The sequence below is a fragment of the Streptomyces sp. NPDC090798 genome, from assembly GCF_044768965.1.
Lineage (GTDB): Bacteria > Actinomycetota > Actinomycetes > Streptomycetales > Streptomycetaceae > Streptomyces.
In genome coordinates this window covers 1-54712 of record NZ_JBIVXA010000037.1, presented here as the reverse complement: position 1 = coordinate 54712, position 54712 = coordinate 1, and the positions used below count along the sequence as shown (strand labels likewise).

Sequence of the window (54712 nt, the reverse complement as noted above, 5' to 3'; positions counted from 1 at the left end):
CCGAATCATTACCGAGAGTCGCTCAACCGTTCGATGACGAGCTGCGTACGCGGCCCTGTTCCCATCTTTTCCACAGGTTGACGGAGGGCTGCCGGAGGTTATCCACAGGCCCGCACGGGCTTCCTCCCGGCCGCCTACTCTCGTACGCATGACAACCCGCGCCGCGTCCCGCCCCGTGGGTACGGTGACGCGCGGGACCACCAACCCCAACCGACTGCGCCGCATGGACCGCTGGATCGCGGCCACCCACGGTGCCGAGCTGCGCAAAAGCGCCGACCCGGTGGCGGTCGACCTCGGATACGGGGCGGCTCCCTGGACCGCGGTCGAGCTGCTGACCCGCCTGCGCAAGGCCGCCCCCCGCACCCGCGTGGTGGGCGTGGAGATCGAACCGGCGAGGGTCGCGGCGGCCCGGCCGTACGAGCGCGAGGGACTCGTCTTCCGGCACGGCGGCTTCGAGGTCCCGGTACAGGGCAGCCCCGCGCTCATCCGCGCGGCGAACGTACTGCGCCAGTACGACGAGGAGCAGGTCGCCGAGGTCTGGCAGCGCCTGTGCGCACGCCTCGCACCGGTGGGCCCCGGCTCCCGGGGCGGGCTGCTCGTCGAGGGCACCTGCGACGAGATCGGGCGCCGGCACGTCTGGGTCGCCCTGGGCCCAGAGGGCCCGCGCACGGTCACCTTCGCCACCCGCCTGGGCTCCCTGGACCGCCCGTCCGACCTCGCCGAGCGCCTGCCCAAGGCTCTGATCCACCGCAACATCCCGGGCGAGCCCGTGCACGCGTTCCTGCGCGACTTCGACCGCGCCTGGGCCGCCGCCGCGCCCTACGCCTCGTACGGCGCGCGGCAGCGCTGGATACGCACGGTCCGCGACCTGACGGCGGACTGGCCGGTGACGGACGGAATACCCCGCTGGCGCCAGGGCGAAGTCACGGTGCGCTGGGAGGCGTTGGCACCCCGCGGGCCCTTGGCGTAAACGCGGGGCGCGGGGGCGGGGGACAGCTGTGCGGCGTCTGGATGACGCACGGGCGGCGAGCGCCGCACAGACATCGGACAGCGGGCGAGGCACCGGCGTCGAAGGCTGCGGTGCGACAAACCGGGACGCATGGGTGTGCGAGGTCGGAGTGTCGCTCGGGCGGTTGACGCCGGGGGTCGCGCGGACGTGACGGGTCGGTGGAGGGGTGGTCACCGCACGCCCGTGAGCTGCGCGGAACGAACTCCGTGAGTGGCTCGTCACACAGGTGGGGAGATCGTTTCGCGGAGGCAGGGCGAGGGGAAGGGAGTTCTTGCCCACCTCTGTCGCATTGCGCGCCGACATGGCACGATCCCCCAGGCGTCCGTAAGTTACTGACGGTAAATCAGTTTGGGGGCGGAGCAATGGGATCCGGCAAGCGGAGCCTGACCACGGCGGCCATGGTTCTGGCCTGCGCATGCGCGGTGCTGTCAGCACCGGGTGTGGCGTACGCGAGCCCGACACCGGCGCCCACGCGCACACCGACTCCGACACCGACTCCGACAACCTCGCCGGCCGGCAAGGACCTTGAGGCGATCCGCAAGAAGCTGGACGCTCTCTATCACGACGCGGCGGTCGCCACGGACGCGTACAACGCCGCCGAGGAACAGGCCAAGCAGCAGTCGGCCGAGATCGTCGACCTGGCCCGCGTGATCGTCAAGGGCCAGGACAAGCTGGACGAGTTGAAGGACCGCGCGGGTGCCGCGGCCCGGGCGCAGTACCGGGGCGGCGGGCTGCCGCCCGAGATGCGGCTGTGGCTGAGCGACAACCCCCAGCAGTACCTGGACGGCGCGGGGCGGGTGCTCCAGGGCGAGCACGCGACCAAGGGGCTGCTCGCCGAGATGGCCCGTACGCAGCAGGACTTGAAGCAGTACGCGAAGGACGCCTCCGCGCAGTGGCAGAAGCTGGAGGCCAACCGCCAGGCCAAGGCGGCGGCGCAGAGGGAGATCAAGAAGCGGATCGCCGCCGCCGAGAAGCTGGAGTCCCAGCTGGAGAAGAAGGAGAAGGAGCGGCTGGCGAAGCTCGAGGAGGAGGCCGCGTACAAGGCGCAGACGGCCTGGCTGAGTTCCGGCGTCCTCGCCGAGATCAGCGGCAAGGCGTCCGAGCAGGGCAAGAAGGCGGTGAAGTTCGCCACCGACCAGATCGGCAAGCCGTACGAGTGGGGCGCCGAGGGCCCGGGCTCGTACGACTGCTCGGGGCTGACCTCACAGGCCTGGGCCTCCGCCGGCCACGGCATTCCGCGCACCTCGCAGGAGCAGTGGAAGCAGCTTCCCCACGTCGACGTCAAGGACATGCGCCCCGGCGACCTGATCATCTACTTCGACGACGCCAGCCATGTCGCGATGTACATCGGCGACGGCGCGATCGTGCACGCACCGCGGCCGGGCCGGACGGTGACGATCGCGGGGGCCGGGTCCATGCCGATATTGGGGGTCGTACGGCCGGACGCGTGACGGGACGCGGCGCACGGCGCGCGACCACGACCGCGACCGGTCCACCATCAGGCCGGGGCGAGCCCATAGAGCCGAAGCCGACGCATAGAGCCGAGACCGCTCATCGAGCCGGGGCCGGTGCGTGGAGCCGGGGCGGATCGGGTCGAACGATCGGCCTGGGCGGCCAAAACGTCATCAACCCCGAAAAAGCGCCCTGCCCGTCGTGATGCACCGCACGTGACCCACCGCACGGTTGTACATCCCCTCAACCCCGCGGACGTGACGTTCGTCATTCCGGGCACAACCGCATCCTGTCCAAGTGCGGTACAGGATGCGGCATATGACGGTGGCCGCCTGCCGGACGCCGCGACGCACACCATTCCGTTGCGGCGTCCGCTACCGCTATGGTCCCCGTCGGTGGGTCGAGGACCTTCGCCCCACCACGCCCTCGGGGGGAGGGAAGGAACCCACACGATGCCCGTACCCATACCGCGGCAGAGAGCGATCCCGGCCGCGGAGAGCGGTCAGGCTCAAGGCGCGTTCTCACCCGGCGGCCCATCCGGAGAAGCGACCGGCGGCCCAGCCTGGGCAGTACCGGCGCCCCATGCCGCCACGACCCCGGTCGACAGCACCACCAACCTGACCCTGCTCGTCATCGAGGACGACCCGGCGGGTTCGCTCAGCGTGCCCGAAATGCTCGACGCGGCCGGCAAGCCGATCCGCATCCGCACCGCCCGCAACCTCACCGAGGCCGAGCGGCTGCTCACCGACGACGTCCACTGCATCCTGCTCGACCTCGCGCTGCCCGCCCCCGGCCGGGCGACCACCGAGAGCGACGACGAGCTGACCACGCTCAAGCACGTGCTGCGGCTCGCGCCCCGGCACGCAGTCCTCGCGCTCACCGCCTCCGGTGACGCCGAGCGCGGCGCTGAGGCGGTGCGCGTCGGCGCCCAGGACTATCTGTTCCGCGACGAGCTGGACGGGCGGCTGCTGAGCCGCGCGATCCGGTACGCGGTGGAGCGGAAACGTTCCGACAAGGCCGAGCGGCGTCTCACCGAGTCCAGGCTGCGTGCCCAGGAGAACGCCCGCCTGGAGCGCGGCCTGCTGCCGACCCCTCTCCTGGAGGGCTCCTCGCTGCGTTTCGCCGCGCGCTACCGGCCAGGGCGCTCCCGCGCCCTGCTCGGCGGCGACTTCTACGACACGGTCCGTACGCCCGACGGCACGGTGCACGCCATGATCGGCGACGTCTGCGGGCACGGGCCCGACGAGGCCGCGCTCGGCGTGGAGCTGCGCATCGCCTGGCGGGCGCTGACGTTCGCGGGCCTGTGCGGCGACGAACTCCTGTCCACCCTCCAGCAGGTCCTGGAGCACGAGCGCGAGAACGACGAGATCTTCGCGACGCTGTGCACCGTGGACATCGCGCCGGACGGGCGCCGCGCCGGGCTCTGCCTGGCGGGTCACCCGTCCCCGCTGATCTCCCGCCCCGGCCGGCCCGCCGAGCTGCTGCCGTACGAGAACGGCGGCCCGGCGCTCGGCCTGCTGCCCGGTGCCCGCTGGCCGCGCCGGCAGGTGGAGCTGGGCGGCGAGTGGAGTCTGATGCTCTACACCGACGGCCTGATCGAGGGTCACATCGGCGAGGGCAAGGAGCGGCTGGGCCAGGACGGCATGGTGGACCTGGTCCGCCGCCGGCTCGCCCAGGGCCTGGCGGGCGAGGAGCTGCTGCGGGCGACGGTGAACGAGGTCAGGGACCTCAACGGCGGAGAGCTGACGGACGACGTGGCGGTACTCCTGCTGGACCGGACGCCGTAACCGCCGTACGACCGCGTGACGGTCGGGCCTGACCGACGGCCCGGCCTGCGTAACCGTCAGACCCACAGAAATGACCGCCGGCGGTCATTTATGCGGCCTCCGGTGTTCAGCGGCCTTCGGTGTTCAGCGGCCTCCGTTGTAGGGGCCGTACGGGCCGTCGCTGCTGCTTCCGCCGCGGCCCCGGCCACCGCCGGAGACCTGACGGAGCGCGGGGCGTACGTCCACGAAGAAGACGATCGTGGCGACCAGTCCCGCGATCTGCAGGAAGATGATCGGGACCAGCAGGTTCACGGCCACCGTGATGCCCAGGATGATCAGCCAGAACATCTTGTTCTGCTTGTCGGCCGCGCGGTACGCGTCTTCGCGGGCCACCGCGGCCATCACCAGCGCCACCACGGCGAGCACCAGCATGGCAAGGAAGATCAGCGACAAGAAGCCGCCGAATGCCGTCAACAGCACTATGCCCACCGCCCGATTCGATTCATCTCTACGGCCACCGTACCCGCAGAACGGGCCGGGAACTCTGAGAGTGCCCGGCCCGTCGACCTGACCCTTCGCCCTGGCCTTTCGTCCTGGCCTTTCGGTCCGGGCCTTTCGTCCTGAGACGAAGAGTCTCGTCGTTTCCTACTTCACGGGCGGCGTCGGCTTCTTGGCGGTGACCTTGCGGGCCGGGGCCTTCTTCGCCACGGGCTTCTTGCCCGGAGCGGGCACGGCGGCGGACGCGGCCGGCTTCTCCTCGGACCTGACCTCGACCGGCTCGGCCTTCGGCTCGACGGCGATGGCCAGTTCCTCGATCTCCTCGGCGGCCTCGCCACGCCAGGTCTTCACGGTCTGCTCGCCGTGCTCGGCGACCTTCTCGTACGTCTCCTTGGCCTTCACGGCGTACTCGGCGGCGACGCCGACACCGCGCAGGGCGAGGTCCTGAGCGGACTCACCGAACTTCTTCAGGTCGGTGTCGAGGGTGCTGATGAACTCCGTCACCTTGGCCTGGATGGTCTCCTGCGCTTCCTTCGCGCGGGTGGCGGCCTTCTCCTGGACGGTGTTCGGGTCGATGTTCTTCACGGTCTCGATCCGCGCGGGAGCCTCGGTGCGGATCTGCTCCACGAGGCCGGGGACCTTCTTGGCCTGCTGGACGGCCAGGTCGGCGGTGCCGGCCAGGAAGTACAGCGGGGTGGGGTCCGTGGCGGCCTTGCGGATGTCGTCGGTGATGGCCATGGTCTATGGTCCTCCGGTCGCTTTCAGCTGAGGGTTTTGGTGTTCCGCGGCGAGACCGGCAGACCCGGGTGAGGGCCGGCCGTGTTGCCCGTCGTTCTCGTCAACTGGCGGTCTGCTGCGGATCGGCATCGCTGCCGTCGGCCGTGCGGGGGCCCCGGACGACGGTGTCCGGCGCTTGTTGGGTGCCCGATATGTTCTCTGCCATGCCCTGCGCCTCGTCCTGCGCCATGTCCTGGGTCACGTTCTCGGCCATGCCCTGGGCCAGGTCCGGCGTGATCTCGAATCCGTTCTCCTTGCGGAAGGACTCGTAGATCTGGAGCAGCACCTGCTTCTGCCGTTCGTTCAGCGTGGGATCGGCGAGGATGACGGCACGTGTCTCCACCTCGTCCCGGTCCCGCTCGGCGTCGAGGATGCCGGCTCGCACGTACAGCGTCTCGGCGGAGATCCGCAGCGCCTTCGCGACCTGCTGCAACACCTCCGCGCTCGGCTTGCGCAGCCCGCGCTCGATCTGGCTCAGATACGGGTTGGACACCCCGGCGGCGTCGGCGAGCTGCCGCAGCGACAGCTGCGCGTTGCGCCGCTGCTCGCGCAGGTACTCACCGAGATTGCCGACGTTGAGTGATGCCATGCCTCCACCTTGCCGCACCTCCGCTAACAATTGCAAGCACCCGCTTGCAAAAGTGCGCTGCGCCACGAAGGGCGTGCCCTGAGTGGAGCGTGTCGACGATCAAGATCGTGCGCTGGGGGTGGTGGTCAGCCGGCGCCAGGCCACCCGGGAGGGTTGGCTGCACCGGGTCGCCGTGACGGTGTGTCGTGATGAGCGTGGGCGGATCCTCGTCCACCGGCGGTCGGAGCAACTGTCGCGCTTCCCCGGGCTCTACGAGGTCATGGTCGGTGGCGCCGTGGACGTCGGTGAGTGGCCTCACTGGCTCGGCGTGCACGAAGCCGTGGTGCCGGACACGGTGGCCGCCGATCCTGATGAGGTCGCTTGGAACGGCTGGCTGACCGAGCCGGAGCTGCGGTCGACCCTGCCGGAGTGGCGCTTCACCCCCGACAGCCACGAAGCCTTCAGCCGGTATCTGGTTCGCGTGCGGTGATCCCTCGGGTGTGGGCCCGCGACTGAACTTCCAGCGCGTCCCCGAAGGGAAGGCCGCCAAGGACCGGCCGCATCCTGACGTGCGGGTCGGCACCGGGCTCGTGGGTGAAGAGCGCCTCGCCGCACTTGAGGCCGAATGCGCACGACTGGTCCCACTCGGTGCAATACATGTGCAAACGCTGTACGACGGCGACGATTCGTGCATCCCGATGCAGGACATCGAGGGCAACGAGTTCTGTCTCGACTGAGGGGCCGCGAACGCGTCCTCGCTCTCCGACTCGAAAATCCCCGCTCTCGACGACTGACGGCAAGGAAAGCCGTCGAGGCAATCCCGTATTTCACTCGATACGGGATTGCCTCGACGCGCGTACGGCATTACCGTTGCGCCCATGACTGCCGGGTCGGCTCTGTGCCGTGAGCGAGTTGGTTGCCCGGCCTCCGAGTGAGGCCGAGGCGGGGTAGAGCCCCGCCCACCCCGACCACGCCCCTCTTCACGTCATCTCTTCACAGCACCTCCGCGCGTCCACTTCTGCCGGAATTCCGCGCGCTCTCCCGCACCCCCTTACCGCGCCGCGCCCCAAAACGCCCCGCGGCAATTCACCCTGCCCGAAAACAAAAGAAAGCGACGCATGCCCAACCCCTTCAATCAGCAGGTCATCGACGAATTCCGCGCCCACCACGGGAAAGTCGGCGGATATTTCGAGGGAGCCCGGCTCCTTCTGCTCACCACCACCGGCGCCCGCACCGGAACCCCGCACACCACCCCCGTCGGCTACTACCCCGACGGCGGCGACCGCGTCGTCGTCATCGCCTCCGCCGGGGGCGCGCACCGGCACCCGGACTGGTACCGCAACCTCGTCGCCCACCCGCGGGTGCGGGTCGAGAGCGGCGTCTTCACCTACGACGCCGAGGCCGTCGTCCTCGAGGGCGCAGAGCGCGACCGGCTCTTCGCCCGCGCGGTGGAGGCCGATCAGGGATGGGCGGAGTACCAGGCGAAGACGGACCGGGTGATCCCCGTCGTCGCGCTCCGCGAGATCCCGCAGGACGGTCCGCCGCACATCGATGCGGCCTCGCCGGGCGAGGCGCTGAGGGTCGTCCACGACGCCTTCCGTCGCGAACTGGCGCTCGTACGCGAAGAGTTCGCCGCCTCGGGCAGTTCCCTCGGCGCCCAGCTCCGGGTCAACTGCCTCACCCTGTGCCGGGGCCTGCACCGGCACCACGCCGGCGAGGACCTTGGTCTCTTCCGTGTCCTCGCCGGCCGCCACCCCGGCCTCACCCCGGTCCTGGACCGGCTGCGCGGCGAACACGAACGGATCGCCGTGCTGGTCGAGGAGTTGCGCCGGGTGGTCGGCGAGCGGCCCGCGGACCCGGCCCGCGTACTCCCCGAGGTGGTGCGCCTGACGGAGGAGCTGGAAGCCCATCTCGCCTACGAGGAGGAACAGTTGATCCCGGTCCTGGAGGCGGCGGCCACCCCCTGACCCGCTCCTGAGGTCGGCCGGCCTCCGCCGAGTGGCGCGAGCGGTGACCGGACCCCCGTACGCCTACCCTGGTCCGGTCACCGCCCCGAGGAGCCCCCCACATGATCGCGCTCGTCACCGGCGCCAACCGCGGCATCGGCCGCGAGGTCGCCCGGCAGCTGGCCGTCGCGGGCCACACCGTGTTCCTGACGGCAAGGTCCACCGAGGCCGCCGACGAAGCGGCCCGCGCCGCCGGGCGGAACGCGCACCCGCTGCGCCTGGACGTCACGTCCGAGGCGGACATCACCGCGGTCGCCCGGGACCTCACCGCCCTGGACGTGCTGGTCAACAACGCGGCGATCACGTACGACACCTGGCAGCGCGCGACCGACGCCGACCTGGACGTCGTACGCGAGGCGGCCGAGACGAATCTCTACGGGCCCTGGCGGCTGACGCAGGCGCTGCTCCCCCTCCTGCGGGCGAGCGCGCACCCGCGGGTCGTCAACGTCTCCAGCGAGGTCGCGTCCCTCACGTCCATGGGCGGCGGCACCCCCGCGTACACGGCGACCAAGACGGCCCTCAACGCCCTCACCCGTATGCTCGCCGCCGAACTGGGCCCCGACCGGGTCCTCGTGAACGCCGTCTGCCCCGGCTGGGTCGCCACCGACATGGGCGGCGCGGGCGGGCGCCCGGTCGCGGAGGGCGCCGCGAGCGTCGTATGGGCGGCGACGCTCCCGGACAACGGCCCGACCGGCGGCTTCTTCCGCGACGGGCAGCCCCTGCCGTGGTAGCCGCCGGGTCACACGGCCGGTCCTAGGCCCTGTCCCCGGTAGCCGCCGGGTCACCAGGCGGCTTCTCTCCCCTCGACACGGAGGAGGCCACCCGACGGGGGATCGAGCTCTTCGGCATCGCTGACGTCCAGTTCAGCCCCGCCGACCTGCGACGCTTCACGTCCGACGCCCATACCGCGGCCGCGGCGGGACGGCTGCGGCCGGTGATCGGGGAGGTGTTCCCACTGGGACGGGCGGCGCAGGCACATGCGGCTATTGAGGGGCGGGGGCTGGTGGGGAAGGTGGTGCTGGAGGTGTGAGAGAGCCTTCCCTCGGGGCCGCCGAAACGCCCAAAGCCGACAACGGGTCAGGCCTGAGGACTCAGGCGTCCGCGAAGAACTCGGCTGTCCGTTGGCCCCCGTGGTCGCCCTGCGGCAGCGCCCGGGCAAGATAGGGGTTCGCGGTCGATTTGTCCGGGAGCCCCAGCGCGGCCGTGGCTCCGGCCAGGGTCATCGCGTAGGCGTCCACCGCACGGCGGACGTTGGGGGCGTCCAGGCTGTCGCCGGTCACGAGGCGGTCGAGGTCCACGTAGGCCGAGCGGACGACTTCCATCCAACGGTAGACACGCCAGTCCTCACGCCAGCCCTTCGTGCAGTCCTCGGGCAGCAGACGGGCCCAGCGGGAGAAGAGGCGCTCACGGATCTCGGGACGCGTGGGGGTGAGGTGTATGTGGCGGACCAGGTCGTACAGCGGGTCACCGACCATCGCCATCTCCCAGTCGATGAGGGTCAGACCGCCGCTCTCACGGCGCACGAGGTTCCAGGGGTTGAGGTCGCCGTGCAGGAGCACGGGGCGGCGCGGGACCAGGGTGTGGCGACCGAGGATCTCGCCGAGACGGCCGCCGTTGGGGAGCCCCAGTTCTCGCATCAGGTCTCGGGTCGCCGGGGGGAGCTCGGTCACCATGCGGACCAGTTCGCCTTGGAGCTCCCGGTAGAAATTCAACCGCGCCGCTTCGGGGTCCAGCGTCTCGCAGGCGACGAAGGTCAGCGCCGCGAGCTGATCCACGAGATCGTCCGCCTCGTGCGGCCGGAGCCCGTCGGTGGGGTGGTCCGGTGGGCGAAAACCGTCCGCCGGGCCTTCGTAGGACTGGATGGTGAACTGCTCCCGCAGGCCGCTGGTGCCCAGGGCCAGCACTCTCGGGGCGCGTACGGAAATGTCTGACCGCTCGATGGCACCCAGGACGACATGCTCGTTGAGGAACCGGCGCTCCCGGGCGTTGGCCGTGCCGATCTTCCGGCGAACCATGACGGGAAAAGGGTATTCCGGCACCTGTACCGCCGTATTGAGATGGGCGGTTCCCTTGAACACACGTTCCGCGGACGCGGCCCCCTCCTCGAAGAGTGCCCTGCTCACGAGAGGCGCGGGAAACCGTGGATGCGGCTGGACTCGGTCGTCGGGTTCCCAGACGATCTGCGAGAACGGCCCGTTCGGGTGATCTCGGCCCGCGTGGGACTCGTTCCAGCGGAAGAGAATGCGCTCGATCTCGGTCTCGTCCGGCACGCCGGCGAGCCGAAGCGGCTCCTCTGCCGAAGTCAGCGCCCGGTGCACCTCCCGCGTCGCCGCTTCGAGTTCCCACTGGTCGAAGGAGCCACGAAGCGACGTGGCGGCTCGCATCACATCCGGGTAGACGGACTGGGCGCGTTCGAAGGCCAGGTAGTGCTTCAGGTCCCGGTCCAGACCGTGTACGGCCTTGGGCCGCCGTCGCCCCATGACCTCACGCCATGCCTCGATCACCTCGGGCCACTGGCGGTCGGGGTACTTCATGCGCACGAGGTGTGTCGCGAGGTCGTGCAGTGGATCCCCGTAGCTCGCCAGCTCCCAGTCGACGCAGATCAGGGGCGGGTCACCGTCGTACGACACGATGACGTTGTCCCGGTGCAGGTCCGTATGGAGCAGGCTGAAGGGGCGGCTGATGAGCGCCGGCACCCGTTCCGCGAACCGCGTCATCGCGTCCTCGGGGATGCCCAGCATCGCGAACAGCCCGCCGAAATCCGCCCAGTTGCGCCGGCGGATCTGTTCCTCCGCCGCTGATGCCAACGCCCGCAGAAAGCCCCTGCTGTCCCGGCTCGAGCGCGGCCAGGACGCCGGCAGTGGAGGGAGATGCTGCCTGCGAACCTGCGTCATGTCCGCAAGAAGATCCGCCAGTGCGAGGATCAGGCTGGATTCCACCGGCTTGCCGTTGGGGCAGATGCGCGACAGCGGCACGCCCTCGACATAGCTGAGGATGGTCACGTCTCCACGCTTGACCAGGCACCGCGGAACGTGCGGCAGCACGCGCCAGATCGTGTTGAGGATCTCCGCCTCGTCCTGCCAGGTTCTGATGACCACGGGCACCACCGAGGCGATACGTTCCCGCACCGTCACCGGCGCACGGTCGTCGCACGCCACGAGGCGGGAGTCGTTCTCCGTGAAGGGGCGGACCATGTAGTTCCGGTTGTGGTGACCGCGGCCGAACGACCCGAATGCCCTGGCGTAGCGCACGAAGTCCTCGTACGCCGTGTCCGCCGCACTTTCCAGAGCCGGCGGGCCTGACAGGCCGGGCAGCGGAACACCCACGGTCACTCCTGAATAACTGTGCATTATCGCCGATGTTCATGCATAGCGATGAGGGTGAGCACACCTTAGTGCCCGTCCAGGAGCCCGGTTGAGCCCTCTACGAAATCGGTGCCTACTTGAGAAAGAGTTGTACCTCCCGGAAACACAGAGTTGTTGGAGGCCCGGTCAACCGACTCCGCGTCGGCCCAGGGCTCCCCGCCGTCACCCCGGGGCTCCCGCCGTCGCTTCAGGGCTCCCGCCGTCGCCTCAGGGCGTCTCCGCGAGAAGATGCCAGCAGGAGTCGAACCAGGCCTGCATGCTCTCCATGAACACAGACCCGGAGGAGTCCGGGTCGCCCTCGTCGTTGACGTGACGGGTCAGGGTCGATCCGAGACCGAGGACATCCGTGGCTTCGACCTCCACGCCGTCGTCCAGCAGGATGGGCCGCTCCACCACCTGATACGGGCCGAACAGCGCCTCGACGCCCGGGCGCAGATACAGCTTGAACGCCGGTGCCAGTGGCACATGCCGGATCTCCACGCGCACGGAGGGCACCAGACCCTCCGTCTGCAGATCGCGCAGAGCGGCACGCAACGAAAGCGTATGCCGCCGGGTGATGTCACGGAGCCGGTCCTGCAACCGGCCCGATTGGTCGGGTTCCGGCTGCGTGGGCTGGTCCTCACCCGACTCCTTCATACGCGGATAGGGAAGGTCCAGCGATTTCGAGGGCAGCAGTATGCGCAACTCGATGTGCTCGGGGGTGATCTCCTTGAGCCTGATGTGCTCGGCCTGGAGTCGGATGTGGGCGTCGAGGGACTCCGAGGTGAGGGTGAACACGTCCAGTCGTACGGTCGGCTGGGCGAAGGCCCGTGCGACGAAGGTGCCCAGAGTCGCGCGCACCCGGGGCACTTCCCGTTTCGGGTTGCCCAGGTGGGTCGGGCTCTTCACGACCCGCGATCCGCTGCCCTGACGGGACTTGATCCAGCCTTCGTTGTTCAGCTCTCGCAGTACACGCTGCACGGTGTCGCGGGAGACCCCGAGTTCCTCGGCGAGCTCACGCTGCGCGGGCAAGTGGGAGTCGATCGCGTACGTGCCGTCGGCGATACGGGTCCGCAGCGTCTCCAGGATGCGCTGGAACTCCGTACCGCCTCCCTCACCGCGTTCTCCGCTCACACCGCGACCGTACCTCGCCCGCCCCAGGGGCAAACCCGCTTCCCGGCACCTGAGGGACCGGATGGGAAGGATGACAGGGCTGAATGTTGACCGGCTGTTAAGGGATCAAGCAGACAGGGAACATCCAATCCGAGGTAACCAGTCCAATTGGACGACTAGTTGGCGGATCCACTGAAGTGGACGGGGTGGGATACGTGATCTTCTTTCAACTGGTGTGCGTGGGGCTCGAGTTCGGGGTGACGCAGCTCGTGCGGATGGAGCTCGGGCTGGTGGGTCTGGTGCTGCTGACCCTCCTCCTGGTGGGGGTCCGAGCGGGACACCCACGCCTGGCCTGGTGGTCAGCGGCCCTCTTCTTCCTGCTGACCCTTCAGATCCAGACCTGACGCCGCGAGGCCTGGGGCCGCGAGACCTGACACCCCCCAGGCCTGCCGACACTTCACGCCGGCCCCCGAAGCACCCTCAGCACCGGCTCCAGTGAGCTCACCACGTCCTCGGCGCCCGCTTCGCGCAGGAGCTTCTCCTTGTAGGCGGTGCTGGCGTAGCCGAGGAAGGGGACGCCGGCCTGGCGGGCGGCCTCGTAGTCCGAGGGGGCGTCGCCGATCATCAGGGCGGCGGCGGGGGCGGCGCCCAGGGCGTTCAGGGCGCGGTTGAGGCAGTGCGGGTCCGGTTTGAGGTGGTGCAGGTCCTGGCCCCGGCCGTAGATGTTGGGGGCGAAGCAGTTGGTGAGATCCCGGCTCGCGAGGTAACTCGAGGCCGTGCGGGCCGAGTTGTTGGTCGCGATGGCCAGCCGTGCGCCGACGGCGCTCCAGGTCCGGATCAGCGGGTCCGCGTACGCGGTGGGCCAGGCGGACGGCACCGCCTTGAGTTCCTGCTGGGTGAGACGTTCCTCCAGCTCACTCACCAGATCGCTGTGCGGATGGCGGCGGTGGACGGCGTAGAGGACGACCATCGGGTCCGGGTGGACCTGTTCCTCCTCGGAGAGCAGTCCCCGCAGCCCCTGTCGCTCGAGCCACTCCACCAGGTCCTTCGCCACGTCCTCCGCGGAGTGTCCCGCGAACAGCCGACAGATCGGCCCGTCGAAGTCGAAGAGTACAAAGCGAGCGCGTTCGATCACTTCCCGCAAGTTCTCGGTCTCTGCTGCCACAGGTTCAGTCTGCGCCGTATCAGAAGTCACTAGGAGAGTGTCAGGTCCGTGGTGATGGTTTCCCAGAGGGCGTCGAACCACTTCTGGGATTGGTCCACGAACGCGGCGTCCCGCTGACCGGTCCGCTTCTCGAAGGAGAAGAGGAGGGATTCCGAGCCCACGGCGTCGTACATGTCCAGCATCCCGTCGGCCACCTCCTCCTCGCGCCGCATGACCATGTAGTAGGCGATTAAGGCCTCGACGCCGTTGAGCAGGTAAAGCTTCACGGGCGGGGTGAAGGGCAGGGCCCGGAACGCCACGCGCACGTCGATGCCGTGCGAGGAGCGCAGGGCGCGCAGGTTGTGCTGGAGGACGTGGACCTGGGCGTTGCGCTGGGCGAGCCAGCGCTCGTGGACCGGGTCGTCGTCACCGCGGCCGTCGACGGGGACCGGGAAGGCGAGGTTGATGTCCCGGGACGGGAGCAGGATGCGGACGTCGATCGACTCCGGGCGGATGCGGCCCTCGTGGATCTGGCGGACGGGTTCGCCGAGTGCCAGCATCAGGGTCTCGGCGGTCAGGCAGGCCGCGTCGACCCGGACGTGCGGCGCGGAGAACGCGTCCGCCAGCCGGGGAGCCAGTCCGACCATCGTCGTCTGCGGCTCGCTGCGGGCCGGGGCCGGCGGCTCCGCGATCCGTGGGGGGCTGCCCTTGCTGACGTTGCTCAGCAGTCCGTCGTCCTGGAGCGCGCGCAGGGCCTGGCGGACGGTGCCCCGCTCGACACCGAACTCCTCTGCCAACTCGGCCTGAGTTGGCAGGCGGTCGCCCGTCTTGAGGTCACCGGCGCGGATCCGATCCCGCAGGACGTCGGCGATCTCCTGGGGCGAGAGCCTTCTGCTGCCGTTCACTGCAACGTTCTCCTGGGTCACGACCAAACGCTACAACTCTCGTCCATCTACGGGGAGTTGTTTGAAAGTTGTTTATGGATAGTAGCCAAGTGGGGACAACTTAATCAGAGTTGGTCACCAACTTAGCCAAGTTGGCGGAAGTTTTGCCTCCCCCACCCGAGTCCGTCACCGACTCACCCGGCCTCACCCTCGCACACCCCAGAGGAACCACCACGCCACAGTAGAAGCAGGAGAATCGCCCATGCCCGCCATCGCCCTTCTCTCCGCCCTCTTCGTCGTCGGCTTCGACCAGTTCGTGCAGTGGCAGTACGGCACGACAGGCGTCATCGGCCTGCTGCTCCTCACCGTGGGGATCAGGGCGAAGAGCCCCACCTGCAGCTCCATCGGCGCGGTCGTCCTCGCCCTGATGGTCGCGGGTCCTGCCCTGTGACGTGCAGGGGAGAGTCGGTCAGCTCGAGAGCAGCAGCTTCGAGCTGATGGTCTCCCACAGCGCGTTGAACCAGAGGTGGGACTGCTCCACGAACGTGGTGTCCCGCAGTCCGTTGCCCTGCGCGAAGGGGAACAGCATGGACTGGGTGCCCTGGACGTCGTACATCTCCAGGTACTCGTGGTCCACTTCCTCCTCGCGCCTGGTCAGCGTGTAGTACGCGAAGAGCGCCTCGACCCCGTTGAGCAGGTACAACTTCACCGGCGGGGTGAAGGGGAGCGCGCGGAAGGTGACGTTGACGTCGATGCCGTGCGTGGCGCGCAGGGCGAGCAGGTTGTGGCGCAGCACCTGGCCCTGGGCGTTGCGGTTGGTCAGCCAGCTGCGTTGGAGCCGGCCGGCCGCCGAGGCGTCCACCGGCGAGGGAAAGGCGAGGTCGATGTCACTGCTGGGAAGCAGCACGCGGACATCCACCCTGGCCGGTTTTATTCGGCCCGCGTGAATTTGCCGGAGGGGTTCGCCCATGGCAAGGGTGAGCGATATCGACGTCAGGCACAGCGCGTCGATCTCCACGTGCGGGGCTTCGAAGGCGGCCGTGATCCGGCCGCCGAGTGCCACCGTGGTGGGCCGCGGCGAGGCTTCCGGGCCGGTCAGAGCCCGTTCCGGAGTGTCGGCGACAGTCGCCGGGCTCCCTTTGGACACATTGACGAGCAGATGTTCCGACTGAAGGATGCGCAGCGCCTGCCGGACCGCCCCGCGTTCGACACCGAACTCGTCGGCCAGCTTGGCCTGTGTGGGCATGCGCTGCCCCGGCCGCAGCTGGCCGGACCTGATCCGGCTGCGCAGTTCGTCGGCCACCTCGCGGTGTGACCTCTGTGGCCGTGGTGACCTGTTCCGTCCATTGACGGAGGCGTGTTCCGGTTCCACGACAAAACACTACAACTTCGCGCCATCTTTGGGCAGTTGCAGGAGAGGTGGTTATGAGTCGACCCAACGCGGAGATAAGTACCAGTGAGTTGGTTGCCAACTTGCACAACATGGTCACACTTCCCGAGGGTTGGCCGCCAGAGTCGTCCTCCCCAGGACCCCAGGAGGGAACGTCATGCCACTCATCGCCCTCGCCGTCGCCGCCCTCGCCATCGGATTCGAGCAACTCATCCAGTGGAAGTACGGGCCGCTGGGCATCATCGCGTTCATCGCGCTGTCCGTCGGCCTCAAGGCCAAGAACACCACCGTCAGCGGCATCGGAGCGGTCCTGCTCGTGATGTTGCTCGCCCAGTCCGGCTGATCGGACGCCACCGTCCGGCAGTCCGGCTGGCCGGGCTCCCCTCCGGAGGGGAGCCGGGAGCTCGGTCAGTCCGTGTCACCGCACCACCGCACGGCTACGGATGCGGTGCACCACCAGTACCCGACGCGACCGGAAGGAGCAGCACCCGCGGTACAGCAGGCACCACCACGCCGGCCGTAGAGGCCACACCATTCAGAAGATGTCCGGGCACCACGGTCGCCTGGACGTACGGAGCAGGGCGTCGGCGACGACGGCGGCGCCCTCTCGTTCTTCCCGCACCCGCCCGAGCGCGGCGAGCCGCACCGCCGACTCGTCACCCAGCCACAGGGCCGCCAACTCACTCACGTTCAGGGTGAGATCGGCGGTCGTCGTGGTCGGTGCGCAGGTCGCACCGTCGGGTCCGGCCTCCAGGCGGTAGCGTCCGGCGGAGAGGCCGTCCCCGTCGGTGACGTCCAGGACGAGGGTCCCGGACCCCGCGTACGTACGCGCCTCCAGAGCCCGTACGACGTCCAGGATCCGCACCCACAGCCAGTCCGCCTGGGTCGTGATGCGAGCGGCTCGCGGATCGGGCAGGAAGTGCGGGAGCAGGTCGTCGGGGGCGCGCCAGCCGGTCTTGACGTGGGCGATCCAGTCGATCGAGCAGAGGTACTGCCACAGGGCGCGTTCGGCCGCCGGGGTCACCGTGATCAGCCAGTTCACTTCCGCCGTGTTCAGCGGTTGCTTGACGTCGCCCCAGTTGTCGTCCGACTCGTACGAGACCAGGCCCTCGACCTCGCCGTTCGCCGAGCGGTACACGGCGTAGAAGGGCTCCTTCCAGGAGTCGCCGCTCAGACTCAGTACGCCGGTGTTGATCTGCCACCAGCGTTCGTCGCGGTTGACCGCGCCCGGCTGGGTGCGACGGAGGCGGTCGTGCAGGTCCGGGCCGAGTTTGCGTACGTCCTCGCCGTCCACCAGGTCGATACGGGCGCCGTCGGGCGGCCCCGACCAGCGGGGGTCCAGGCCCGACCTGGAGACGTCGATGGTCCACTCGGCGGCGGTGGTGGCCTGGCCGAAGCCGTACCGCCCGTAGATCGGGTACTCCGCGGCGATGAGGGTGGCGACCACGTCGCCGCGGTCCTTCGCCGCGGTGAGGTCGGTGGCCATCATGCGGGTGAGGAGGCCTCGGCGGCGGTGGGTGGGGGTGACGGAGACGTTGGTGATGGCGTCGGCGGGGACGGGGGTGCCGCCGACGGTGGTGAGTTGCTGCGGGAACGATCGGAAGGTGGCGACGATGGGGTTGCCCCCGCTCGAGTCGAATGCGCCGAGGGTTCGCTGCGGGAGGATACTCGAACCGCGGTTGGTGATCTCCTGGTCCGATACCGCCGGGGAGCGTAGGAACCCCGTGTTCAGCGCGCGGATCCAGGCCGGGATCTCGGTCTCGGTGATCGTTCGTACGTCGATTTCTTCGCGCCGGCTCATGGGGTCACGCTAGGGCGACGACCACTCCCCTGTCGCACCGTTTTCGCCCCCGCCGCCCCTACCCGTCCCATCCCCGGGGCTCCGCCCCGGACCCCTGGGTGGGTTCGTTGACCGCGGGTGGTGGGGGCTGGTCGCGCAGTTCCCCGCGCCCCCAGAGCGAGGCTTCGCCCCGCATCCCCCGCGCCCCTGGCGGGGGCGAGGAACGTTTGGGGCCGGGCCTAGAACGTCGCTCGGATCTTGCCCACCTCGAGGCCTCCGCCCGTCAGGGGGGCGTGGCCGATTTTGGAGAGGACCGGGGATTGCGTGCCCAGGAGGGACAGGGCTCGGGCGAGGACGGGTCCGAGTGCTCGGGTGGCGCCGTCGTCGATCTTGAAGGCGAGGGCCCTGCCGTCGGGAAGGGCCACCGCCTGGACGGCCTCCGCGCCCATCTTGGAGAGGGCACCCGGTATCTCGCGCATGAGCCAGGTGTCGGGACGCCGCGTCCCGGCGACGTACTCGGGGTGAGCGCGCATGGCGTCGGCGACACGACGTTCGGCGGAGCCGGGGGCGGCGAGGACGAAGGAACGGAAGGCACGGGCAAGGCCCGTGAGGCTGATCGCCATCAGCGGCGCACCGCAGCCGTCCGTACCGACCGCCGCCACCGACTCCCCCGCCGCCTCCTCGACCACCGTGTGGATGAGCTGCTGGAGCGGATGCCCGGGGTCCAGGTAGGAGTCCAGGGGCCAGCCTCGCAGCGCGCACACCGCGAGCATCGCCGCGTGCTTGCCGGAGCAGTTCATGGTGACCCGGTCGCGGACCGCGCCCCCGGCGAGATACGTCTCCGCCTCCGCCGGGTCCAGCGGCAGATCCGGCGGGCACTGCAACTGCCCGGCGTCCAGCCCGTGCTCGGCCAGCATCTTCTGGACGAGATCGCGGTGGAAGGCCTCCCCGGAGTGGCTGGCGGCGGCGAGAGCCAGCCGTTCACCGGCCAGGTCCAGCCCCGCCCGCAGCACACCCGCCGCCTGCATCGGCTTGTTCGACGAGCGCGGGAAGACCGGCGCGGTCACCTCGCCCAGCGCCAGCTCGACCGACCCGTCCGCGGCCAGCAGCACCAGGCTGCCCCGATGCCGCCCCTCGACGAATCCCGAACGGACGACCTCGGCGAGAACAGGCGGTATGAAGGGGTCTGCGGGGATGGCAGGAGCGGCGGCGGACATCGGCGGTGGCCTTCCATGACAGGGACCCGCCCGGTGATCGAACCGCGGCGCCGTACGGGAGGTTCCCCGATGGCGTGGCCCCGGCCGAGCCCCACGACCGCGACCCGGGCCGTTCCCGGGCGCGGCCGCCGCGACCGCGGAACCGGGCGGAGCCACGGGGCCCGGCCCCGGATGTCCCGGACCGCCGGCGCCGCCGCAGCCGTCGCACGCGCCCCCGGGATCGCCGGGGGCCACCGCGTCACATGAGCAGGTCGTCTACTTGTGCTTCCCCATCACGGTACCTGCGGGCGATCTCGGCGCTGCAATCGTCGGCGGTGCGCTGCAGGTGCTGGCGCCGCCGGGAGACCTGCTGCTCGTAGCGCACGAGCCGTCCCATCCCCGCGCCGAGCTCGTCGTCCGTACGTGCTTCCAGGTCCGACAGCTCCACCTCGGCGAGCATGTCCGCGGCCAGCCGCCGGTACTCCTCGCCGTACGGTGTGCCCACTGTCACATGGCGGGCCGACGAACGGTGCCGGGCCGGCGCGTCCGTAAGGATCTCGGGAAGCCGGTCGACGACCGACGCCTCACGGAAACCGGAGCCGGAACCCGCTCCCCTCCCTCCGGCCGGACGCAGACCCGGACTCGTTCCCAGGCCCGAGACCAGCGGCGATCCCGACGTCGCGGAGAGTGCCCGCAGTCCCCCGCGGCGCGCCAGCTCCGCCCGCAGGATGTCGATCCGCCCCTGGAGCAGCCGCCGCACATAGCTGAGGTCGGCCTCGTCGCGCTGCGCGTCGCGCCGCAGGGTCCGCAGTTCGGGCAGCCGCAGCAGGGGCAGTTCGGGCGCGGGCGGGTCCGGGTGCAGCGGGCTGTCGGTGCGTTGCACGGGAGGACGATGAACCCCCGTACGACCGCCTCCCGCCCGCGGACTCGTACGGGTCAACGACACAGCCCCGGGCGGCTGCTGCCCGGTACTCGGTGTGCTCATGTGCCTCTACCGTCCCCTCGACCGGCGCGGTCCACCCCACGGTTGCACCGCAACACACGCATCGTGCCACCCCAAGTGGCCGCTATGTGACCGAGTGCCCCCGATCGGCCCCAGATGGGGGGGTAAGGAGCAAAAAGAAACCCCCGAACGACCCCTCGAAAGAGGTCGGGGGAGCACGCGCGAACGCATTGAGCCCCATGACGCGAAGGCATTGAGCCCCGTGAGGGGGGCTGCGTCCCACACGGCATGATGGTTCCCATGCGTGCGGTGGTGCAGAGGGTGGACGGCGCGAGCGTCGTCGTGAACGGGGAACACGGTCCGGAAACGGTCGGGGCGATCGACGGCGAGGGGCTGTGCGTCCTCGTCGGTGTCACGCACGACGACACCAAGGAGAAGGCGGCCCAACTCGCCCGCAAACTCTGGTCCGTCCGGATGCTGACGGACGAGAAGTCGTGCTCCGACATCGACGCGCCGCTGCTCGTCATCAGCCAGTTCACCCTGTACGGCGACGCCCGCAAGGGCCGCCGCCCCACCTGGAACGCGGCCGCCCCCGGCGATGTCGCCGAACCCCTCGTCGACGAGGTCGTGGCCCAACTCCGCGCGCTGGGCGCCACGGTGGCGACGGGCCGGTTCGGCGCGCAGATGCGCGTCTCGCTGACGAACGACGGCCCGTTCACCGTGCTCCTGGAGATGTGACCCAGGAGATGCGACCCGTCCGAGCCCCTACGGCTCGACCACGACCTCCTGCGCCGCCGCCGTCGTGTCCGCCAGCAGCCGGGCGTCCAGCGGCACGTTCCGCTTCACCAGGCCGAGCGCGATCGGGCCGAGCTCGTGGTGGCGCACGGAGGTGGTGATGAAGCCGATCTTCCGGCCGTCGGGGCCGTCGTCCGCGAGGCGGAGTTCGGCGCCGTGCGGCGGCAGATGGACCTCGCTGCCGTCCAGGTGCAGAAAGACGAGCCGGCGCGGGGGCTTGCCCAGGTTCTGTACGCGGGCGACGGTCTCCTGGCCCCGGTAGCAGCCCTTCTGGAGGTGCACCGCGGTGGCGATCCAGCCCAGCTCGTGCGGGATCGTGCGGTGGTCGGTCTCGAAACCGAGCCGCGGGCGGTGGTGTTCGACGCGCAGCGCCTCGTAGGCCAGCAGCCCGGCCGGCGGGCCGGCCTTTGCGGCGTACGACTCCAGGTCCGTACGCGGCAGGAAGAGATCACGCCCGTACGGTGTCTCGCGTACGACCGCGCCCTCGGGGACCTCGGCGATCGAACCGGCCGGCAGGTGCACGACCGCGAAGTCGTCGGTGCGGTCGGCGGCCTCGACGCGGTAGAAGAACTTCATGGACTCCAGGTACGCGAGCAGCGCGTCCTGGGTGCCGGGTTCGACGTGGGCCCAGGTCGTCGCGCCGTCGTCGACGAGGTAGAGCGCGTGCTCGATGTGGCCGTGCGCGGAGAGGATCAGCGCCTCGGTGGCGCGGCCCGCCGGGAGGTCCGTGACGTGCTGGGTGAGCAGCAGGTGCAGCCAGCTCAGCCGGTCCTCACCGGAGACGGCGACGACACCGCGGTGCGAGAGGTCCACGAAGCCGGTGCCGTCGGCGAGGGCTCGCTGCTCGCGGAACAGGTCGCCGTAATGGGCTGCGACCTGTTCATCCACGCCTTCGGCGGGGACGGCGCCGGGCAGGGACAGGAGAGGGCTCTTCATAGACCTAGCCTACGACTTGGTAGTTGAACTCTTGAGCGAACAGTCCTTGCAGCGGCCGAAGATCGCGAAGTGCTTCATGTCCGTCTCGAAGCCGAACGTGTCACGCAGCTTGGCCCGGAACTCGGCGGCCACCTCGACATCGGCCTCGATGACGTTCGTGCAGTCACGGCAGACCAGGTGAATGTGGTGGTGCCGGTCGGCGAGATGGTACGTCGGAGCGCCGTGCCCGAGGTGCGCGTGACTGACCAGACCGAGCTCCTCCAGGAGCTCCAGGGTCCGGTAGACGGTGGAAATGTTGACCCCCGACGCCGTCTTCCTCACCTCGATGAGGATGTCGTCGGGGGTCGCGTGCTCCAGGGTGTCCACAGCTTCGAGGACAAGCTGGCGCTGCGGCGTCAGCCGGTAGCCGCGCTGCCTCAGGTCGCTCTTCCAGTCGGTGCTCACCACACAGGAAGTCTAGGACCATTCCGGGGTTTGCCGACCTGAGGAGAGCCGCCGAACCGGCCGGGCCGCTTCCGGGCTACTTGAAGAACGCGATCCCGTCGTCCGGCATGTCGTCCGGGAGGGCCTTGGCCCAGCGCTCGACGTCCTCCGGAGTGACGACCTTCTTCAGGTGCGCGGACATGTAGGGGCGCAGCTCGACCTCGGGGGTCTGCTTCTCACCGACCCACATGAGGTCGCTCTTCACATAGCCGTAGAGGCGCTTGCCGCCGGTGTAGGGACCCGAGGCCGCCGTCCGTGCCACGGCGTCGGTGACCAGGTCGATCTGCGGCGTCTTGGCGGCCAGGTCGCCGTACCAGATCTCGACGACGCCGTCGTCGCGGGTCATGACGACCTCGACCTTGCGGTCGGAGTCGACGCGCCAGAAGCCGGACTCGGTCTCCAGCGGCCTGACCTTGTTCCCGTCGGCGTCGAGCACCCAGGTGTGCGAGTGGTACTCCAGGAAGTCGCGCCCGTCGTGGGTGAAGGTGACCTCCTGCCCGAAGTTGCACTTCTCGGAGCCGGGGAAGTCGTGAACGCCCGCACCGGCCCAGTTGCCGAGCAGGAAGGCAAGAGGGAGCAGGTCCTTGTGCAGGTCGGACGGGATCTCGATCATGAGCTCGGCAGTTCCTCGATGGGGGTCAGCGCTGGCCCTGGTACAGCTTCTTCACGGTCAGCCCGGCGAAGGCGAGCACGCCGACGCAGACCAGGACCAGCAGGGTTTCGAAGAAGATCTCCACGGGGTGCTCCTCGGATGAGCGGGGTGGGCGGTACAAGAGCCGAGCCCCAGCTTAGTGGGCCGGGGCTCGGGGCTCTCTGCGAGGTACTCCTGGGCGGGTCTTCGCGAGGTACGCCCAGCGTGTTCAGCCGAGCAGCTGGCTCTGGAGGACCACCGTCTGCTGGAACGGGACCGCCCTCGCGGCGCCCTTGCGGGACTGCACGATCAGGGCGAGGGTGTCCCCGGCCGAGAGGTACGCCTGGCGGACCTGCTCGGCGCCGTACGGCTTGATCTCGTCGTACGCGTGTCGGACCACGTCGTCGACCGCGGCGCGGTCCGGGAACCGGTCGTCGGCCATCGTCCGCTCGGCGCCACGCACCGCGTAGTTCGGCATGTTGTAGCTGGTCAGCCCGGGCGAGTTCACCTCGTCCGCGACGACGGCCGAGTCGAACTGCAACAGGTAGATCCGCGTGTGCGTACCGTCCGGTGTCGTCCAGCCGCGCGCCGCGATGTGCCGCAGACCGTTGTCGGTCAGCTGCTGCCCGACCGTCTCCCGGTCATCCCGCGTGGCGTACTCCGCCAGGAACGTCTTCGTCGCCAGCCAGCCGTCCTTCCCGCGCAGCGCCGTGTCGACGCGTGCGCCCTTCGGGGCGGGCAGCACGAGCCTGCGCAGGTCGGCGTAGTGGGTGCCGGTCTTGTTCGCATCGGCGAGCGGGCGCGGGCTGCCGGAGGGCAACGGCGGCCGGGTGATCGTCGGGTAGTCCCAGCGTCCGTCCGACTCCGTCGCCAGACCGGGGACGTCGGTGCGGTCCATGCGGGTGATGCCGTACGCGGCCGACGTGCCGACCGCCGCGAAGACCACGGCGGCGGCGGTCCAGCGCAGCACGGCCCGCAGCACCCGACGGTCCTTGCGCACCGGGGCCGGGGGCACCTCGGCCCCGGCGCCCGCGGCCGGCAGCTCGGGCGCGACGACCGCGGGCACGGCCTCGGCGTCGACAACGGCCGCGCGCACCTCAGGCGCGGGTGGCAGCGCGGCCTGCGCCTCGGGGCCGACGACCGGGGCCGGCACCTCCGGCTCGGCCGACACCTCGGGCGCGGGCGGCGTCGCGGGCCGTTCCTCGACCGGCGCCGTGGTCCCGTCCTCGACGGGCGTCCCCGTCCCGTCCTCGACGGAGCTCGTCCGCTCGGTCATACCGCCTCCCCCGGCTCGGCGATGCGGTCGAGCTGCTCGCGCAGCAGCATCGCGACACCCTTGGTGTCCAACGGCTTGGCCCCGTAGGCGGTCGCGCTGACCAGCACGTCGCCCTGGTAGGCGGAGCAGAGCATCATGTCGAGCTTCTCGTCCTTGTCCTTGGGCGGCAGGAAGCACTTGGCGTTCTTGTGGCCCTTGATCTCCGGCCCCTTGCGGAAGATCTTGAGGGCGTCGAGGAACTCGTTCTGGAACGTCGACATGCCCTTCACCGCCGCCTTGTCCTCGATCTGGGCGAGCTCGACGCTCACGGTGAAGGCGCTGTCGGCGTACAGCGTGGAGGCGTACCCGTTGGAGGTGCTGAGGTAGCTGCGCATCGCGATGCCCTTGGTGTGCTGCTTGTCGATGCGCTTCTCCAACTCCCGCCGCTGGGAACGCGGCAGATCCCGCAGCGCCTCCTTGCGCAGAGCGGTGGCCTCGGGCCCGCTGAGCGAGGCGTCGGAGCCGAACTCCCCGATGTCCGGGCCCCGGCTCCAGCCCTCGGTGCCGTACGGCACGAGCATCGCGGCGAGTCCCGAGGGGGCCTTCGCCGTCTTGGCGTCGTCGTGGACGGCGTTCGGGAAGGTCCAGGAGGGCGCGCCGGGGTCCCGGTCGGCGTCCTGGACGGTCACGACGGTGTAGCCGGCGCCGCCGATGACCGCCGCGACGAGGAGCACGGAACCGGCGACGGCGGCGATGCGCCCCCGGCGGAGGGGTTTCTTGACGGGGGCGATGGATTCGGGCGCGGCGGGTTCGGGCGCGGACTCCTGAACAGGCTCCTCGCGCTCCTGAACAGGCTCCTCCACGCGCTCCTGAACGGGCTGCTCGCTCATCGGCTGCTCGCTCATCGGTTCGTCGGTCACAGCCGCTCCATCTGCCGCTCGGCCAGGTCCATGATCTTGGCCTTGGGGATCGGCTTGGTGTCGTAGATCCAGATCTCCATGGCGATGTCACCGCGCCAGGCGTGTGCCTGTGCGCTGTACACCGGCAGATAGCCGGGCTTGGTGTCGGGCTTGATCGTCACGTATGCCATGCCGTCACCCGTGCCGGGGACGGGCCAGCTGCGGGTGCCGTCCACCTTCCAGTTGCCGGCCTCCTCGGAGGCGGAAAGGTTCTCCTCCTGGCGGTACTGCACGAGCCTGATCCCGACGCTGTACGTGTTGCCGACCCGCCAGTCGACTCCGGCCGCGCGGCGGAACTCCGCGCCGACGAGCCGGGCGAACGCCTGGTCCGGGTCCTCGAGCTGGTCCGCGTACTCGGCCATGGTCAGCCAGCCGTTGTGACCCGGCGCGTACTCGGCGTCCTGGGCCCCCTTCGGCCGCTTGATGAGCAGCTTGCGCAGGTCGTCGTCGGTCTTCACCCGGCGGTCCTGCGCGGCGGACAGCGGTTCGGGACCGGCGCCCTCGGCCTGGGCGACCACGGGCTGCGAGAGCGACGGCAGCTTGGTCGGCTCCCGGTCGGCCTGGATCAGATAGCCGGCGCAGGTGCCCCCGAGGAGCCCCAGCACGGCGGCCGTGGCGATCAGCAGGGCCGTACGCCCCCGCCGACGTACGCGAGGCGTTTCCTCCTGGATCTCCTCACGGATCTCCCCGGGTATCTCTTCGACTTCCACGACATCCCCCCACGGAACGCGACACGCGGATTGCGTATCCGCGCGCACAGAAGACCCATGGGAATCTCATGGAGTTGTAAGGGTCATGATCACGATTCGGATTCTCCCCGAACTCCCCCGGACTACGATGCGGCCATGGCGAAGAAGCTCGTGATCAAGGTGACGGCGGGGGCCGATGCCCCCGAGCGCTGCTCGCAGGCGTTCACGGTCGCGGCGGTGGCCGTGGCCAGCGGGGTCGAGGTCTCCCTGTGGCTGACCGGCGAGTCCTCGTGGTTCGCGCTGCCGGGCCGGGCCGCCGAGTTCGAGCTGCCGCACGCGGCGCCGCTGCCCGATCTGATCGACTCGGTCCTGGCCGCGGGCCGGCTCACCCTGTGCACCCAGTGCGCGGCGCGCCGGGACATCACGGAGAAGGACGTCATCGACGGCGTACGCATCGCGGGCGCCCAGGTGTTCGTCCAGGAGGCGATGGCGGACGAGACCCAGGCGCTCGTCTACTGAAGGTCTCGTCCACTGAAGGTGCAGCACGCGCGAAGGTGCGGCGCACGCCCCTCTACGGGCGGCGCTTCTTGCCGTCGAGTTCGTCCCACCACTCGTCGGACTTCTGATCCCCGGACGGGTCGTCCCACCAGCGGTCCTCGGGCCCCCGCCGGTTGGCGACCATCGCGGCGAACGGCGGAATCACCATCGCCACCACACACATGCCCACGGCCACGGGAATCGACCAGATCCTTACGACTCCCCAGGCCAGGACGAAAAGACCGATGCACGTCCCCATCATGGCGAAGTAGACGTGTCGCCGTCGTGCGTACATACCTCAAGCGTAGGCCCGTACATGCCGAAGGGCCGCACCCCGAGCGTCCAACCCTGGGGTGCGGCCCTTCGGCCACTCGGAGATGCCGTCAGACGGCGATGGCGACCTCGGCGAGGCCGCCCGTCTGGGCGACGACCGTGCGGTCCGCGGTGCCACCGGGGACCAGGGCGCGTACGGTCCAGGTGCCCTCGGCCGCGTAGAAGCGGAACTGGCCCGTCGCGGAGGTGGGGACCTCCGCCGTGAACTCGCCGGTCGAGTCCAGGAGGCGCACGTAACCGGTGACGGGCTCGCCGTCGCGGGTCACCTGGCCCTGGATGGTGGTCTCACCGGGCTTGATCGTCGAGGCGTCGGGGCCGCCGGCCTTCGCTCCACACATATTTCGATTCCGTCCTTCAGGCCTTGAGGGTTACTTGTTGGCGCCGAGCTCGATCGGGACGCCGACCAGGGAGCCGTACTCGGTCCAGGAGCCGTCGTAGTTCTTGACGTTCTCCACGCCGAGCAGCTCGTGCAGCACGAACCAGGTGAGCGCGGAACGCTCACCGATACGGCAGTACGCGATGGTGTCCTTGGCGAGGTCGACCTGCTCCTCGGCGTAGAGCTCCTTGAGCTCGTCGTCCGACTTGAAGGTGCCGTCGTCGTTGGCGTTCTTCGACCACGGGATGTTGCGGGCGCTCGGGATGTGGCCCGGACGCTGCGACTGCTCCTGCGGCAGGTGCGCCGGCGCGAGCAGCTTGCCGCTGAACTCGTCGGGCGAACGGACGTCGACCAGGTTCTGCGAGCCGATGGCCGCCACGACGTCGTCGCGGAAGGCGCGGATCGCGGTGTTCTGGGCCTTGGCCTTGTAGTCGGTCGCGGCACGGTTCGGGACCTCGACGACCAGGTCACGGGAGTCGAGCTCCCACTTCTTGCGGCCGCCGTCGAGGAGCTTGACGTTCTCGTGGCCATACAGCTTGAAGTACCAGTAGGCGTAGGACGCGAACCAGTTGTTGTTGCCGCCGTAGAGGACCACCAGAGTGTCGTTGGCGATGCCCTTCTCCGACAGGAGCTTCTCGAAGCCCTCCTGGTCGATGAAGTCACGGCGGACCGGGTCCTGGAGGTCCTTGGTCCAGTCGATCCGGATCGCGTTCTTGATGTGGTTCTTCTCGTAGGCGGACGTGTCCTCGTCGACCTCGACGATGGCCACGCTCGGGTCGTCCAGGTGGTCCTGGACCCACTCGGCGTCGACCAGGACGTCGCTGCGGCTCATGCTGTTTCTCCTCCGGGGCAGTTGCGGCGGGGCGGTGCGTTAGACAGAGGGTGCGCGGTCATGCCTGTCGAGGCTGCGCGGCGCGCACGGGGTTCCTGGCGAAGAGGGGCCAGGGGAGGGCGGACGGACGAATGTCCCGCTCAGAAGGTGCGACAGAGCATGGCGGCGACGCGGCACAGGTCTACTGCCCGCCGCTTCGTGAGATCCGCCTGTCGCTTCATGGGTCCGATCGTAGGGACGGACGGGCTGGCATGTCACCGGCGTGTCGGATGTTGAGATGCGATCGTCCGGGATGTGGGACGCCTTCACCCCCGATGCGGCCCCGCAAGGATTCCGGGCGGATGAATCCGTCATCACACCGACCGCACATCTGCGGTACGGACGGGCACGTCTCGCCCTTCGGACAGCTCTCCGGCCGCGGGGCTCCCTGGCCTCCGGCCTCCGCCCTGCGGCCGCTGACCCTTCTACCCGACCAGCTTGACGTTCGAACCCTTCACGGAGATGTCCACGCCGTTCGCGGCCGCCTGGACCGTGTCGAGCTGGATGCCGCCCGGCAGCTGGCCGATCTTCTGCTCGAAGTCGGTGATCGCGCGCACCCGGTTCTCGGCGAGGGCGACGCCCAGCTTGGGGAGCGAGTCCGCGTGCACCTTGACCGTGTTGCCGCCGACGACCGTGACCGAGCTGAGCACGGAGACCGGCTGGGGCACCTTGGTGCCGCCGATGCTGACCTCGACGGCCACCTTGATCTTGCCGTTGCCGCCGTCGGAGAGGCCGACGACCCGGGCGGTGACGCCGAGGCCGACCTGCGTGGGCTGGGACTTGGCGGTCTTGAGCAGCTCGGCGTACCCGATGGACGCGGAGCCGGTGGCGCTGTTGGCGGTGGCGGAGCTGTAGTCGCCGTTGAAGGTGACGCCGCGCATCTCGGCGTTCAGGTCGTCGATACGGATGGTGCCGGTGCCGCCGGCACTGCCCGCGCCGCTCGTCGACGCCTCGTAGTCCTTGATGCCGATCTTCACGTCGTCGAGTTCGCCGCCGACGACCTGGGTGAGGAAGGGAAAGCCCTCGATGGACACGTCCGGCGTGCCGGCCAGGCCCTCGGTGGTCTTGATCCGGTCCGCCGCCTTGTTCTCCGCGAACCCGACCGCCACCCGGTCCGCGATCACGAACAGGCCGCCCAGGATGACGGTGACGATCAGGATTATTCGCAGTGCACGCATGCGCGGTGTTCCCCACCTCGAACGGATCCGGACGGCCGAGTGGCCCTCCCTCGCGAACCTAACCCCGAAGGGCCCCGCGGCGGGGCCCTCCGATGTGGTTGTAGATCATCTGTGACGAACAGCCACTGGACAAGGCCCGACAGGACCTAGCCGAGGGCGCGGCCCAGCAGGTACACCGCCGGGGCCGCGGCGGCCAGCGGCAGGGCCACGCCCGCGGTGAAGTGGACGAAGCGGGACGGGTAGTCGTAGCTGGCGACCCGGTGGCCGATCAGCGCGCAGAGCCCGGCGCCGAGGCCGAGGAAGGCCCCCTTGCTGCCCAGGTCCGTCATCCCGCCGACCGCGATACCGGCGCCCGCGGCGGCCAGCAGCGCCACCACCACGGAGGCCGCGGTCGGCAGCGGCAGGGCGCGGGCGAGGATCGCTACGGCGACCGCGGCGGCGCCCACCGTGACGGCGTCCGGCTCGGCCGCGAGGTGCCCCGTCGCGATGATCGCGAGCGCCGCCGAGGTGACGGTCGCCATCAGGCCGTACATCCGGGTGTCCGGGTCGGCGTGGCTGCGCAGTCGCAGGACGAGGGTGAGCAGGACCCACACGCCGAGGGTGCCGAGGATCGCGGCGGGCGCGTTCTCCCGGCCCGCCGCGAGGAGCGCGACGTCCGCGGTGACCGCGCCGAGGAACGCCAGCGCGATGCCCTGACGGGCCGGCCACATCCCGTTCAGCCGGAACCAGCCCGCCGCGGTGACGGCCTGGAGGAGGACGAGGGGGATGACGAGGGCGTACTGCCCGATCGCCGCCGTCCCGGAGAGCAGCAGCCCGAGCACCGCGGTGAGCACGGCGGGCTGGATGCCGGGTTCGATGATCGGGGAGCGGCCCTCGGCGCGGGCGCGCTGGGCGTCGGTGACGCGGGCGTTGCCGGTGACGGTCGGGGGGCCGTAGCCGGAGGCGGTCTCAGGGGTGACCGCGCTGCCGGTGCCGGGCGCCTGCTGGGCGGGGGGCTGGTACGCGGGCGTCCACTCAGGTGCCGGAGTCGGCGCCGGGGCCGGTGCTTCCTGCGGCAGCGGCTGCCCGACCGTGCCGTACGTCTGCGGCTCGGGGTACGCCTGGTAGCCCCGCGGCGGCAGGTACGTCGTGTCCGCCGCCGGCATCGAGGGCTGCGCCTGGGTCTCCCAGGTCTGCCCCTCCCACTGCTGGGTGTGCTGCTGCCACTCGGGCTGCGGCGGCTGTTGCTGCTGAGGCTGTTGCTGCTGAGGCTGTGGATACGGGTCGTATCCCTCGTACTGACCCTCGTACGGCTGGTCGCTCATCGTCTCGCTCACCCTCCTGCGAACGGCGGGAGCACCTCGACCGTGCCGCCCTCGGCCAGCCGTACCGTCTCATGTTCGCGAGTGCCCACGGGGTCACCGTCGATGAGGAAGGAGCATCGCCGCAGGACGCGGACGAGTTCGCCGGGGTGTCGCGCGCGGGCCGCGTCGAGCGCCTCGGCGAGCGTGCCCGCCTCGTACGGCTCCTCCGCGACGCCCGCCGCGGCCTTGGCGGCGGCCCAGTAACGCACCGTGCCCTTTGCCATCTCGTTCCTCAATCGGTGTTTTCCGTGAACACGGATCAGTCATCAGTGGTTTCTGTGAACACGGTCAGGCTAGCCCGCCGCCGCGACGGCCCACTCCCCGATACGGCCGAGCAGCACGTCGTCCGCCGCGTGCTCGGCGTGGCCCATGCCGCGCTCGATCCACAGTTCGGCGTGGCCGCCGGAGGCGGCGGCGAGCATCTGCGGGTGGTCGACCGGGAAGTAGCCGTCCTGGTCGCCGTGGACGATCAGCAGCGGAGTGGGCGCGATGAGCGGGACCGACTCGACCGGGGAGGCCGGCACCGGGTTCCAGTCACGGTGGTGGATCCGGGTGCGCAGGCCGTAACGGCCGACCGCGCGGCCCACCGGCCGGGTTACCAGCCAGTGCAGGCGCCGCATAGGGGCCGTGCCCCGGTAATACCAACGGGCGGGTGCGCTCACCGAAACCACGGCGTCCGTACGCGCCCCGGTGCGCCCCTCGTGCTCCATCTCCGCGCCCCGGTCCGGACCCCCCTCCGGGCCCCCGTCCGAGCCACGGTGCAGCGCCGCGTGCCGCAGCACCACCGAACCGCCCATCGAGAAGCCGACGGTGGCCACACGCGTGTGCCCGAGTTCACGGGCCCAGGACACCGCGGCGGCCAGATCGTGGACCTCGCGGTCACCGACCGTGGAGCTGCCGCCGGAGGCGCCGTGACCACGGAAGGAGAAGGTGACCACCGCCGCGTGCCGGGCGAGGACGGCCGCCGCGTGGCGCACGTGCGGACGTTCCAGATCGCCCGTGAAGCCGTGCGCGACGACAATGACCACGTGGTCCAAGTCAGTGGCCGAGTCACCAGAAGGCCGCGTTCCAGGGTCGTACGCCGCATCGATCGTCACCCCGTCGACCGTGTGCAGAAACCTCCGCAAAGGGGCCCGCGGGGGCGTCTCAAGGGGTGGACGATCGGAAGATCCCGTCGCTTGACCTGCCGGACCTGAGCTCATGTGGGCTATTCTGCTGGGCAGAGGACTCGGGCAGCGTAGCCCCCGGGTCCTTTTGTGCTTTCTGAAGCGTTGTATACGAAGCGGGAAACCGCAGGTGTACGAAGCCGACGAACGCATAGAACGTGTGGCGACCCCCAGTGGGCCGTCCGGCGACTCCCAGGGGCGCGGGAGCCGCACCGTAGGAAGCAGTGCCGCAAACGTCCTCGCAGGGACCGAGGAGGAACCAGACGTTATGGGCGAGCGAACCTTGCATGACCGTAGGACGACCCAGGCAGGTGGGGCGCGATGAGTTCTCTGCTGCTCCTGACCAATGCTCTTCAGCCGTCGACGGAGGTGCTTCCCGCTCTCGGCCTGCTCCTGCACAACGTGCGAGTGGCTCCGGCGGAAGGCCCCGCTCTCGTCGACACCCCCGGTGCCGACGTCATTCTGATCGACGGCCGGCGTGACCTCCCGCAGGTGCGCAGCCTGTGCCAGCTGCTGCGCTCGACGGGGCCCGGCTGTCCGCTGATCCTCGTCGTGACGGAGGGCGGTCTCGCGGCCGTCACCGCCGACTGGGGCATCGACGACGTGCTCCTGGACACCGCAGGACCGGCGGAGGTCGAGGCACGGCTGCGACTGGCCATGGGCCGCCAGCAGATCGTCAACGACGACTCCCCGATGGAGATCCGCAACGGCGACCTCTCGGTCGACGAGGCGACCTACAGCGCCAAGCTCAAGGGCCGGGTCCTCGACCTGACCTTCAAGGAGTTCGAGCTCCTCAAGTACCTCGCACAGCACCCGGGCCGTGTCTTCACGCGCGCCCAGCTGCTCCAGGAAGTCTGGGGCTACGACTATTTCGGCGGCACGCGGACGGTCGACGTCCACGTGCGACGGCTGCGCGCGAAGCTCGGACCCGAGCACGAGTCGCTGATCGGTACCGTCCGGAACGTCGGTTATCGATTCGTTACACCTGAGAAGGTGGACCGCGCCGCGGACGAGGCGAGGGCCAAGGCGGCCCAGCCAAAGCCGGAGGATGCGGACGAGACGGCGCACCTGGACGCCGTCGAGACGGCCGAGGCGGCGGCGGAGGCGCAGTAGGCGGTAACGGAGGCGCAGCAAGCCTCCGTACGCCCTGCCCAGCGGCGGGTCCATCCGCGTAGACTCCGCGCGTGGCCAAGGTGACGAGGGACGATGTAGCGCGACTGGCGGGTACGTCCACCGCCGTTGTCAGCTATGTCATCAACAACGGACCGAGGCCGGTTGCCCCGGCCACGCGCGAGCGCGTTCTCGCCGCGATCAAGGAACTGGGGTACCGGCCCGACCGGGTCGCCCAGGCCATGGCGTCGCGGCGGACCGAGCTCATAGGCCTGATCGTGCCGGACGCGCGCCAGCCCTTCTTCGGGGAGATGGCGCACGCGGTCGAGCAGGCCGCCGCGGAGCGCGGGAAAATGGTGCTCGTCGGCAACTCCGACTACATCGCCGAGCGCGAGGTCCACTACCTGCGCGCCTTCCTCGGTATGCGCGTCTCCGGGCTGATCCTCGTCAGCCACGCGCTCAATGACAACGCTGCCGCGGAGATCGACGCGTGGGACGCCCGCGTGGTGCTGCTGCACGAGCGCCCCGAGGCCATCGACGACGTCGCCGTCGTCACGGACGACATCGGCGGCGCCCAACTCGCCACCCGTCACCTTCTCGAACACGGCTACGAGTACGTGGCCTGTCTCGGCGGCATCGCGGAGACCCCGACCGTCGGCGACCCGGTCTCCGACCACGTCGAGGGCTGGCGGCGCGCGATGCAGGAGGCCGGCATCCCCACCGAGGGGCGCCTCTTCGAAGCACCGTACAACCGCTACGACGCCTATCAGGTCGGCCTCCAGCTGCTCGGCGGTCCCGACCGCCCGCCCGCCATCTTCTGCTCCACCGACGACCAGGCGATCGGCGTGCTGCGCGCCGCGCGTGAGCTGCGCATCGACGTTCCGGGACAGCTGGCCGTGGCCGGTTTCGACGACGTCAAGGAAGCCGCGCTGACGGATCCGCCGATGACGACGATCGCCTCCGACCGATCGGCGATGGCGCGGGCCGCGGTGGATCTCGTACTGGATGACGGGTTGCGGGTCGCGGGATCGCGGCGCGAACGGTTGAAGGTGTTTCCGTCACGGTTGGTCGTCCGGCGCTCTTGCGGTTGTGAGTAGCCGCGGGCTTGTGGTGGTGAGCAGCTGCGGGCCGGATGTGGCTGGTCGCGCCCACGCGGCGAAGCCGCATATGTCACAGCCCCGCGCCCCTGAAAAGGGGCGCGCCTGCCCCCGCGGGATCACGGGGACAGGCGCATCCTGGTGCTGAGCTAGAACAGCAGGTTGTACTGGTTGAAGCCGCTGCCCAGGCCGATCCGTGAGCCGAAGAGGCTGCTGGAGGCCTTGTTGGTGCCGGGGTAGAGCCAGAGCTTGCCGGCGGAGTCGCGGGTGATGACGTCGGCGATGCCGTCGCCCGTGACGTCACCGTTGGAGACGTACGAGGTGAAGTTGAAGCCCGTACGCGCCTGGATCCGCGCCGCGAAGGGGGTCTTCTCGACCTGCGTGCCCCGGTAGAGGTACAGGACGCCGGAGCTGTTGCGGACCAGCAGGTCGGCCCTGCCGTCGCCGGACAGGTCGCCGTGTCCGAAGATCTTCACGTTCTTCCAGGCCCTGTCGACGACCTTGACCTTGCCGTAGAACTGGCCGTTGCCCTTGCCCGGGTAGAGGTAGACCGAGCCGTCGGCGTCCACCGCGACCAGGTCGGGGCGGGCGTCGCCCGTCATGTCGCCGGGGATGGCGTACGACTTGTAGCCGCCCCACACCGTGCTGATCTGCATCCAGTCGTACTCGCCGGAGCTGTGGTTCAGGTAGCTGCGGTACAGCTTGCCGTCGCCCTTGTCGCGCATGATCAGGTCCTGGTAGAAGTCCCGGTCCAGGTCTGCCTGGAGGACCCAGCTGGCGTTCTGCCAGCCGTTGCCCTGGTAGGCGCGGGCGGCGAGCGAGGTGCCCTTGCTGTCCTGCTGGAAGAGGCCGCCGGACGGCGTGCGCTCCAGCAGGTCGGCCTTGCCGTCGAAGGTCATGTCCGCGTCGTCGATGCGCGGCTGGGCGGCCCAGGTGTACGAGGACACCTTGGTGAACACCGGGTAGGCGCCCTTCGCGGTGCAGCCCGCGACGCCCCACGAGACGATGCCGACGACCTTGCCGCCGACGATGACGGGACCGCCGGAGTCACCGTTGCAGGGGCTCTTGGTGCCCTCGTCGGTGCCGGTCGCCGGGGTGCCCGCGCAGAACATCGCGCCCTCGACGAAGTCGTCCTCGCCGAGGACCGACCGCATCGCGGAGTCGCAGGTGGAGTCGGCGACCAGCGGCAGGGTCACCTTGCGCAGGTTCGCCGACAGGTCGGCCCCGTCGGCGCCGGAGGTCAGGCCCCAGCCGTAGACGGTGGCGGAGTTGCCGGCCTTGTAGGAGGCGCTGTCACCGGCGGCCACCAGCCGCTGCCACTGCTGGTCCAGCGGGCGGTCGAGCGTGAGGACCGCGATGTCGTTCTGGACGGTCGTGGAGTTGTAGTGCGGGTGGTTCCACTGGCGGTAGACGCCCGCGACCGTGCCGCTGGTGTCGTCCAGCAGTCCGGTGGCGCCGGCCAGCACCGCGCCGTTCTTCACCCAGTCCAGGCCCGCGACGCAGTGGGCCGCCGTGAGGACCTTGTTCGGGGCGACGAGGGTGCCGCCGCAGAAGTAGCCGACGCCGGCCGTGCTGTCGTAGTAGGAGAGCTGGACCATCCACGGCGCGGAGGAGATCGTCGTCTCGGTGCCGCCGATGATGAAGGGTGTCTTCTTGGGGGTCGTGTCCGGGGTCGCCCGGTCCTTGACGGCCGCGGCGACCCGGCCGCGCAGCTCCTTGTCGGAGACGGTCGGCTTCGCGGGCTGGGACTGGTTCACCTCCGGCAGCGAGGGTCCGTCCGCCGCGGTGGCGGGCTGCGCCGCGAAGGCGCCGGCGCAGGTCAGCGCCAGCGCGAGAGCGGCCGTGGGCAACGCCGTGGCGGGGCGTCTCCAGCGGTCGCGCAGAGCACGTATCACTCAGGGCTCCTGGTGTGGGTGCGTGTGGTGTCCATGACGTAGGAGGCCCGAGAAGGGCGTACGACGCACCGGCCCGATCGACGGCGGCGGTCACTGGCCATGGCCGGCAACCGCCTGCATCGACTCAGGCACACCGCGGAGCCCCCTCCGGCGCGGAGATCGTAGGCCTCATCCGCCCCAGAACACATGTACTACACAGCAGACAGACAAGTATTCGTCCGTCGCCTTCCGTGACATCACCCCCACGCAACCCGCTGTTTCCCGGGTTTCAGCGGGCCCGGGCGCCTTTATATCGGGCATACGAGGTTCTGTCGGGCTTCTCAGCGGGCCCTCAGGGAGCTCTCATGATCGGGGGACAAGCTTTTTCCATGACCGAGAGCTTCCGCCGCAGCGGCGAGTACCCCCAGGGCGACGACCACCAGGCGACCGACCCCATGCGGGCGGCGTACCCCCAGCAGCAGCCCGTCTCTTCCTCTCCCGTGAACCCCGAGTGGCCGCCGCCGCCGGCGTACGAGCCGGTCGCTCCGGTCGCCGTCGAGCCGGGTACCACCGTGTGGCCGGGCTCCGGTCAGGGTGGCGACGGCGGTACGGGCGGTTACGGCGGCGGCGGTTACGGCGGAGGCGGCGCCTACGCCGGTTACCCCGAGCCGGACGCCGTCTCCTCCACCGCGGTACTCCAGGCGCAGCCGGTCCCGGCCGCCCCGGCCCCCGCTGCGAAGAAGCGCGGGAAGGGCACGATCGCCCTGCTCGCCGCCGTCGCGATAGTCGCGGCCGCCATCGGAGGCGGCACCGCGTACGGCATACAGGAGCTGGCCGGCAAGAACACCGCGTCGAGCAGCACCAGCACCACCGTCGTGCCCGCCGCCAAGAAGGGCACCGTCGCCGGTGTCGCCCAGGCGGTCAGCCCGAGTATCGTCGAGGTCAGCGCGACCTCGAACGCGGGTTCGTCCACCGGCTCGGGCGTGATCATCTCGTCCAGCGGCGAGATCATCACCAACAACCACGTCATCTCGGGCGCCTCCGAGATCAAGGTGCAACTGAGCAGCGGCAAGTCGTACACCGCGAAGGTGGTCGGCACCGACAGCAAGAAGGACCTCGCGCTCATCAAGTTCGAGAACGCGCCCTCCGGCCTGAAGGTCGCCACGCTCGGCAACTCCGACGGCGTCCAGGTCGGTGACGACGTCGTCGCGATCGGCTCCCCCGAGGGGCTGACCGGCACCGTCACCAGCGGCATCGTCTCGGCGCTCAACCGTGACGTCACCGTCTCCACGGACGAGAGCCAGGGCCAGCAACAGCAGCAGGGCGGCGGCAGCGGCCAGTGGCCGTTCTCCTTCGGCGGCCGGCAGTTCAACGGCGACACCGGGTCCTCGACGACCACGTACAAGGCGATCCAGACCGACGCGTCCTTGAACCCCGGCAACTCCGGCGGCGCCCTCATCGACATGAACGGCAACATCGTCGGCATCAACTCCGCGATGTACTCGGCCGCCGACTCCTCGTCCAGTTCGTCGAGCGCGGGCAGCGTCGGCCTTGGTTTCGCCATCCCGATCAACACCGTCAAGTCGGACCTCGCCAGCCTGCGGGCCGGCGGTTCCGACAGCTGAGTCCTTCTCGGCCAAGTCCTTCTCGGAGGTTGAAATGATCACTCGCGTCTCCCACAGCATCGAAGGCACCGACCCCGCCGGCCTCGGCCTGGCCCTCTCCATCGCCCGTGAACTGCACCGGCCGGTGCCCCGGGCTCCGGAAGTGACGGTCCCGCAGCCGCAGATGATGGGCCTGCACCTCTCCGCCGATCACCCGCACCGCCGCAAGGTCCCGCTGAGCCGCCTGAGCCGTCTGAGCCAGCTGAGCACGCTGGGGGTCTGAGCCGGCGAGCGCTCTGCGTTGCCTGAGCGGGCCGATGAGGCCGAGCAGGCAGGGCAAGGAGGCCGAGCAGGCAGGGCGAGGAGGCTGAACGGGCCGGGCGGGCCAGCGGGCCGAGCGGGCCGCAAACCTGAGCCGAGGAACCGATACCGGCTGATACCGGCCGATCCCGATCGATCTCGACCAATCGCAGCGAATCCCGATTGATCTCAGCCGATCTCCTCCGATCTACGCTGATCCCCTCCGATCCCGACCGATCCCCGCCGATCTCCGCTGATCCTTTCTGCCCCGGCCGGAACGTGCGAGGCTGAAAGCGTCCGGCCCCGTCCCACCGCACCCCTAGGAACCCACGCCCATGAGCCCCGCCGAAGGCGACCGTGAGACCCAGCGCATCCTGATCGTCGACGACGAGCCGGCCGTGCGCGAAGCACTTCAGCGCAGCCTCGCCTTCGAGGGGTACGACACCCAGGTCGCGGTCGACGGAGCGGACGCGCTGGAGAAGACGACCGCGTACCAGCCCGACCTGGTCGTCCTGGACATCCAGATGCCCCGGATGGACGGCCTGACGGCCGCCCGCCGGATGCGCGGGGCGGGCACGACGACCCCCATCCTCATGCTGACGGCCCGCGACACCGTGGGCGACCGGGTGACCGGCCTCGACGCGGGCGCGGACGACTACCTGGTCAAGCCGTTCGAGCTGGACGAGCTGTTCGCCCGGGTCCGGGCACTGCTGCGGCGCAGTTCCTACGCGGCCACGACGGTCGGCGCCCCGGACGACGACGCGCTGACCTTCGGCGACCTGCGGATGGACCTCGCGACGCGCGAGGTCACGCGCGGGGGCCGGGCGGTCGAACTGACCCGCACCGAGTTCACCCTGCTGGAGATGTTCCTGGCCCACCCGCGCCAGGTCCTCACCCGTGAGCAGATCCTCAAGGCGGTCTGGGGCTTCGACTTCGAGCCCTCCTCCAACTCCCTCGACGTCTACGTCATGTACCTGCGCCGCAAGACCGAGGCGGGCGGCGAGCCGCGCCTCGTGCACACGGTGCGGGGCGTGGGGTACGTCCTGCGGTCGGGCGGCGCCGAGTGATGAGGGTCCTGCGCCGGTTCAAATCCCTGCCGATCCGCTCCCGGCTGGCCATGCTGGTCGCCGCAGCGGTGGCGTTCGGGGTGGCAGCGGTCTCGGTGACCTGCTGGTTCATAGTGCGGGGGAAGTTGTACGACGAGATCGACAACAACCTCAAAGCACAGAAGGCACCCGTTTCCTACGGATCGTTCCAGCGCGCCATAAAGAACTGCGGCCAGGACCCGAAGAGCGGCAGCGACGGCCCCCGCGGGCGGTCCGAGTACTTCTCCCAGGTGGTCCAGGCAGACGGAACCGTCTGTGCGTTCGACGGCTCCGCAGGCACGGTGAAGGTCACCAACAGCGACAAGGACGAGGCCAAGAACCCGAGCTGGGCCAGACTCCGCACCGGAACCGACAGCGAAGGCAACGACGTACGGGTGATCACCATGCCCCTCGTCGTCGCCGGCCAGGTTCCGGGCAGCAGCCCGGTCCTGGTCCAGGACGCCTCCTTCCTCGTGGCCATCCCCCTGAAGAGCACCCAGGCCACCCTCAACGACCTCGCCCTTGTCCTCCTCCTCGTCTCGGGCATCGGAGTCGTCGGCGCCGGAGCCGCCGGCCTGGCGGTCGCCCGCGCGGGTCTGCGCCCGGTGGACAAGCTCACGGAGGCGGTGGAGCACGTGGCGCGCACGGAGGACCTCTCCGTCCGCATCCCCGTCGAGGACGACAGCGAGGACGAGGTCGCCCGTCTCTCCCGCTCCTTCAACTCGATGACGTCCGCTCTCGCCAACTCCCGTGAGCTGCAACAGCAACTCATCGCCGACGCGGGCCACGAGCTCCGTACGCCGCTCACGTCGCTGCGTACGAACATAGAGCTCCTCACCCGCAGCGAGGAGACGGGCCGCCCGATCCCCCCGGCGGACCGCAGGGCACTGCTGGCGTCGGTGAAGGCGCAGATGACGGAGCTGGCGGCGCTGATCGGTGACCTGCAGACGCTGTCGCGTTCGGACGCGGGCCAGTCGGGCGACCGCATCCAGGTGGTCGACCTCCAGGAAACGGTCGAGGCGGCCCTCCAGCGCGCCCGTCTGCGCGGTCCCGAGCTGACGATCACGGCGGACCTCCAGCCCTGGTTCGTACGGGCGGAGCCGTCCGCGCTGGAGCGGGCGATCGTGAACATCCTCGACAACGCGGTGAAGTTCAGCCCCGAGGGCGAGGCCATCGACGTCATCCTCAAGGCCGGCGAACTGACCGTCCGCGACCACGGCCCCGGCATCCCCTCCGAGGAACTCCCGCACGTCTTCGACCGCTTCTGGCGCTCCCCGTCCGCCCGCGCACTCCCGGGCTCGGGCCTGGGCCTGTCGATCGTGGCCAGGACCGTGCAGCAGTCGGGCGGCGAGGTGTCGCTGCAACCGGCGCAGGGTGGCGGCACGGTGGCGACGCTACGACTGCCGGGCGCGCCCACGCCGCCTCCCGAGGCTCCATAGGTCCCGCCGGGGAGGCTGGGCGCGGACACCGCCCAGCCTCCCCACACCCCTCTCCAAGCCCTCCCACAGCGCCCCGTTACACGTTGGGGGGATGGCGCGGAAGATCCTGCTGGCCGATGACGACGAGGCCGTACGTGAGGGGCTCGACCGGGTGCTCAGGTTCGAGGGCTACGAGACCGTCCTCACCGGGGACGGCCGCGAGGCCCTCGAACTGGTGGCCGGGGTGGACGAGCGGCCGGACCTGGTGCTGATGGACGTCACCATGCCCGGCCTCGACGGGCTGGCCGCGACGCGCCGGATCAGAGCCTCCGGGTCCACCGTCCCCATCCTCATGATCACCGGCCGGAGCGCCGTCGGCGACCGTATCGTCGCCCTCGACAACGGCGCCGACGACTACCTCATGAAGCCCTTCGCCACCGAGGAACTCCTCGCCCGGGTCAGGGCCCTGCTGCGCCGCAGCCCGCAGCCGAAACGGTGCGCGCCCCGTCTCGACGACCGGCTCGCCTTCGCGGACCTCGCCATGGACCGGCCCACCCGCACCGTCACCCGCTCCGACCGCCCCCTCGTCCTGACGAGGACCGAGTACGCCCTGCTGGAGTACCTGCTCCGGCATCCCGCCAAGGTCCTCAGCCGCGCCCAGATCCTCAAGGAGGTCTGGGGCTTCGACTTCGAGCCGACGTCGAACACGCTGGACGTGTACGTGATGTACCTGCGCCGGAAACTGGAGAGCCGCGGCGAACCGCGGCTCATCCACACCGTGCGGGGGCTCGGCTACACGCTCCGCGCCGCCAGGTAGCCGAGTTCGGGCGTCGCGAGCCGGGCGTACGCCCCGCCCCACGCCATCAGCTCGTCGTGCGTGCCCGCCTCCACCAGCCGGCCGCCGTCCACCACCAGGATCCGGTCGGCGTCGGGGGCGAGGCTCAGATCGTGCGTGATCATGATGGTCGTACGGCCCGCCATCAGCCGCCGCAGCGGCTGCACCACCCGGCGTGCGGCGATCGAGTCGAGCCCGGCGGTCGGCTCGTCGAGTACCAGGACGGGTGCGGCGCGCAGCATCGCGCGGGCGATCGCGATCCGCTGGAGCTGGCCGCCGGACAGGGTGGCCGTGCCGGGCGCGATCTCGGTGTCGTACCCGTCGGGCAGCGCGCTGATGAAGTCGTGCGCGACCGCGTCCGTCGCCGCCCGCTCGATGTCCGCCTGGGACGCGCCCGGCCTGCCGCACTCGATGTTCTCGCGGATCGTGCCGTGCAGGATCAGCGTCTCCTGGGGCAGCAGCGCCACGTTCTCGCGCAGGAACTCCAGGGACACGTCGGGCAGCGGGACGCCGTCCAGGCAGACCACGCCGGCCGTGGGGTCGTAGAAGCGGGTGAGGAGTTTGGAGAGCGTCGACTTTCCGGCGCCGCTCGGGCCGGTGACGATGACGAGTTCGCCGGGGCCCGCGGTGAAGGTCACGTCGTGCAGGGACTCGCGCTCGGCGCCGGGGTAGCGGAACGACACGCCGTGGAAGCTGACCCAGCCGTGCACGGGCCAGTCCCGGACGGGCTCGGCGGGTTCGGTGACGGCGGGTTCGGTGTCCAGGATCTCCTGGATGCGTTCCGCGCCCGCGGTGGCGGCGGTGAGGGTGAGGCCGAGCTGACCCAGACTGCGGATCGGCGGGTACAGGTAGCCGAGAAACGCGGCGAAGGCGAGCAACTGGCCCAGCGACATGCGCCCCTTCGAGATCTCCCAGGCACCGAGGCCGATCACCGCGAGCACGCACAGCGTCTCGACGACCTCGACGAACTGCTCGTACATCTCGCTCGCCCGTGCCCCGCGAACCGAGGCCCGCATCCAGGCGCGCGCCTCGCGGTCGAGCCGCTTCTCCTCGGCGCGGCGGCGGTTGTACGCCTGGGTCAGCACCACGTTGCCGAGGGACTCCTCGACGACCGAGGTGATCGCGCCGTCGGCGGCCCGCTCCTCCTGGGAGGCGGTCTTGATGCGGCCGGCGAACCGGCGGGCCGCGACGAGGAAGAGGGGGGCGAGGAGGAAGGTGACGAGGGCGAGATCCCAGCGCAGCCAGAGCGCGGCGGTGGCGTAGAAGACGGCGGAGAAGGCGGCGGAGACCGTCCCGACGACACCCGACACGACCATCTGCTCGATGGCCTCGACATCACCGGTGAGCCGTTCGACCAGGTCGCCCTGGCGGTGCTTCTGGAAGAAGTCGGGCGGCAGGTCCTGGACGTGCCGGAAGACACTCGCGCGCAGGCGCAGGACGAATCTCTCCGCGGTCCACACGGCCAGCGAGTTGCCCAGGTAGCCGACGATCGCGCCGATCACGGCGACACCCAGCCAGGCTCCGGCCGGCTCCCAGAACGCGGAGAGCGAACCGGCCTTCAGGGCGTGGTCCGTGAGCTGTGCGAAGAGCAGGATCGAGGCCGTCTCGGCGAGCGCGGCCACGACCACGCAGCCGATGATCAGAAGCAGCCATTTGCGGTCGCCGCGTGTCAGCGGCCAGAAGCGTGCGAATGCCTCCCGTACTTCCCGCATATCAAATCAACTTCCCTTTCCGGACCGGAACATGGCCGAGGCGGGGCCACCGGAAACCGATAATTCCCGGTGACCCCGCCTCGCGCGGGCCGCTACTGGCCCTGACGGCTGACCGGGCGCTTCTTCGGAGCGACGGCCTTCTTCGCCACCGGGGCCGGCTTGACGGGGTGGCGCTTCGCGACCGGGGCGGGCTTGTGGTGCTTCTTGACGGGGACGATCTTGTGGAAGCTCATGAGGTTCCCTCTCGTTGGATCTGTTAATCGGGGCTGGATCTTGTTTACTTGTTGCCGACAGGGCGGCGCCCGGGCTTCTGCGCCACCGGGGCCGGCTTGGCGGGCCGGCGCTGCGCGGGCTTCTTCGGGGCCGGGGCGGGCTTGTGGTGCTTCTTGACCGGGGTGATCTTGTGGAAGCTCATGACTGTCTCCTTGTTCCCTGCGGGTGAATTCCCTTTGTCGTTTGCGCTGTTCGCTTTCGACATGGAAAACACTACGGGACCCCGGACCCTGAAATCGCCAATTCGACTGAGACCTCAATGAATTGCGGCTGAAAGAAATTTTCAGACGGACCGTGGAACCAATCCACTACTCACACAGAATTTAGGCCGAAAAAAAGCGGGGCCGATACGCATCCGCGTACCGGCCCCGCCCGTTCCGTAAGGGACTACCGCACGACCGTGATCCGGTCCGCCGTCGGCACCGGGTACGGCGCCGTGGCCGAGGAGTTGGCCGTCAGATAGGACTCGAAGGCCGCCAGGTCGTCGCCGCCGACCAGGACGTCTCCGCCCTTGCCGAGCTCGGCGAAGCCGTCGCCGCCGCCCGCGAGGAAGGAGTTCATCGCGACGCGGTAGGTGGCGGCGGGGTCGATCGCCGCGCCGTTGAGCTTGACCGAGTCGGCGACCACCCGTGCCGCGCCCGTCTTCGTCAGGTCCAGCGCGTAGGTCAGACCCTTGGAGATCTGCAGGATCTTCGGCGCGGCCTCGTTGGCCCCGCTGACCTGCTGCTGGAGTGCCGTGATCACCTGCGCGCCGGTGAGGTTCACCAGGTTGACGGTGTTGGCGAACGGCTGGACCGTGTACGCCTCCCCGTAGGTCACCACCCCGTCGCCCTCACTGCCGCTCGCCGCGTAAGTGAGCCCGGCGCGGATGCCGCCCGGGTTCATCACCGCGAGGTCGGCCTCGGGGTCGACGGACTTGGCGTACGCGAGCTGCGCGTCGGCGATCATGTCGCCGAGCGGGGACTCGTTACCGGTGTTGCCGATCTCGCCCGCGATGTAACCGATGGGACGCGAGGCGATCGGGGCGGAGAGCGTCTTCCACTTGCTGATCAGGGACGTCATGTCGGCGGCCTTGGCCACGTCACGGGTGACCACGTGGTTCGCCGACTTCACCGCCGTACGCGCGATGTCGCCGGTCCAGCGGTCGTACGTCAGCGTCGTGTCCGTGTAGAGGCGGCCGAAGGACGAGGCCGACGTCACCATGCGGGGCTTGCCCGACGGGTCCGGGATGGTGCAGGCGTACGCCTGGTGGGTGTGACCGGTGACCAGGGCGTCCACGGCCGGCGTGACGTTCTTGGCGATGTCGACGATCGGCCCGGAGATGCCGTCACCGGCGCCGGGGCTGTCGCAGTCGTAGTTGTACGCCGTCGACGCGGGCGCGCCGCCCTCGTGGATCAGCGCGACGATCGACTTCACGCCCTGGCGCTGGAGCACCTTGGCGTACTTGTTGATCGTCTCGACCTCGTCGCCGAACTTCAGTCCCTTGACGCCGTCGGCCGACACGATGTTCGGCGTGCCTTCCAGCGTCACGCCGATGAAGCCGACCTTGACGCCGTTCTTCTTCCACACCCAGTACGGCTTGAGAATCGGCTTGCCGGTCTTCTCGTCGGTGACGTTCGCCGCGAGGTACGGGAAGTCGGCACCCCGGAACTTCGTCTTCTTGTCGTAGCAGCCGTCCGTGGGGTGGCAGCCGCCGTTCTGCAGGCGGGCCAGCTCCTTGGCGCCCTCGTCGAACTCGTGGTTGCCGACGCTCGTCACATCGAGGTCGAGCTTGTTCAGCGCGTCGATCGTGGGCTCGTCGTGGAAGAGCCCGGAGATCAGCGGGGAGGCGCCGACCATGTCTCCGGCGGCGGCCGTGATGGAGTACTTGTTGCCCTTGCGGGCCTCACGCAGATGCGTGGCGAGGTACTCGACACCGCCCGCGTCGATCGATTTCGTCGTGCCGTCCGCCTGGAGCTCCGTGACCCGGCCGGACGACCCGGCCGGCGGCTCCAGGTTGCCGTGCAGGTCGTTGAAGGACAGCAGCTGTACGTCCTGGTAGCGGCCACTGCCGGGGTGGTGGTGCGGGGTCGACCTGTCCTGCCCTGCGCTCGCGGGCATCGCGGCGGCCAGGGCGCCTACGGTGGCCAGCCCAGCGGCGGCGGCGAGGATGCGATGGGTACGTCTGTGCCGGGGCGTCGGCGGCATGGGTTCCCCCCTGGGAGCTGTCGGAGCCGTCGGAGCTGTCTGAGCCGTGGGTGCTGCGAGAACTGCAAGAGCTGTGAGAGCTGTGGGACGGCTGTGGCTTTACGCGCACTTTAGAATCAACGCGCGTAGCGCAACAGGGGGTTCGGGGTTACAGACTGGTTGCCATCGCCTCACCACCACCTGACGGATGCCCCTCCGCTCCCCGCCACGAGCCACATCGACTCCGCGCAACTCCTTGTCCGCAAAACACCGCGCCGTACCCTCGTATCCATGACCAGCGACGACAGCGCGCCCCACGCCCTCACCCGCTCCATCGAGACCCACACCGCGCTCTCCCCGGCCCAGGCCGAGGACGTGCTCCGGCTGCTCGCGGAGGCCGCCCGGGCCGACGGGCAGCAGGCGGTCTCCGAGCAGGGCCGGCTCCAGCTGAAGGGCGGCGCCCGCGAAGGCGTGCGCCATCTGCTGCTGACCCTCGGCGACGAGTTGGTCGGGTACGCGCAGTTGGAGGACACCGACCCGGTGGAGGCCCCGGCCGCCGAGCTGGTCGTGCACCCGGCGCACCGCGGCCACGGCCACGGCCGGGCCCTGGGCTCGGCCCTGCTCGCCGAGTCCGGCAAGCGGCTGCGCGTGTGGGCGCACGGCGGTCACTCCGCCGCCCGGCATCTCGCCCAGGTCCTCGGCCTCACCCTCTTCCGCGAACTGCGCCAGCTGCGGCGGCCGTTGACCGACCTCGACCTGCCCGAACCGAAGCTCGCGGACGGCGTGAACGTCCGCACCTTCGTGCCCGGCCGGGACGACGCGGCCTGGCTCGCCCTGAACGCCGAGGCCTTCGCCCACCACCCCGAGCAGGGCTCCCTCACCCAGCGCGACCTGGACGACCGCAAGGCGGAGGTGTGGTTCGACCCGTCCGGGTTCTTCCTCGCCTTCCGCGGCGACGAACTCGTCGGCTTCCACTGGACGAAGGTCCACGCCGAGGAGGGCCTCGGTGAGGTGTACGTCCTCGGAGTCCGCCCCGGCGCCCAGGGCGGCGGCCTCGGCAAGGCCCTCACCACGATCGGGCTCCGCCACCTCGCCCGGCAGGGTCTGCCGACCGCCATGCTCTACGTCGACGCCGACAACAAGGCGGCCATGACCGTGTACGAGCGGCTCGGCTTCCGCACGCACGAGACGGACCTGATGTACCGAAGCGAGTCCTGACCGTCGGTCCGGTGCCCCTGCCCGTCCGCGCCCGCCTCTTCGTGTCACCGGTGAGCGAAGACGGCGGGCCGCCACGTCCGTAGGGGTTCCGCGCAGGACCACGCCCCGGCCAGCGCCGCCGTGACCAGGACCACCGCCCATGCCTGATGGGCGCCGTCCCAGCGCGGGTCGGACGGTGCGGGGAAGAGCGTCCACCGGTCGGGGAGCAGCAGGGGCGCCAGGACCGCCATGGTCAGTAGTCCGACGCACACCACGCCTCCCGGCTCGGCCCGGTCGGTGAACCGCACCATGACCGCCGCGGCCGCCGGCGCGAGCAACGCCGTGGCGGCGGCCTCCAAGGTCACGGCGCCCACCGGCGGCCGGGCCTGCTCCGGTATGAGGAACAGCGCGGCGGTCCACCAGAGCACGGCCGACGGAGCGACGAGCGCCACCCGCAGGCCGACCCGCACCGGACGCCGGGTCGGCACCGCCGCGGTGATGTGCCGGGCCGGATCGTCCAGCAGGAAGGCCAGGCCCAGAGCGAAGGCGAGCGCGGCGGCCCGCAGGAGGTTGAGGCCGGCCCCCGTGTCGAGCCGGAGCGAGAACAGCCGCGGCATCCCGGCGAGCAGCAGCCCCAGTACGGCACCGGTCACCAGCGCCCTCCGGGGGAGGGTGCGCCAGAGGGGGCCGAGAAGGGCGCGGGCCACCGTGAACGGGCGCCCCCGGGACGGAATACCGCCCGCGGGCACCCCACTTCCCACGGTTCCCGCACTTCCCGCCCGTCCGGCACTTCCGGCACCCGCCGCGCTTCCGGTGCTCTCCGCACCCCCGGCGCTTCCGGCACCCCCGCCGCTTCCGGCATCCTCCGCGCTTCCGGCCGTGCCTGCGTTGTCGAGCACGGTCACTCCTCGCATGTCTTGACGTTCAGCGCGCCCGGGCCGGTCGGCGCCGGCACTCCCAGCAGCTGAGCCACCTGGGCCGTCGTCGTCTTGGGGGACGTGAGCTCCGCCCAGTGGGCCTTCACCTTGGGGATGACGCTGTAGCGGGGCTTGCTCAGCAACTCCTTGATCACCTCTGTCTGCGCAGCGTTCATGGAGACCGGGTTCGTGGGCGCGAGGGCGACCCCTCCGCCGCTGATGGAGTCGTCGATACGGAGATGGCGCAGCACGGTCAGCGGGTGGGACTCCGAGCCCAGCGCCAGCCACATGATGATCACCGCGCGGGCGTCGCACACTTCGCCGCCGGCCGTCTCGTCCCCCGTCACCAGAACCGAGGCCACCCCCACGGCGAACTCCGGGATCCGATTGCCGCCCCAGCGTGTAGTGACAGTCACCACCCCTGGCGCTTTGGCCGGCTCGATCGCGGCGTCGCCCTCCAGTCCTGAGCGGGCGTCGACCCGCTGGCGCACCGTCAGCCGCTCGGCCGCGGCCGGGCCGCCCGCGAGGGACTGGACGCGCTGGACCACCTCGGCCCAGTCGGCACTCTGGCCGGTCCACTCGGGGTAGGCGCAGTACGTCGACCTTTCGTGCGCGACGCAGGTCTGCACCTTCTGCGGGGTGGCGGACGCCTTCGCGCGGGCCGCGATCAGCGCGTCCGAGTCACTTGGGGCCTGCCCCGCGATGCCCTGGGCCATCGCGGCGAGGGCGAGGACCGTGATCGCCTTGATCCTGGGCGTACGACCGCCGTTGATCAGCAGCGCGAGGCACAGCAGCAGCGCGATGAGCCCCACCAGATACAGCATGTGCCAGGCGGCCGGGCGGCCCATCAGGTCTGAGGGGAAGGGGTGGGCGCCTTCCTCGGTGACCACCGGTGCCAGCCATCGCACCCAGTGCGTGCCCTGTGTGCTCGCGGCCACGAGGGTCGTGAGGACGTACATACCGATGACGAAGGGCGGTACGGCGATCGTGAAGGGGACCGACCGTGCGACCAGGACGCCGAGGACTCCGGCGAGGAGTACCGACAGCGGGCCCACGAGCAGTTCGGCGAGCGACCCGTGGCCGACGGCGCCGGGTTTCAGGGCCGCCCAGGTGAACTCGAACCCCGCGACCAGCCCGGTGAACGCCGCGAACGGCACGGCCGACAGGGCGTGGCCCAGCGAGCGCCGCCACGGCTCCATGACCAGCACGTCGAAGTGCGGGTCGGTGCCGTGCCTGCGGGAGCGGAGCACGGCGCGGTTGATGCTGACGAACAGCACGAGGGCGAGGAGCAGGGGGGCGGTCTGGGTGGACCGGTCGACATCCTGGAGGACCGGATGGTCGTCCATGCCCTCCCGGCCGTTGAACATCGTCCACCCGGTGTAGGCGACGTACAGGAGGAGGAAGACGAGCACCGGGATCTGCATCAGCAGTTCGCGCGCCTCGAAGCGGGCGAGGGCGATGACGGCCCCCGCCCTGTTCGTGTGCGGGTCCTGGGCGGGCGGCTCCACCCCCGTGGGGGCCGCCTCCTTCACGACCGTGCGGGTCACCAGCTCGCTCATGCCGCCACCTCCGCCGGCTCGCCGTCGAGAGTGAGCAAGTAGCCGTCCTCCAGGGTCGGTTCGAGGAGATCGGCGCCCTTGGGCGGGTCGCCGACGTTGCGGAAGGAGCCCGTGCCCAAACGCCAGCCGGCTCTCGCGCCGGGGTCGCGGGCCGTACTGCTCCACACCCGCCCCGCCGCCCGCGCGGTCAGCTCGGCCGGGGTGCCCTCGAAGCGGATGCTGCCGCGGACCATGACGATCACGCGGTGGCAGAGCATCGCGACGTCCTCTGTCTGGTGGGTGGAGAGCAGGACCGTGCGTCCCTCGCCCGCCTCGGCGATCATTTCCCTGAATCGCATGCGCTGTTCGGGGTCCAGGCCGACGGTCGGCTCGTCCAGGACGAGGAAGCCGGGGTCGCCGACCAGCGCGGCGGCCAGCCCGACCCGCTGGCGCATACCGCCCGAAAGCCTCTTGATGCGCTTGCCCCGCACGTCGGACAGGTCGACGGCCTCCAGCACGCGCCGCACCTCCCGGTGCCGGGCGGAGCGGTCGGTCAGTTCCTTCAGGATCGCCACGTAGTCGACGAACTCGAAGGCCGAGAAGTCCGGGTGGAATGCCGGGGTCTGCGGCAGATAACCCAGCGCGCGCCGCACGTCGAGGCGGCCCGAGGACGTGCCGGGGTCGTGCCCGAGCACCGTGAACGCTCCCCGGTCGGCGGGCACGGCGGTGGCGAGCACCCGCAACAGGGTGGTCTTCCCGGCGCCGTTGGGCCCGATCAGCCCGGTGACGCCCTCGCTCAGGCGCAGGGAGACGTCGTCGAGGGCGATGGTCCCGCCGTACCGGAGGGTGAGCCCGGAGGCGGAGACGGTGGGGGTCATGCGGCGCTCCTGTCGGAGAAGTCGGTGTGGTCGGCGAAGGGGGCGTGCGCGGGGGAGAAGTCGAACCGGTCCCGCACGAGATAGAGGAGCCCGGCGGCCAGTACCGCGACCGCGCCGGCGACGCCCTGGCCGAGAGCCGTGAACGGCGCGAGGGTGCCACCGCCGGCCTTCGCGTGGGCCACCATCAGCAGCGTGACCCACGCTCCGCCGACCAGGCAGGGCGGGAGGACCGGCCCCCAGCGGGCGGTCAGTGCGAGCCCCGTCCCGGTGAGGGCGAGGGCGGGCAGCAGCCAGGCCAGCGCGCGCAGCCCGTACGCGGGGAGTGCGAGGGTCGCGAGGCCGTTCAGAACGAGGCCGGTGGTGAGCACGGCCACCGTGCGGATCATCAGCAGCCGGAATCCGTGGAGGGGTGACACCACGGCCATCTCGTACGTCGGGTCGAGCACCGGTCCGTAGGACAGGGCGACCCCGGCGAGCGGGAGCAGGGGGGCGAGGGCGAGGAACAGCGTGGGCGAGGGCGCGACCCCTCCGGCGTCGGTCGCCACCACCGCCATGAGGAGCACGAGGGCGACCGCGGCCAGCCAGGAGCGCCGCAGCACGGGCGTGGCCGCCAGCAGCCGTGCCGTGTGGTCGGCGACGCCGATCCGCACCAGCAGCGACTCGAGCAGCCGTGGTCGCGGCGCGTCCAGCTCGGCGTCGAGCCGCTCCCATCCGGCGTCCAGGACGACCGGATCGCTCACGGTGGCGAGCGCCTCCCGGCAGGGCGCGCACGCCACGAGGTGGGTGTCGACGGACCAGAGTCGGGGCGGCGTCAACTCGCCCCGCGCATAGGCCCGGAGGTCCTCGGCATCCGCGTGCCACCGCCCGTCCGGGGAATCACCGGCGCCGGGCGCGGGCCGATCGGCGTCACTCGCACCCGCACCGGACGTGCCCCGACCGGCGGCCGGGTCCATCCCGCCACCGCCCGTGCCACCCGTACCGGACTCGTCACCCGTACCGGACGCGCCGGACGTGCCGGACGCGCCGGACGCGCCGGGCCTCCCGAAGTCTGCCGCGTCCTCGTCCAACCCGCTCATGTTCTCTCCACCCCCACCCATGTCCCGGCGGTCTCCGCCGATGGCCTCGTCAGCTCCGCCGCTCATGCCAGCTCCTCCCGCAGCTGCTTGCGCGCCCGCAGGGCCCGCGTCTTGACCGTGCCCGGTGGAATGCCGAGCAGGACGGCCGCTTCCCGGGTCGTGAGTCCGTCGATCACCGTGGCCTGGAGGACCGCGCGCAGCTCGGGCGAGAGCCGTATCAACGCGCCCGCGAGGTCGCCGTGTTCGACCCCGGCCAGGACGCGCTCCTCGGCGGAGGCCTCGTGCCGGTGGCGGAAGCGGGCCAGTGTCTGGCGCAGCCGGCCGCGCGCGCCGTCGCCGCGCAGTGTGTCGATCAGCCGCCGCGAGCCGATGCGCCACAGCCAGCCCGCCGCGTCACCTTCCTCCCGGTAACTCGCGGTGCCGCGCCAGATGGCGAGGAAGGTCTCCTGCACAACGTCGTCGACGACCCCGGCGTCGGCGCACCGGCCGCGCAGCCGCGCCGTCAGCCACGGCGCATACCGCCGGTACAGCTCCTCGAAGGCGCGACGGTCCGCGTCCGCCGCGATGGCCCGCAGCAGCTCCCCGTCGCTTCTCGTTTCCCTCACATCCCCTCATCGGACGAGCCCCGCCGATCGGTTCACGCATCCGGCATCGGATTTTCCGGGCTCGCCTCCGCGGCTTCCCGGCTCACCTCCGCGATTTTCGGGCTTGACTCCGGGCACCCCCTTGCACCACCCTTTCACTACTCAATTAGTGAAAGGGTGGTTGTCCGAGTGGTCGAGTACCGCATCGACCGGCGCAGCGGTGTCGCCACCTACGTCCAGATCGTCCAGCAGACCAAACAGGCCCTGCGCCTGGGCCTGCTGGAACCGGGCGACAAGCTCCCCACGGCCCGCGAGGTCGTGGAGGCCACGGCGATCAATCCGAACACCGTCCTGAAGGCCTACCGCGAGCTGGAGCGCGAGGGCCTGGTCGAGGCCAGACGCGGCCTCGGCACCTTCGTGAAGCGCTCTCTGGGCGCCGCCCCCGCCGACTCGCCCCTGCGCGCCGAGCTCGACGACTGGGCGGTAAGGGCCCGCGAGGCCGGGCTCGATCACGACGACGTGGCGGCGCTCTTCACCGCCGTACTGGAAAAGTTCAGCAGGGGAGACAAGGAATGAGCGACACCGCCATGGAGGCGGCCGGCCTCGGCAAGCGGTTCGGGCGGCGCGGGGGCTGGGCACTGCACGAGTGCTCCTTCCGGCTCCCCGCGGGACGCGTCTGCGCCGTCGTCGGACCCAACGGCGCGGGCAAGTCGACGCTGCTGGCCCACGCCGCCGGACTGCTCGCCCCCACCGAGGGCTCCCTGACCGTGCTCGGCAGCCACCCGGCCGCCGCCCGCGAACGCATCGCGTACGTCGCCCAGGACAAGCCGCTGTACCCGCAGCTCACGGTGGCCCAGACGCTGCGCCTGGGCCACGAGCTCAACCCCGCCCGCTGGGACGCCCCGGTCGCCGAGCGGATCACGTACGAGGTCGGCGGGCTGGACCCGAAGGCCAAGGTCCGTACGCTCTCCGGCGGTCAGCGCACCCGCGTGGCGCTCGCCCTCGCGCTCGGCAAGCGGCCCGAACTCCTGCTCCTGGACGAGCCGATGGCCGACCTCGACCCGCTCGCCCGCCACGAGCTGATGGGCACGCTGATGGCCGAGGCGGCCCAGTACGGCACGACGGTCGTGATGTCCTCGCACGTCGTCGCCGAGCTGGAGGGCTCCTGCGACTACCTGTTGCTGATAGGCGGCGGCCAGGTGCGACTGGCCGGCGACCTGGACGACCTGCTGGCCGCGCACACCCTGACCACCGGGCCGGTCCGTGACCTCACTCCGCACACCGTGGTCGAATCCCGCACCACAGGGCGTCAGCTGACCGCCCTGATCCGCCCGCAGGGCCCGTTCTCCGGCGGACTCGACGCCCGCGCCACCACGCCCTCCCTGGAGGAACTGGTCCTCGCGCACCTGCGCAACCCCGAGGCCCCCTCGCTGATCCTCGCCTCCGCCCGCACCGCCGCCCAGGAGTCCGCCGCATGACCACACTGACCGCCCCCGGCACCACGGCGACGCCCACGCGCCGCCCGTCCGCCACCCGCGGCCTGGTGCACACGGTGCTGCTGCTGCACCGCCCGGCGCTCTACATCTGGGCCGGTCTGTTCGTCGCGCTCGCAGCCCTGTTGCTGTGGCTGTACGGCCCGGGGACGGACGCGGCGGCCGCGGCGTGGCGGGAGTACGACCGCTGCACGACGGCCACCTGCGCCTACGACCAGGACGCGATCCTCAGGTACAAGTCGTACTCCCAGTACGCCTCCCTCGCACTGACCTTCCTGCCGTTCCTCGTCGCGGCCTGGGCGGGCGCCTCGCTGATCGGCCGCGAGATGGAGAGCGGCACCGCGCGGCTCGTGTGGACCCAGTCGGTCTCCCCGGCCCGCTGGCTGGCGGTGAAACTGGCCGTGCCGGCCGCGCTCGTCACCGTCGGGACGAGCGTGCTGGTGGTGCTGCACCGGCGGATGTGGGTGCGGGGCCAGGGCCGGATCGACAACACCAAGGGCTGGACCGACTTCTTCGTCTTCCACGCCAACGGCCCGACCACCGTCGCCCTCGCCCTGTCCGGCCTGGCCGTCGGCGCACTCGCCGGCATCAGGCTGCGCGGTTCCCTGAGCGCACTCGTCATGTCGGTGGTGTGGACGGTCGGCGTCCGGTCGGCCATCGCGCTCGCCCTGCCGTACCTGTGGCCGACGGTGCGGACGGTCACCAGCCTGACCCACGACGGCCCCACCAGGCTCGGGATCACCGTCCACAGCGGTCTCCTCACCTCGACCGGTACCCGGCTGCCCGACCCGCAGTGCGGCAGCAGCCACAGCACGAAGTGCAGCGCCCTGTACCTCCGGCTCGACGCCGTCAGCTTCTACACCGACTCGCACCCCGAATCCCACTACTGGCCCCTCCAGCTGATGGCGACCGGCCTGGTGCTCGTCCTCACCGCGCTCGTTCTCCTCGTCGCCTTCCGCCTGCTCAAGCGTCAGACCGGCAGCGCCCCGCGCACGAAGGCAGCCGCCCTGTGAGCACCGCGGGTGCCGTGGGCGGCCTCCCGTGGACCGTCCTGCGCGTGCACCGCACGGCGCTGATCGTCTGGGCGTCGTTCGCCGTCGCCGTCGTCGGACTCCTGCTGTGGGCGATGGGGGTCACGGCCGACGCCGCCCAGGCGGAGGCCTTCCACTGTCTCCACTCCGACACCTGCGGCGTCACGGCCACGCTCGAGTACAGCGCGATCCTCCGATACACCGCCACCGTTCTGTGCTACTCCTTCTACGCCGTCGCCGCCTGGGCGGGCGCCGCGCTGATCGCCCGTGAACTCGAGTCCGGCACCGCGTGGCTCGCCTGGACCCAGTCGGTGTCCCCCGTACGCTGGCTGACCGCCAAGCTCGCCGTGCCCGCCCTGCTGATCACGCTCAGCGGCACGGCGCTCGTGGCGGCGTTCCGCTGGAGCTGGTCGCACAGACCGGACCGGGTCATCGGCGCCTGGCCCTCGACCGCCGTCTTCGTCGCCCGCGGCCCGGCGATGGTCGCGTACGCCCTGTGCGCCCTGGCCGTGGGCGCACTCGCCGGTCTGGCGCTGCGGCGCTCGCTGCCCGCTCTGGGCGTCTCGTTCGCCGTGATGCTGGTGCTCAGCCAGTGCCTGGACCGGTACCGCGCGGACCTGTGGCCCTCGATCACCCGTACCGGCGCCGCGGCCTACGACCAGTCCGGTCCCGTCTGGCAGCTGGAGTCCGGGGTGTTCGTCCACGGGAAACGAGTCCCGGACCCCGGGTACGGGAACTGCGAGGGCACAGCCGCGGAAGCCAAGCGGTGCCTGACCGAGCACGGCGTCACGGGCCGGTACTCCGTCTACCACCCCGCCTCCCACTTCTGGCCCCTGCACCTCGTGGAAACCGGCATCGTCCTCGCCGTGACCGCCGCGGCCACCGCCGCCGCCTTCCGGCTGCTGCGCCGCCGCACCGCATAGCTCCCCTGCCCGGAAGCGGGGGGGGGGGGGGGCCCGCGGGGGGGGGGGGGGGGGGGGGGGGGGGGGGGGGGGGGGGGGCGGCCGCCCGGGGGGGGGGCGGGGGGTGGGGGGGGCGCGGGGGGCGGGGGTGGGGACTGGGCTGGGCCCCTGGGCCGAGTCGAGGCTTGGGCTGAGCCGCG

Annotated in this window: 59 protein-coding genes and 1 pseudogene; 25 read left to right on the top strand and 35 right to left on the bottom strand. The window is 70.4% G+C overall.

The genetic code is table 11. The features are described 5' to 3' along the window. Positions 1-148 precede the first annotated feature (148 nt). From ACIQTP_RS44955 to ACIQTP_RS44945, 3 genes are all read left to right on the top strand, one after another. A complete protein-coding gene (locus ACIQTP_RS44955) occupies positions 149-970 on the top strand; it encodes a class I SAM-dependent methyltransferase (protein WP_403411497.1) in 822 nt (273 codons plus the stop codon). Between the two features lie 401 nt (positions 971-1371). Then, positions 1372-2460, top strand: a complete 1089-nt coding sequence (locus ACIQTP_RS44950) for an NlpC/P60 family protein (protein ID WP_403411495.1) — start codon at positions 1372-1374, stop codon at positions 2458-2460. A 453-nt stretch (positions 2461-2913) separates the two neighbouring features. After that, positions 2914-4248, top strand: coding sequence for a PP2C family protein-serine/threonine phosphatase (locus ACIQTP_RS44945; protein WP_403411492.1), 1335 nt, complete (start codon positions 2914-2916; stop codon positions 4246-4248). Positions 4249-4371: 123 nt separating this feature from the next. On the opposite strand, the gene ACIQTP_RS44940 is transcribed toward ACIQTP_RS44945, so the two are convergent. From ACIQTP_RS44940 to ACIQTP_RS44930, 3 genes are all read right to left on the bottom strand, one after another. Further along, positions 4372-4707, bottom strand: coding sequence for a DUF2516 family protein (locus ACIQTP_RS44940; RefSeq protein WP_075026970.1), 336 nt, complete (start codon positions 4705-4707; stop codon positions 4372-4374). Positions 4708-4872: 165 nt separating this feature from the next. Continuing rightward, positions 4873-5463, bottom strand: coding sequence for a hypothetical protein (locus ACIQTP_RS44935; RefSeq protein ID WP_402051256.1), 591 nt, complete (start codon positions 5461-5463; stop codon positions 4873-4875). Positions 5464-5563: 100 nt separating this feature from the next. Beyond that, on the bottom strand, positions 5564-6091 hold the full coding sequence (locus ACIQTP_RS44930) for a helix-turn-helix domain-containing protein (RefSeq protein WP_403411489.1): 528 nt from the start codon (positions 6089-6091) through the stop codon (positions 5564-5566). An 82-nt stretch (positions 6092-6173) separates the two neighbouring features. On the opposite strand from ACIQTP_RS44930, the gene ACIQTP_RS44925 reads away from it, so the two are divergent. From ACIQTP_RS44925 to ACIQTP_RS44905, 5 genes and pseudogenes are all read left to right on the top strand, one after another. After that, positions 6174-6560, top strand: coding sequence for an NTP pyrophosphohydrolase (locus ACIQTP_RS44925; protein ID WP_403411486.1), 387 nt, complete (start codon positions 6174-6176; stop codon positions 6558-6560). Beyond that, positions 6544-6807 (top strand): annotated as a pseudogene (locus ACIQTP_RS44920) (VOC family protein); the annotation flags it as partial. The gene ACIQTP_RS44925 and the pseudogene ACIQTP_RS44920, both read left to right, overlap by 17 nt. Positions 6808-7188: 381 nt before the next feature. After that, the gene (locus ACIQTP_RS44915) at positions 7189-8037 is read left to right on the top strand and encodes a nitroreductase/quinone reductase family protein (protein WP_403411483.1); all 849 of its coding nucleotides are present in this window, start codon (positions 7189-7191) and stop codon (positions 8035-8037) included. 101 nt (positions 8038-8138) lie between these two features. Then, on the top strand, positions 8139-8807 hold the full coding sequence (locus ACIQTP_RS44910; RefSeq protein WP_403411480.1) for an SDR family NAD(P)-dependent oxidoreductase: 669 nt from the start codon (positions 8139-8141) through the stop codon (positions 8805-8807). Between the two features lie 29 nt (positions 8808-8836). After that, entirely contained in the window at positions 8837-9106 is a 270-nt protein-coding gene (locus tag ACIQTP_RS44905) for a zinc-binding dehydrogenase (protein WP_403411511.1), read from the top strand. A gap of 61 nt (positions 9107-9167) precedes the next feature. Here ACIQTP_RS44905 and ACIQTP_RS44900 read toward each other — a convergent pair whose 3' ends face one another. Together ACIQTP_RS44900 and ACIQTP_RS44895 are read right to left on the bottom strand one after the other, a co-directional pair. Then, positions 9168-11402, bottom strand: coding sequence for a phosphotransferase (locus ACIQTP_RS44900; RefSeq protein WP_403411477.1), 2235 nt, complete (start codon positions 11400-11402; stop codon positions 9168-9170). 246 nt (positions 11403-11648) lie between these two features. Beyond that, positions 11649-12554: a GntR family transcriptional regulator gene (locus ACIQTP_RS44895; protein WP_403411474.1), complete on the bottom strand. Its 906-nt coding sequence runs from the start codon at positions 12552-12554 to the stop codon at positions 11649-11651. 194 nt (positions 12555-12748) lie between these two features. On the opposite strand from ACIQTP_RS44895, the gene ACIQTP_RS44890 reads away from it, so the two are divergent. After that, positions 12749-12937 carry a hypothetical protein gene (locus tag ACIQTP_RS44890; protein WP_402051226.1) on the top strand — a complete coding sequence of 63 codons (189 nt, stop codon included), beginning with the start codon at positions 12749-12751 and terminating at the stop codon, positions 12935-12937. 53 nt (positions 12938-12990) lie between these two features. Here the strand turns inward: ACIQTP_RS44890 and ACIQTP_RS44885 are convergent, their stop codons facing one another. Both ACIQTP_RS44885 and ACIQTP_RS44880 read right to left on the bottom strand, forming a co-directional pair. Further along, complete coding sequence (locus ACIQTP_RS44885; protein ID WP_403411471.1) at positions 12991-13779, bottom strand: HAD family hydrolase; 789 nt, start codon at positions 13777-13779, stop codon at positions 12991-12993. Then, positions 13728-14609, bottom strand: a complete 882-nt coding sequence (locus tag ACIQTP_RS44880; protein WP_402051220.1) for a GntR family transcriptional regulator — start codon at positions 14607-14609, stop codon at positions 13728-13730. The genes ACIQTP_RS44885 and ACIQTP_RS44880 overlap by 52 nt, the downstream gene beginning before the upstream one ends. Positions 14610-14823: 214 nt before the next feature. On the opposite strand from ACIQTP_RS44880, the gene ACIQTP_RS44875 reads away from it, so the two are divergent. After that, a complete protein-coding gene (locus ACIQTP_RS44875; protein ID WP_403411468.1) occupies positions 14824-15012 on the top strand; it encodes a hypothetical protein in 189 nt (62 codons plus the stop codon). Positions 15013-15030: 18 nt separating this feature from the next. Here ACIQTP_RS44875 and ACIQTP_RS44870 read toward each other — a convergent pair whose 3' ends face one another. Further along, positions 15031-15933, bottom strand: a complete 903-nt coding sequence (locus ACIQTP_RS44870) for a FadR/GntR family transcriptional regulator (protein ID WP_403411465.1) — start codon at positions 15931-15933, stop codon at positions 15031-15033. Positions 15934-16108: 175 nt separating this feature from the next. Between ACIQTP_RS44870 and ACIQTP_RS44865 the strand changes: the two genes are divergently transcribed. Further along, positions 16109-16294: a hypothetical protein gene (locus ACIQTP_RS44865; RefSeq protein ID WP_403411462.1), complete on the top strand. Its 186-nt coding sequence runs from the start codon at positions 16109-16111 to the stop codon at positions 16292-16294. Positions 16295-16486: 192 nt separating this feature from the next. Here the strand turns inward: ACIQTP_RS44865 and ACIQTP_RS44860 are convergent, their stop codons facing one another. The 3 genes from ACIQTP_RS44860 to ACIQTP_RS44850 form a co-directional block, all read right to left on the bottom strand. Further along, positions 16487-17752 carry a GNAT family N-acetyltransferase gene (locus tag ACIQTP_RS44860; protein ID WP_403411459.1) on the bottom strand — a complete coding sequence of 422 codons (1266 nt, stop codon included), beginning with the start codon at positions 17750-17752 and terminating at the stop codon, positions 16487-16489. Between the two features lie 218 nt (positions 17753-17970). Continuing rightward, a complete protein-coding gene (locus tag ACIQTP_RS44855; protein WP_403411457.1) occupies positions 17971-18948 on the bottom strand; it encodes an asparaginase in 978 nt (325 codons plus the stop codon). Positions 18949-19186: 238 nt separating this feature from the next. Next, entirely contained in the window at positions 19187-19912 is a 726-nt protein-coding gene (locus tag ACIQTP_RS44850; RefSeq protein ID WP_403411454.1) for an AmfC protein, read from the bottom strand. A gap of 258 nt (positions 19913-20170) precedes the next feature. Here ACIQTP_RS44850 and dtd point away from each other — a divergent pair, with 258 nt between their 5' ends. After that, positions 20171-20608, top strand: a complete 438-nt coding sequence (gene dtd, locus ACIQTP_RS44845; protein ID WP_388203320.1) for a D-aminoacyl-tRNA deacylase — start codon at positions 20171-20173, stop codon at positions 20606-20608. Between the two features lie 27 nt (positions 20609-20635). On the opposite strand, the gene ACIQTP_RS44840 is transcribed toward dtd, so the two are convergent. The 6 genes from ACIQTP_RS44840 to ACIQTP_RS44815 all read right to left on the bottom strand — a co-directional run bounded on the left by ACIQTP_RS44840 (position 20636) and on the right by ACIQTP_RS44815 (position 25639). Further along, complete coding sequence (locus ACIQTP_RS44840) at positions 20636-21601, bottom strand: YgfZ/GcvT domain-containing protein (protein ID WP_403411451.1); 966 nt, start codon at positions 21599-21601, stop codon at positions 20636-20638. A 9-nt stretch (positions 21602-21610) separates the two neighbouring features. Then, on the bottom strand, positions 21611-22048 hold the full coding sequence (locus tag ACIQTP_RS44835) for a Fur family transcriptional regulator (protein ID WP_168509426.1): 438 nt from the start codon (positions 22046-22048) through the stop codon (positions 21611-21613). A gap of 73 nt (positions 22049-22121) precedes the next feature. Next, on the bottom strand, positions 22122-22697 hold the full coding sequence (locus tag ACIQTP_RS44830) for an FABP family protein (protein WP_403411448.1): 576 nt from the start codon (positions 22695-22697) through the stop codon (positions 22122-22124). Positions 22698-22944: 247 nt separating this feature from the next. Further along, on the bottom strand, positions 22945-23991 hold the full coding sequence (locus tag ACIQTP_RS44825; protein ID WP_403411446.1) for a hypothetical protein: 1047 nt from the start codon (positions 23989-23991) through the stop codon (positions 22945-22947). After that, positions 23988-24890: a hypothetical protein gene (locus ACIQTP_RS44820; protein WP_403411444.1), complete on the bottom strand. Its 903-nt coding sequence runs from the start codon at positions 24888-24890 to the stop codon at positions 23988-23990. Before ACIQTP_RS44820 ends, ACIQTP_RS44825 begins: the two co-directional genes overlap by 4 nt. After that, positions 24887-25639, bottom strand: a complete 753-nt coding sequence (locus ACIQTP_RS44815) for a hypothetical protein (protein WP_403411441.1) — start codon at positions 25637-25639, stop codon at positions 24887-24889. Before ACIQTP_RS44815 ends, ACIQTP_RS44820 begins: the two co-directional genes overlap by 4 nt. Positions 25640-25774: 135 nt before the next feature. Here ACIQTP_RS44815 and ACIQTP_RS44810 point away from each other — a divergent pair, with 135 nt between their 5' ends. Continuing rightward, positions 25775-26137: a DsrE family protein gene (locus tag ACIQTP_RS44810; protein ID WP_101407995.1), complete on the top strand. Its 363-nt coding sequence runs from the start codon at positions 25775-25777 to the stop codon at positions 26135-26137. Between the two features lie 52 nt (positions 26138-26189). Here the strand turns inward: ACIQTP_RS44810 and ACIQTP_RS44805 are convergent, their stop codons facing one another. The 8 genes from ACIQTP_RS44805 to ACIQTP_RS44770 form a co-directional block, all read right to left on the bottom strand. After that, positions 26190-26450, bottom strand: coding sequence for a DUF3099 domain-containing protein (locus tag ACIQTP_RS44805; protein WP_067371511.1), 261 nt, complete (start codon positions 26448-26450; stop codon positions 26190-26192). A gap of 88 nt (positions 26451-26538) precedes the next feature. After that, positions 26539-26826: a DUF1416 domain-containing protein gene (locus ACIQTP_RS44800; RefSeq protein WP_054232391.1), complete on the bottom strand. Its 288-nt coding sequence runs from the start codon at positions 26824-26826 to the stop codon at positions 26539-26541. Positions 26827-26856: 30 nt separating this feature from the next. Further along, entirely contained in the window at positions 26857-27696 is an 840-nt protein-coding gene (locus tag ACIQTP_RS44795) for a sulfurtransferase (protein WP_403411438.1), read from the bottom strand. A 140-nt stretch (positions 27697-27836) separates the two neighbouring features. Next, positions 27837-27917, bottom strand: coding sequence for a putative leader peptide (locus tag ACIQTP_RS44790; protein ID WP_350310325.1), 81 nt, complete (start codon positions 27915-27917; stop codon positions 27837-27839). 243 nt (positions 27918-28160) lie between these two features. Continuing rightward, the gene (locus ACIQTP_RS44785) at positions 28161-28913 is read right to left on the bottom strand and encodes a DUF2993 domain-containing protein (protein WP_403411435.1); all 753 of its coding nucleotides are present in this window, start codon (positions 28911-28913) and stop codon (positions 28161-28163) included. A 146-nt stretch (positions 28914-29059) separates the two neighbouring features. Next, positions 29060-30217, bottom strand: a complete 1158-nt coding sequence (locus ACIQTP_RS44780; RefSeq protein WP_403411432.1) for a hypothetical protein — start codon at positions 30215-30217, stop codon at positions 29060-29062. An 8-nt stretch (positions 30218-30225) separates the two neighbouring features. Beyond that, positions 30226-30480 carry a MoaD/ThiS family protein gene (locus ACIQTP_RS44775; RefSeq protein WP_402051178.1) on the bottom strand — a complete coding sequence of 85 codons (255 nt, stop codon included), beginning with the start codon at positions 30478-30480 and terminating at the stop codon, positions 30226-30228. A 69-nt stretch (positions 30481-30549) separates the two neighbouring features. Further along, on the bottom strand, positions 30550-31458 hold the full coding sequence (locus ACIQTP_RS44770) for an alpha/beta hydrolase (RefSeq protein ID WP_403411429.1): 909 nt from the start codon (positions 31456-31458) through the stop codon (positions 30550-30552). A 285-nt stretch (positions 31459-31743) separates the two neighbouring features. On the opposite strand from ACIQTP_RS44770, the gene ACIQTP_RS44765 reads away from it, so the two are divergent. Further along, entirely contained in the window at positions 31744-32535 is a 792-nt protein-coding gene (locus ACIQTP_RS44765; protein WP_402051172.1) for a response regulator transcription factor, read from the top strand. A gap of 71 nt (positions 32536-32606) precedes the next feature. Beyond that, positions 32607-33629 (top strand): LacI family DNA-binding transcriptional regulator, encoded by a 1023-nt coding sequence (locus ACIQTP_RS44760; RefSeq protein ID WP_402051169.1) that lies wholly within the window; start codon positions 32607-32609, stop codon positions 33627-33629. 149 nt (positions 33630-33778) lie between these two features. Here ACIQTP_RS44760 and ACIQTP_RS44755 read toward each other — a convergent pair whose 3' ends face one another. Beyond that, positions 33779-35524: a trypsin-like serine protease gene (locus ACIQTP_RS44755; protein ID WP_403411425.1), complete on the bottom strand. Its 1746-nt coding sequence runs from the start codon at positions 35522-35524 to the stop codon at positions 33779-33781. Between the two features lie 368 nt (positions 35525-35892). Between ACIQTP_RS44755 and ACIQTP_RS44750 the strand changes: the two genes are divergently transcribed. The 5 genes from ACIQTP_RS44750 (at position 35893) to ACIQTP_RS44730 (ending at position 40727) form a co-directional block, all read left to right on the top strand. After that, positions 35893-37128 (top strand): S1C family serine protease, encoded by a 1236-nt coding sequence (locus ACIQTP_RS44750; RefSeq protein ID WP_403411422.1) that lies wholly within the window; start codon positions 35893-35895, stop codon positions 37126-37128. A gap of 34 nt (positions 37129-37162) precedes the next feature. Continuing rightward, on the top strand, positions 37163-37390 hold the full coding sequence (locus tag ACIQTP_RS44745) for a hypothetical protein (protein ID WP_403411419.1): 228 nt from the start codon (positions 37163-37165) through the stop codon (positions 37388-37390). A 352-nt stretch (positions 37391-37742) separates the two neighbouring features. Further along, the gene (locus ACIQTP_RS44740; protein WP_402051157.1) at positions 37743-38474 is read left to right on the top strand and encodes a response regulator transcription factor; all 732 of its coding nucleotides are present in this window, start codon (positions 37743-37745) and stop codon (positions 38472-38474) included. Continuing rightward, the gene (locus ACIQTP_RS44735) at positions 38471-39931 is read left to right on the top strand and encodes a sensor histidine kinase (protein ID WP_403411416.1); all 1461 of its coding nucleotides are present in this window, start codon (positions 38471-38473) and stop codon (positions 39929-39931) included. Before ACIQTP_RS44740 ends, ACIQTP_RS44735 begins: the two co-directional genes overlap by 4 nt. Before the next feature lie 91 nt (positions 39932-40022). After that, entirely contained in the window at positions 40023-40727 is a 705-nt protein-coding gene (locus ACIQTP_RS44730) for a response regulator transcription factor (protein ID WP_403411413.1), read from the top strand. Here ACIQTP_RS44730 and ACIQTP_RS44725 read toward each other — a convergent pair. The 4 genes from ACIQTP_RS44725 to ACIQTP_RS44710 form a co-directional block, all read right to left on the bottom strand. After that, complete coding sequence (locus tag ACIQTP_RS44725) at positions 40703-42457, bottom strand: ABC transporter ATP-binding protein (protein WP_403411411.1); 1755 nt, start codon at positions 42455-42457, stop codon at positions 40703-40705. The genes ACIQTP_RS44730 and ACIQTP_RS44725 overlap by 25 nt on opposite strands. A 92-nt stretch (positions 42458-42549) precedes the next feature. After that, positions 42550-42690, bottom strand: coding sequence for a hypothetical protein (locus ACIQTP_RS44720; RefSeq protein ID WP_403411408.1), 141 nt, complete (start codon positions 42688-42690; stop codon positions 42550-42552). A gap of 44 nt (positions 42691-42734) precedes the next feature. After that, positions 42735-42872 carry a hypothetical protein gene (locus ACIQTP_RS44715; RefSeq protein ID WP_403411405.1) on the bottom strand — a complete coding sequence of 46 codons (138 nt, stop codon included), beginning with the start codon at positions 42870-42872 and terminating at the stop codon, positions 42735-42737. 245 nt (positions 42873-43117) lie between these two features. Next, positions 43118-44917 carry a bifunctional metallophosphatase/5'-nucleotidase gene (locus ACIQTP_RS44710; protein ID WP_403411402.1) on the bottom strand — a complete coding sequence of 600 codons (1800 nt, stop codon included), beginning with the start codon at positions 44915-44917 and terminating at the stop codon, positions 43118-43120. Positions 44918-45187: 270 nt separating this feature from the next. On the opposite strand from ACIQTP_RS44710, the gene mshD reads away from it, so the two are divergent. Continuing rightward, positions 45188-46114, top strand: coding sequence for a mycothiol synthase (mshD, locus tag ACIQTP_RS44705; RefSeq protein WP_403411399.1), 927 nt, complete (start codon positions 45188-45190; stop codon positions 46112-46114). 44 nt (positions 46115-46158) lie between these two features. On the opposite strand, the gene ACIQTP_RS44700 is transcribed toward mshD, so the two are convergent. The 5 genes from ACIQTP_RS44700 to ACIQTP_RS44680 form a co-directional block, all read right to left on the bottom strand. Continuing rightward, the gene (locus ACIQTP_RS44700; RefSeq protein WP_403411396.1) at positions 46159-46992 is read right to left on the bottom strand and encodes an ABC transporter; all 834 of its coding nucleotides are present in this window, start codon (positions 46990-46992) and stop codon (positions 46159-46161) included. Between the two features lie 2 nt (positions 46993-46994). Next, on the bottom strand, positions 46995-48569 hold the full coding sequence (locus tag ACIQTP_RS44695) for an ABC transporter permease (protein ID WP_403411393.1): 1575 nt from the start codon (positions 48567-48569) through the stop codon (positions 46995-46997). Then, on the bottom strand, positions 48566-49426 hold the full coding sequence (locus tag ACIQTP_RS44690; protein WP_403411390.1) for an ABC transporter ATP-binding protein: 861 nt from the start codon (positions 49424-49426) through the stop codon (positions 48566-48568). Before ACIQTP_RS44690 ends, ACIQTP_RS44695 begins: the two co-directional genes overlap by 4 nt. Beyond that, positions 49423-50379 carry a zf-HC2 domain-containing protein gene (locus tag ACIQTP_RS44685; RefSeq protein ID WP_403411508.1) on the bottom strand — a complete coding sequence of 319 codons (957 nt, stop codon included), beginning with the start codon at positions 50377-50379 and terminating at the stop codon, positions 49423-49425. Before ACIQTP_RS44685 ends, ACIQTP_RS44690 begins: the two co-directional genes overlap by 4 nt. 185 nt (positions 50380-50564) lie before the next feature. After that, a complete protein-coding gene (locus ACIQTP_RS44680) occupies positions 50565-51107 on the bottom strand; it encodes an RNA polymerase sigma factor (protein ID WP_266433103.1) in 543 nt (180 codons plus the stop codon). A 168-nt stretch (positions 51108-51275) separates the two neighbouring features. Here ACIQTP_RS44680 and ACIQTP_RS44675 point away from each other — a divergent pair, with 168 nt between their 5' ends. From ACIQTP_RS44675 to ACIQTP_RS44660, 4 genes are read left to right on the top strand one after another with little or no spacing between them, the layout of a single operon-like run. Then, complete coding sequence (locus tag ACIQTP_RS44675) at positions 51276-51662, top strand: GntR family transcriptional regulator (protein ID WP_403411505.1); 387 nt, start codon at positions 51276-51278, stop codon at positions 51660-51662. After that, on the top strand, positions 51659-52564 hold the full coding sequence (locus ACIQTP_RS44670) for an ABC transporter ATP-binding protein (RefSeq protein WP_403411387.1): 906 nt from the start codon (positions 51659-51661) through the stop codon (positions 52562-52564). The genes ACIQTP_RS44675 and ACIQTP_RS44670 overlap by 4 nt, the downstream gene beginning before the upstream one ends. After that, the gene (locus ACIQTP_RS44665; protein WP_403411384.1) at positions 52561-53592 is read left to right on the top strand and encodes an ABC transporter permease; all 1032 of its coding nucleotides are present in this window, start codon (positions 52561-52563) and stop codon (positions 53590-53592) included. Before ACIQTP_RS44670 ends, ACIQTP_RS44665 begins: the two co-directional genes overlap by 4 nt. Next, positions 53589-54533, top strand: coding sequence for a hypothetical protein (locus tag ACIQTP_RS44660; RefSeq protein ID WP_403411382.1), 945 nt, complete (start codon positions 53589-53591; stop codon positions 54531-54533). The genes ACIQTP_RS44665 and ACIQTP_RS44660 overlap by 4 nt, the downstream gene beginning before the upstream one ends. Positions 54534-54712: the final 179 nt, after the last annotated feature.

Bases quoted from the DNA above. Each gene is read 5' to 3' on its own strand.
- ACIQTP_RS44955 (WP_403411497.1), top strand. From the start codon at position 149: ATGACAACCCGCGCCGCGTCCCGCCCCGTGGGTACGGTGACGCGCGGG.
- ACIQTP_RS44950 (WP_403411495.1), top strand. From the start codon at position 1,372: ATGGGATCCGGCAAGCGGAGCCTGACCACGGCGGCCATGGTTCTGGCC.
- ACIQTP_RS44945 (WP_403411492.1), top strand. From the start codon at position 2,914: ATGCCCGTACCCATACCGCGGCAGAGAGCGATCCCGGCCGCGGAGAGC.
- ACIQTP_RS44935 (WP_402051256.1), bottom strand. From the start codon at position 5,463: ATGGCCATCACCGACGACATCCGCAAGGCCGCCACGGACCCCACCCCG.
- ACIQTP_RS44930 (WP_403411489.1), bottom strand. From the start codon at position 6,091: ATGGCATCACTCAACGTCGGCAATCTCGGTGAGTACCTGCGCGAGCAG.
- ACIQTP_RS44915 (WP_403411483.1), top strand. From the start codon at position 7,189: ATGCCCAACCCCTTCAATCAGCAGGTCATCGACGAATTCCGCGCCCAC.
- ACIQTP_RS44910 (WP_403411480.1), top strand. From the start codon at position 8,139: ATGATCGCGCTCGTCACCGGCGCCAACCGCGGCATCGGCCGCGAGGTC.
- ACIQTP_RS44875 (WP_403411468.1), top strand. From the start codon at position 14,824: ATGCCCGCCATCGCCCTTCTCTCCGCCCTCTTCGTCGTCGGCTTCGAC.
- ACIQTP_RS44865 (WP_403411462.1), top strand. From the start codon at position 16,109: ATGCCACTCATCGCCCTCGCCGTCGCCGCCCTCGCCATCGGATTCGAG.
- ACIQTP_RS44860 (WP_403411459.1), bottom strand. From the start codon at position 17,752: ATGAGCCGGCGCGAAGAAATCGACGTACGAACGATCACCGAGACCGAG.
- ACIQTP_RS44855 (WP_403411457.1), bottom strand. From the start codon at position 18,948: ATGTCCGCCGCCGCTCCTGCCATCCCCGCAGACCCCTTCATACCGCCT.
- ACIQTP_RS44850 (WP_403411454.1), bottom strand. From the start codon at position 19,912: ATGAGCACACCGAGTACCGGGCAGCAGCCGCCCGGGGCTGTGTCGTTG.
- dtd (WP_388203320.1), top strand. From the start codon at position 20,171: ATGCGTGCGGTGGTGCAGAGGGTGGACGGCGCGAGCGTCGTCGTGAAC.
- ACIQTP_RS44840 (WP_403411451.1), bottom strand. From the start codon at position 21,601: ATGAAGAGCCCTCTCCTGTCCCTGCCCGGCGCCGTCCCCGCCGAAGGC.
- ACIQTP_RS44830 (WP_403411448.1), bottom strand. From the start codon at position 22,697: ATGATCGAGATCCCGTCCGACCTGCACAAGGACCTGCTCCCTCTTGCC.
- ACIQTP_RS44825 (WP_403411446.1), bottom strand. From the start codon at position 23,991: ATGACCGAGCGGACGAGCTCCGTCGAGGACGGGACGGGGACGCCCGTC.
- ACIQTP_RS44810 (WP_101407995.1), top strand. From the start codon at position 25,775: ATGGCGAAGAAGCTCGTGATCAAGGTGACGGCGGGGGCCGATGCCCCC.
- ACIQTP_RS44805 (WP_067371511.1), bottom strand. From the start codon at position 26,450: ATGTACGCACGACGGCGACACGTCTACTTCGCCATGATGGGGACGTGC.
- ACIQTP_RS44800 (WP_054232391.1), bottom strand. From the start codon at position 26,826: ATGTGTGGAGCGAAGGCCGGCGGCCCCGACGCCTCGACGATCAAGCCC.
- ACIQTP_RS44795 (WP_403411438.1), bottom strand. From the start codon at position 27,696: ATGAGCCGCAGCGACGTCCTGGTCGACGCCGAGTGGGTCCAGGACCAC.
- ACIQTP_RS44790 (WP_350310325.1), bottom strand. From the start codon at position 27,917: ATGAAGCGACAGGCGGATCTCACGAAGCGGCGGGCAGTAGACCTGTGC.
- ACIQTP_RS44785 (WP_403411435.1), bottom strand. From the start codon at position 28,913: ATGCGTGCACTGCGAATAATCCTGATCGTCACCGTCATCCTGGGCGGC.
- ACIQTP_RS44780 (WP_403411432.1), bottom strand. From the start codon at position 30,217: ATGAGCGACCAGCCGTACGAGGGTCAGTACGAGGGATACGACCCGTAT.
- ACIQTP_RS44775 (WP_402051178.1), bottom strand. From the start codon at position 30,480: ATGGCAAAGGGCACGGTGCGTTACTGGGCCGCCGCCAAGGCCGCGGCG.
- ACIQTP_RS44770 (WP_403411429.1), bottom strand. From the start codon at position 31,458: ATGAGCTCAGGTCCGGCAGGTCAAGCGACGGGATCTTCCGATCGTCCA.
- ACIQTP_RS44765 (WP_402051172.1), top strand. From the start codon at position 31,744: ATGAGTTCTCTGCTGCTCCTGACCAATGCTCTTCAGCCGTCGACGGAG.
- ACIQTP_RS44750 (WP_403411422.1), top strand. From the start codon at position 35,893: ATGACCGAGAGCTTCCGCCGCAGCGGCGAGTACCCCCAGGGCGACGAC.
- ACIQTP_RS44745 (WP_403411419.1), top strand. From the start codon at position 37,163: ATGATCACTCGCGTCTCCCACAGCATCGAAGGCACCGACCCCGCCGGC.
- ACIQTP_RS44740 (WP_402051157.1), top strand. From the start codon at position 37,743: ATGAGCCCCGCCGAAGGCGACCGTGAGACCCAGCGCATCCTGATCGTC.
- ACIQTP_RS44730 (WP_403411413.1), top strand. From the start codon at position 40,023: ATGGCGCGGAAGATCCTGCTGGCCGATGACGACGAGGCCGTACGTGAG.
- ACIQTP_RS44725 (WP_403411411.1), bottom strand. From the start codon at position 42,457: ATGCGGGAAGTACGGGAGGCATTCGCACGCTTCTGGCCGCTGACACGC.
- ACIQTP_RS44720 (WP_403411408.1), bottom strand. From the start codon at position 42,690: ATGAGCTTCCACAAGATCGTCCCCGTCAAGAAGCACCACAAGCCCGCC.
- ACIQTP_RS44715 (WP_403411405.1), bottom strand. From the start codon at position 42,872: ATGAGCTTCCACAAGATCACCCCGGTCAAGAAGCACCACAAGCCCGCC.
- ACIQTP_RS44710 (WP_403411402.1), bottom strand. From the start codon at position 44,917: ATGCCGCCGACGCCCCGGCACAGACGTACCCATCGCATCCTCGCCGCC.
- mshD (WP_403411399.1), top strand. From the start codon at position 45,188: ATGACCAGCGACGACAGCGCGCCCCACGCCCTCACCCGCTCCATCGAG.
- ACIQTP_RS44695 (WP_403411393.1), bottom strand. From the start codon at position 48,569: ATGAGCGAGCTGGTGACCCGCACGGTCGTGAAGGAGGCGGCCCCCACG.
- ACIQTP_RS44690 (WP_403411390.1), bottom strand. From the start codon at position 49,426: ATGACCCCCACCGTCTCCGCCTCCGGGCTCACCCTCCGGTACGGCGGG.
- ACIQTP_RS44685 (WP_403411508.1), bottom strand. From the start codon at position 50,379: ATGGACCCGGCCGCCGGTCGGGGCACGTCCGGTGCGGGTGCGAGTGAC.
- ACIQTP_RS44670 (WP_403411387.1), top strand. From the start codon at position 51,659: ATGAGCGACACCGCCATGGAGGCGGCCGGCCTCGGCAAGCGGTTCGGG.
- ACIQTP_RS44665 (WP_403411384.1), top strand. From the start codon at position 52,561: ATGACCACACTGACCGCCCCCGGCACCACGGCGACGCCCACGCGCCGC.